Raw genomic sequence first — 56197 nt, 5'->3', positions numbered from 1 at the left:
TCTTCCTCCGGCCGTCCCGGTCTGCCCGCCACGGCAGGTGCAGGCGGCGTCAGGGGCGCTGCCCAGCGTCGCGCAACGGATCGAGATCCTGGCGCAGGTGACGCGGACCCTGCAGGAGCAGTATGTCGACCCGGCGGCCGTCGATCAGCGGTGGCTCACGTCAATTGAGCCGCTGCGTCAGGCCGCGCTGGCCGCGGCGGATGACCGGCAGTTCGAGCAGGCGATGACGGCCCTGCTGGCCACGCTGCACGACCGGCACACCGCGTGGTTCTCGCCGGCCGCCACGCAGCTGCTGCGTGACGTCACGGCCGGCACCCTGCGCGATCCGTTGGGAATGTGGTTCCTGGCGCTGCCCGGTCACCTGCCGTCCGTCGACTGGGTCGAGCCGCACTCGCCCGCCGAGCAGGCGGGGGTCCGGCAGGGTGACGTGCTGCTCAGCATCAACGGTCAGGTGTGCCCCCGCTCCGCCGCGCTGGATGGTCCGGCGGGCACCCGCGTCACGCTCGGGCTGCAGGGACCGCACGGCCCGGCCCGGCAGGTGACCGTGACGCGCGGGCAGCTCACCGACACGGTGCCCTGGCAGGTGACGCGGCTGAAGGGGCACCCCTGGGTCTACCTGCGGCTGGACAGCTTTCTCGAGGAGGGCATCGCCACCGAGGTCCGCCGGCAGCTGGACGCGGTGGTGCGCGCGGGCGGCGTGCAGGGTGTCATCGTGGACCTGCGCGCCAACACCGGGGGGTGGCTGGGTGAGGGCCAGGTCCTGATGGGCGCCTGGACGGACCAGACCTTCATGACGGAGGTAGGGCGCACCGGAGACCGCCTCGACGTTCCCGGCTTCCCGTATGCCTATGAGGGGGCCCTGGGGGTGCTCCCTGAACAGATGAAGGTGGCGGTGCTGGTCGGTCCGAACACGGCCAGCATGGCCGAGATGACGGCCGCGGCGTTGCGGGTGGTGCGGCACGCCGCCGTGCTGGGCCAGCCGACCGCCGACGTCCAGGGCACCACAGCGCAGCAAGCGCTGCCCAACGGCGCGGTGTTCCAGTGGTCACGGAAGCGCGTGATGCTGCCGGATCATCGTCTGCTGGGGCGTGGACCGATTCAGCCGGACGTGCTGCTGCCGCTGGCCCCCATGCAGCCGCCGGAAGACGACCCGGCGGTTGCCGCGGCCCTCCGCGTGCTGTCGGCCAGCCGATGAGGTGAGCGGGTCCGCCGGTGGCGTCCCTGTGGCGCGAGGCCGGGGATGACCCTGCCCCTGCAGTGATCCCTCCACGCCGGGCGCGAACGGTGTGCTCGGTTGACGGGTGAAGGGCTGCTCGGTTGAGCTTCCGGGACGACGATCCTCATCACCCGGGTCCTCGACTGCCGACGATCATGCGGGGAGCCACGACGCGCGATCCCGTTCCTTCACGCGCCAACCGGAGCAACGCAAGTCGTATGCTGGTCTTCCTCTCACCCCTCGGAAAGGACGCAGAAGCGATGGCCCAGGTGCGCGTTGGTGTGATCGGGACCAGTTGGTGGGCAGAGCACATGTACCTCGCGAGCCTCACGCGGGACCCAGCGGCTCACGTCGTGGCGGTCTGCGGCCGCGACGACCAGCGTGCCCGTGAACTCGCACAGAAGTACGGTATCCCAGGTGTGTTTCTGGATCATCGGGCATTGATCCGTGACGGCACCCTCGACGCCGTCGTCATCTGCACCCCCGACGATCTGCACTATTCAATGACGATGTCCGCCCTGGATGCGGGCTTGCATGTCCTGTGCGAGAAGCCCCTGGCGCTGAATGCCACCGAGGCGGCACAGATGTACCGAAGAGCCACCGAACGGCAGGTGCAGCACATGGTGCTGTTCACGTGGCGTTGGCTGCCCCACATCCGCTCCCTGCATGACCTGATCCGAGGTGGGTTTGTCGGCCAGCCGGTTCAGGCGCAGTTCGTGTTCCAGGGCGACTACGCGGCGTCAACCGACTACATGTGGCGGTTCGATGCCGCGCGGGCCAACGGGATCCTCGGTGACCTGGGGTCGCACATGATTGATCTCGCCCTGCTGCTCATCGGGGAGGCGCGGGAGGTCAGCGCGCACCTGGACGTCATGCTGCCGCGCCGCAGCCCGGACGGCCGGACGGTGCACGCGGCCAATGACACGGCGTCCCTGATCCTGGGGATGGACGGAGGTGCACAAGCCACCATCCAGGTGAGCGCGAACATCCCGACGGGCGGAGGCATGCGGCTCCACACCCTGCTGGCCGGCAGTGACGGCACGCTCGACGCCACATACACCTTCAACACGCTGGGGAGCTCGCTGGTGTTCCGGGGCATCCGGCGGGATGAGCCGGCCTTCAGGACGCTGGAGGTGCCAGCGTCGTACGGTGATCCGCAGCGGAACATCTTTGAGCTGTTCGCGGAGCAGCCGGTGGGGCCCCGGGCGTTCGTGGAGGCGATTGCCCATGGCGGGGCGGCATGTCCGGGCTTTGATGTGGGCCTCAAGGTGCAGCACATCATCGACGCCGCCCTGGAGGCTCAGGCCACGGGACGCCGGGTGCGACTGAGCGAAGGACCCGCTGGTTGAGGCGGTCGTCCGTTCCGGGTGTGCCGTCCGCCCTGGGGATGTCCGCGGTCCTGATCCCGCCTCTCGGGCGGGACCGGCGCAGCGCGGTGAGGCCCGTGTCGGTCCGAACTCAGGGTGACACCAGGTGCAGGGCTGCCGAATGCAACTGTCAGGCTCGAGCCCTCACGGCCGGGCGCGAGCGTCACGAGGGCCCGCAGGCGACGCCCGGATCGTTCCGCGGGAGCGCTCGGCCAGGCGGCCGCTGTGTGCACCTCCTGGACGTTCGCCCGTTCACTTGAGGAGCCGGCGGCACATCGTTCATTCGAACCGGGCCAGCGGACAGGCGTCAGGTTCGAATGAACGATGTGGCCGTCCTGGGCGGTGCCGTACGGTGTCGGCAGGTCAAACAGCGTCCCTGACCGAAAGGAGCCTGATCGACATGCCCATCCTGAAACCGCTGGTCCTGACTGCCCTGCTGGCCATGACCGCCTGCGGCGCTGGCAGCGCCCCGACGCCCTCCTCCCCGTCCGGGTCCGGCACGCCGCCCACCCAGTCCGGTGGGGGCACGCCGCCCAGCACCTCCGGTGGGGGGACACCGTCCACCCCGCCGGGTCCGGGCACGCCGTCCACCCCGCCCGGCAGCGGGCCGTGCCCGCCCGCCGGGCCGATCGCCGCGCCGGCCGCTGGTCCGCTCGATGCGGCGCTCTTCGGGGTGTGGACGGACGTCACGGACAAGCTGGAGCTCGCTTTTCTACCGGACGGCCGGGCGTTCATGCTGGACACCCGGCCCGGCACCAAGGTCGGCGCGCAGCCGGGCACCTGGCAGGTCCGGCAGGGCAAGCTGGACTTCCACTGGCTGATCTCCGGTCCGGACCGTGAAAGCTACGGGGTGAGCGGGAACGGCATGACGGTAGCCGGTTGGATCGAGATGAACCGCACCGGCAGCGCGGGCGACGCCCCGGGAGAGTACGCCCGGCAGACGGCCGCCGCGGCCGCCGACGCGCAGACCTGGCAGGCGCGCTACCCGGTGGGGCCGATCGTGGCCAGCAACGCCAAGAATGACCCGCAGCCGGGCCGGGTGTGCGCGGGCGCCACCGTCTACAGCGGGGAGGGGCTGGACGTCGAGGACATGACCATCCTGACGGCCTATTACACCGATCCCTACCAGGTGGTGCATGAATACAAGACCGGGCAGGCGGTGGAGTTCAACTTCCTGCCGAACGGGCGCTTCTGGCACAACAGCTGGCTCGCGAAGGGCGTGGACGCGAACTTCCAGCCGGTGCACGAGCTGATCACCGTCTGGGGGCGCTACCGGGTGCAGCCGGGTCCCGCGCTTGAGGGCGACACGGTGACGCTCGAGTATGACGGCGGCACCACCGAAACGGTGAAGGTGCTGGGCGGACGGCGCTACCTGTATCAGCCGGGCAGTGACATCCTGTACCTGAACCAGCACCCGAAACCCACGCCGGGCGGGTAACCCGGGCCACCTGCACCCGCTGGACCGATGGAAGGCCCGGCGGGTACACCACAGGGTCGCCGATGAGACGAGGGTCAGTGTGGTGACCTCCAGGATGCCCCTCCCCGCCTGGATGGGACCGGCGCGGACAGGCCTTCGCGCTCTGGGCGGGTGGCCGCCCGGGGATACGCTGAAGCGAGACGGCCGGTGCGGGCGGAGAGGTCGGCTCGGGCCGCGTGGGTGGACGAAACCGCCCAGCTCACGGTGTCCTGCAGCATCCGGCAGGGGCCGGTCAAGGGCGGGAATGCACTGAAGCGCTCCTCATGCCCGCCAGGCGCTGGAGATCTGGGTCCTCAGCTTGCCAGACCGGCCACCGGGACGCCGGCAGGAGCAACGGTGACCTGGTTGCGGCCGTTGGCTTTCGAGGCGTACAGCGCCGCATCGGCCCGGCGCATGCAGCGCTCCAGGCTGTCGTGCGGGGTGCCCTCGTACACGGCGGCACCGATGCTCAGTGTGACCGGCACCTGGCGGCCCTCGTGCTCCAGACGCAGCGCTTCGACCGCAGCGCGCAGCGCCCCTGCGGCCAGTTCCGCTTCGTGCGGTGTGACCTCCGACAGCAACGCCACGAATTCCTCGCCGCCATACCGGGCGAACAGCGCCGACGGGCCGAGACTCGAGCGGCACGCCCGGGCCGTCTCACGGAGCACCTGGTCACCGGCCGCGTGGCCATGGGTGTCATTGATAGTCTTGAAGCGGTCGATGTCGAGCATCAGCACAGCACAGCGGCCCCCCTCGTCCTGGACCTGGGTTTCGGCGAGCTCAAGGAAGCGCCGCCGATTGGTCACGCCGGTCAGGGCGTCGGTCTGGGCCTGGACTTCCAGTTGCCGTTCCGCTTCCCGGCGGGCCGTGATGTCGAAGAGCACCAGGGCGTGTCCGTTGAGTCGCCCCGCCGGTCCCGGGATGGGCGAGCGGTGCAGCGAAAAATGAGCCTGAACGCCGTCACGCACGAACGTCACGTCGTCCAGCGTCTCACGGCCCATGGCCGCCGGCATGAGGCTGGGCAGCACGTCCGGCAGCCGGGCCCCGATCATGTCCTTCGACGTCGGGCCGAAGAGTTCACGGGCGAACGGATTCAGGTCGATGATGTGATCGCCCGGATCGAGGACCACGATGCCGGCCCGGATGTTGTGAATCACGGTGTGATGGGCGATCGGCACGACGCGCAGCGTGTTGTACCGAAACAGCGCCAGCGCGAAGAAGATGCCGGACAACAGAAAGAAGAACACCACTTCGTCCACCCTCGGCAGCAGATCCAGCCCGAACAGGTCTTCGGACATCCGCCCGGCCAGCGGGGCGAAGCCGCCCAGCGTCAGCAGCAGCCCCTGGCGCCGGAAGAGCGGCTGGGTGGTGCGGTAGAAGTTGAAAAACAGCGCCACACTTGTCAGGATGAACGCGTAGATGGCGGCGGCGTAGGCCCAGAAGAACGGGCCGTGATGGACCTGCAGTTCAGGTTGCCCGGCCTCGACGTGCATGGACATCCACATCAGATGATGCGCGCTGTTGGTCCACACGATGCCGAGCGTGAGCAGCACCCAGCCGGTGAGCGCCACCCGCACCGTCCGGTTGAGCCACGCTTCGCGCGAGGTGGCGTAGAGGGAGAACAGGAACCACACCACCGGCGCGGGCGCGGCGCCCAGGTATTTGGCGATCAGCCAGAACCGCTTGCCACTCTCGGTGACGCTCGAGAGTTCCAAGATGTAGCACCCGGTCCAGATGCTGAGCGAGACCATCAGCCAGAAGAACGTCTGCGCGGCGGGCGTTTTTCGGCCGGCCGCCACCAGCCCAAGGCAGAGCGTCAGGATCAGCGAGACAACGAAGGCCAACACCTCTGGCGTGTAGTGCAGCACGTGATCCTCCCGGCGGTGGCGATGTTTGCCAAACCCTCACCAACCGTTCATAGGATACCGTCTCCGGGACGGTGTGCTGTGAGAGCAGGCCGGCGGGCACGTTCGGGAGGAGGGGAGCCCTGAGGCTGTTCCGGGCGGGTCGCCACGTGCGGCAGGCGAGCCTGAATCTGCTTGAGCTCCCCGCTGGACCACCGGCCGATGTGTTTAAGGCAGCAGGACCAGCGGGCCCACCCACCCCCACGGCTGCCCGGTGGCTGCGGCCCTCCCCGGTGGCGGGACCGTCCTTCGTGCGCCGTTCCGTCACCTGCTGGGGGCACGTCCCGCGCCGCAGGACAGGCGCCGCCATCCCAAGCTTTGTAAAGCGCCGCGCAGGCGCAGCACACGGTGGACCGGTGCGCGGGACTTCACCGTCACCGGTGGCCCGGGCATTCGGTCGCTCCCCGTGCCAGCCAGGACGACGCACTGGTCCTGCGCGCCTTGGGGCGGACCGACGGGAAAAACTCGGTGTCGCGTCACCGGTTCCGTCCGCATCCCCAGCACGCCCGCTGGCGGGTGGCCGGAACGGGGCGGTGACCGTGCGAGTCAAGCGACCGTCCACCGCAGCCCGGCCGGTTCAGCCGCCATCGCCGTGGTCCTCTGTCCAGCTCCCGCCGGTTGGAGGGCTCGCGGATCATCCGCACGGGGCCCCATCCGGGGACCACGCTGCCGTGCCGATCGGGGGCTCAGCCGCCCAGGACCGTGGCGACGGCGTCGGTGCCGCACTTCTCGTCGATGGTGCCGCTGGGCGCGCCGCCCACGCCCACGGCACCGACCACGGCTGTGTTCACGCGGATGGGGGCGCCGCCGGCCAGCACCAGAAAGCGGTCGATGCGGGCGAGTTCCGCGGAGGCCGGGTTGGTGCGGAGGTTCTCGGCGATGGCGGCGGTGGTGTTGCGCGCGGAGGCGCTGGTGTAGGCCTTGCGGTACGCGGCGTCCACGGTGTGCGGCCCGGCGTTCTCGGCGCGCGCCACGGCGAGGGTGATGCCGGCGCGGTCCACCACGGTCGCCGTGACGTTGTAGCCCAGCTGGGCGCAGTTCTGCACGGCGAGCTGAGCGATCCGCACGGCCGCGAAGAGGCTGAGGCTCGTCTGCGTGACGCTCGGCGTGGTGGCGAGCTGGACGGGCGCGGCGGTCTGGGCGGCGGCGGTGGACGTGAGCAGCAGGGCGAGCAGGTGCTTGTGCATGGAGCGTATCCTGCGCCCGCGCGCCGGGGGCGCGCCATGCGGGCGCGCCACAGCGGGCCTCCGTAGAATTACGGACCCTGGCTGGTCAGGACCACCCGCACCAGGTGCGCGAGCGACTCCACCTGCAGCTTCTCGAAGATGCTCGCGCGGTGGGTTTCCACCGTCCGGGCGGAGATGCCCAGCCGCCGGGCCGCCTGCTTGTTGCTATGCCCGTCCACCATCAGGCGCAGGACCTCCGCTTCCCGCTCGCTGAGCCGCGCGAGTTGCGCCCGCGCGTGGTCGGTGGCCGCCCTCGCCTCGCGCCTTTCCCGGTGCTGGTGCACGCCGCGCTGCACGGCGTCCAGCAGGTCGTGCTCGTCCACCGGCTTGGTCAGGAACTCGGTGGCGCCCTGACGGAACGCGCGGCGGCACAGCTCGATGTCGCCGTGGCCGGTGATGATGATGACCGGCAGGTCCGCCCCGCTGGCACGCAGCTGCTCCTGCAGGTGCAGCCCGCTGACGTGCGGCATGCGGATGTCGAGGATCAGGCAGCCCACAGCGTGCTTGTCGAACGCGGCGAGGAAGCTGGCGGCGCCCGGGTAGTCGCGCACCGTCAGGCCGACCGTGCCGAGCAGGGTGGCGAGGGCGTCCCGCACCGCGTCGTCGTCGTCCACCAGGTACACGGTCGGGTCGGCCAGCGGGACGCCCTCAGGCATGGATGGGCGCCTCGACCGCGAGCGGCAGCGTGACGGTGAAGCGGGCGCCTCCCCCGGGGCGGTTCTCGCCGCGCAGCTCGCCGCCCATCCCCTGCGTGAGCGTATGGGAGAGCGACAAGCCCAGGCCCAGGCCCGCGGCCTTGGTGGTCGTGAACGGCGTGAACAGCCGCGCCATGACGTCGTCGCTCAGCCCGGCGCCGGTGTCGAGCACCTCCACCACCGCGGCCCCCGCCTGAACCGCGCTGGTGACGCGCACCGTGCGCTCGGGAGCGTCCTTGACCGCCTCCACCGCGTTCCGCACGAGGTTGAGCAGCACCTGCTCGAGGTGCACCGGGTCCGCGCGGACCAGCAGGGGCGCGCGGCTCAGGCGGGCGTCGAGGGTGACGTCCTGCCGCCCCGCGTCGTGGGCGACGAGCGTGACGACGTTCTCCACCGCCTGATGCACGTCCACCACCAGCGCCGCTGTGGGCGTGCGTTTCACCAGGCCGCGCAGGTGCGTGATGATGCCCGCCGCCCGCTTGGCCTGCGTCACCACCGCTTCCACCGAACGCCGCGCCCGACCGCCGTCCGCCGCCGGGTCCGCCAGCAGCCGCAGGGCCGCCTGGCCGTGGCTGACGATGGCGGTGAGCGGCTGGTTGAGTTCGTGCGCGAGGCCCGCGCTCATCTCACCCAGGGTGGACAGGCGCGTGACGTGCGCGAGCATCTCCTCGTGCGCGCGCACGCGGCGCTCGCCTTCCTCCAGCGTCGCCAGCACGCGGGCGCGGAGCGGACCCACGTCGCGCAGCACCAGCACCCACCCGGCGTCCCCGCCGACCGGGGCGAGCGCGCCCTCCACCCGCCGCGCGCCGTCGCCGGTCACCAGCGTGACGCCTTCGGGGAGGTCCGCGCCGGTGGGGCTGTGCCAGAACGTCGCCGCGTCGAAGGGCCGCTGCCCCAGCGTGGCGCGGAAGCGCGCGGCGTCCCGCAGGTCCGCCCCGGGCGTGAGGGCGCCGCCCAGCAGGGCGCGCGCTGCGGGGTTGGCGAGGCGCACCCGGTGGTCCGCGTCGGTGACGACCAGCGCCTCGCTGACCGCGTGAAAGGCGCGCTCGGCGCGCGCCCGCTCGTCGTGCAGCGCCCGCTCCGCGTGCCGGACCTCGGCGCGCGCCCGCTCGCGGCCCTCGATCAGGCGCACCAGTCCGGCGCCCGCCAGGGCGCTGCCCACGGCGAACAGCGCCGCGCCCCACAGCGGCAGGTCGCTCCAGCGCAGCGGATGCGCCCCCTCGAACACCAGCGGCTGCGCGGCGCTGCCCAGCACCTTGCGCACGCGCAGGACCGGCAGCGCCGCGTCCATCCGCCCCACCGGGCGGCGCAGGTCCTGCCGTACCAGCACCGCGCCGCCGTCCGGGCGCCGCAGCTGGAAGGCGGACGTGGGGTCCGTGAAGTCCTCGGCCCGGGCCAGGCGCCGTCCGTCCACCCACACCCGCAGGTCGCCCCGGGCCAGCGCGTACACGGTGGGGACCGAGGGATGCCACTGCAGGCCCGCCCGGTCCGGCACCAGCGGGCCCCCGGGCAGGTGCGCGCCGCTCGGCCCGATGGCCGTGCAGCGGCCCCGGCAGCGCTGCACGCCCACGATCTGCGGGTACTGGGCGCGCATCGCGTCCGTGTACTGGCCCAGTGCCCGGCGGCCCACGCCCGCGCGGGTGAGGGCGTCCAGGCTGGCCAGCACCGCCTCCTGCTGCTCGCTGCGCTGCGACAGCACCCGGTGCAGGATGCGGGCGCCGGTCTCGAACTGCGCCTGGACGGAACGCGCGGCCGCCCAGCACCACGTGAGGCCCACCAGCAGCGTCACGAGCACCCAGGCGAGGAGGGCGGCGCGGCGAAGGGAGGGCATGGGCCCATGATGGGTCCGCGTGGCGCTGCGGTGTCAAGGGCCAGTGGATGAGGAGGACGCCTGGTCCGGCGGCGCCGGTGGGGCGTGACCCGCCGGGCGCGGGCCGCGCGACCCGGCCTCGTCTGACGGCACAGAGGGTGCAAGGTTCAGGAAGGTGGCCAGGCAACAGCAGGTGAGGGGAAACCTGAAGCGGGCCTGGGGATCCACCGTGACGTCGGTGCGGTGCTGGGCGTCGCTGCGCGTCCCTTTCGTGACGCGTGGGGTGAACTCGTCGTGACGGCACCGGTGGGCCAGGGAATCCCGCTGAGTCGCGACCTCGTGGTCAGGACCCCCGTCCTCATATTGACTTTCGATAGATAGTGAACGATAGTCAATACATGCAGATTCAGCGTTGGGCCGTCCTCCTGCTGCGGGTGTCCCTGGTGACCCTCTTCGTGGTGCTCCTCCTGCTCCAGACCTTCTCCTTCCCAGGACAGTTCGCCTTTATGGCTCAGCAGCACCCGCAGAGCGCTCACCTGCGCTGGCCGCTCACCTTCGTGTTTGCCTTCTGGATCCTGTGCGCCCAAGTTGTCCTCTTCGCCATCTGGAAGCTGCTGGCCCTCATCGGCGCCAACCGCATCTTCACCAGCGTCTCCATGACCTGGGTCGACGTCATCGTCCGCGCCATCGCCGCCGCCTGGATCATCCTCGCGGGCGTCCTGCTCTACGTCGGCCTCCACGCCGACGACCCCGGCCTGCCCCTGCTGCTGTTCACGTGGTTCATCGGGGTGACGGTGCTGGGCCTCCTGATGATCGTCATGCGCGCCCTGCTGCGGCAGGCCACCGCCCTGCAGACCGACATGGACGAGGTGATCTGATGCCGATCATCGTACGCATCGACGTCCAGCTCGCCCGACGCAAGATGAGCGTCGGCGAGTTCGCCGAGCGCGTCGGCCTCACGCCCGCCAACGTGGCGGTCCTCAAAAACGGCCGGGCGAAAGCCGTGCGCTTCAGCACCCTCGACGCAATGTGCCGCGTCCTCGACTGCCAACCCGGCGACCTGCTGGAATGGACCGAAGACTAACGCGCTGACGCAGGACCAGCCCACGAGTCGCGGCCGCCCCCGGCCGCCGCGGCAGGCGCCGCACCCCCCGCCGCCGAGCCATCACAGGAGGTCCATGACCGCATCCGTCCCACCCCACACCATCACGCCCGCCCGCGAGGGCGCCCCCTCCACGAGCCCACGCCCTGAGGTCACCATGACGCGCCCCTGTGCACGCCCACCGCGGCTGACCTGCAGCCGTTCGCCGGGCGCGACGAGAACAACGGAGTCGGCGCGCGCCTCCAGCTCGTCCCCGGTGACGGGCGCCTTCTGATGCGCCTGGACAACCAGCCGGACACGGCGGTCACCCTGCAGCCCGTAACCCGCGACCTGTACCAAGCCGGCCGCATGACGGTGCGGTTCCTGCGGAATGCGGCCGGACCGGTGCTGGGCTTCCGCTCCAGCACCCCGGTGGTCCGCCACCTTCAATTCAGGCGCAGCAACCGCCCAGACGGCTGATAAGCTGCCCGCACCACGAGACGGGCGGGCGCCTCAGCCATGACCGCCGGGACCGTGCTGGTCCGGCGTCGACGCTGGACCTCCACCCGGCGATTCACCGCTGGGCCGTCCAGGCTGCAGGCAACCCGGATCCGGGCGCCTTCCCCTCCCTGCCCCACCCGAAGGCCCACCGTGGACGCCTCGGGTTCAGACCGGGGTGAGACCCCTCGCCGCAGACCCGCCCGGCCCCACGACCCTGCCCGGGGCGGGCGGTGGGCGCGTCACCGCGTGTCCAGCATCGTCCCGAAGTCGCCGGCGCGCCAGAGCACGCGGTTGCTCAGCTCCGCGATGCGCCACCCCTCCGATGTGCGTCTCATGGACGCGCGGATGACGCCGCCCGCAGAGAAGGAGCGCTCGAGCAGGGTCGCGGCGGCCGGGCGGCCCTTCCAGAGGTGGATCGCGACCAGGTTGGCGCGCACACTCGCGGCGTCGCCGTCCACGTCGACGGCGTGGTCGGTCAGGAGGTGCTGGGACGCCTCGAAGCGGGCGAAGCTGCGGGCGTGGCTGTTCACGATGCTCGCCACACCGGTCATCACGTCTCCGTTCGGGCGGATGACCCGGGCGTCGGCCGTGAGGATCTGCCGAAAGGTGGCGTCGGCGAACTCCTGCTCGTCCAGGGCCCGGAAGTACCGGCCGATGGCCCGGATGATCTGCGTGTCGTCAAGCCACCGGTGAAGCGCGGTGGGCGTCATTTGGCGGTCCTCCATCCGGGTCAGCTCCTCGTGTCGCCCGAGGCGGACACCGCGGCGCGCCGCTGCTCCACCCGCCGGGTCTGCTCGTCTCCGGTCAGCGTCCCCCAGACTTGACGCCGCTGCTCGTTCAGAGCGGCGAACGCGGCGGAATCCAGCGCCCGGGCTGCCCTGAGCCGCGCCACCTGCTCGGCCGTCCAGGGGGTGTTCAGGCGGGTGGTGTCCTCGATCAGTCGCAGCAGGTCGTCGATCGACGGTTCGATGTTGCGTTCGAGCCGGTTGAGGATGCCCCGCAGACGTGCCTGCAGATCGACCGCCTGCCGGGCGCGTTCGTTGACCACGTCCAGCTGGCGGCGCAGCAGGTCGGCCACGCCACCGCCGGCGTCGCCCTGCAGGACCGCCGCGGTTTCCTGCAACGTCAATCCACAGCTGCGCAGCGCGATGATGCGCTGCAATCGAGCGACATCGTCTGCGGTGTAGCAGCGGTGGCTGCCCGACGTGCGGGTGGCTGGGGACAGCAGCCCGAGCCGGTCGTAGTGGTGCAGCGTCCGCACCGTGATGCCGGCCTGCACGGCCAACTCCCCGATGCGCCAGGTCTTGGTGTGCTCGTTCACAGGGTCCTCCTGACCGGTCCTCACCACTCTAGGACCTGACGTTGCGTCAGATTCAAGAGGGGTTTGGGTCCGCTGCGCCCCGCCCCGTTCAGCGCCGCATCATCGACCGGTTCGCGGCGTCATCCTCCAGGGTGGCGAAGGTGGAGGCGGGAGGCCCGGAGGTGCAGCCGGTGGGGCGTGCGGTGAACCAGCGTGAGGGTGTCGTCCCCGGGCACCGGATGGAGCGGGGACGGCGATCATGGAGTCCAGCCGGAGCAGTGTGAATCCGGGCTGTGCTTACCGTCCTAGGAGATGTGCGTTGCGCATCTCCGGGTGTCTGCAGCGCCCGGCGAACCGCGTCCCGCCCGCGTGTGCTGACGGTGGACGGCACAGAGACCGTTCCGGTGCCGCTGGCGGCACACCTGGGTGGAAGTACGGGGTGCGCGTATCGTCCCTTGCAGGTTCGGCAGGGACGTAGTAATGTGGACGGCGTCCACAACCGAATGGACGCTCCTCCACAAGGCGTGCAGCGTGAGCACGTCTCAGCGCCACGCCACGCTTCCATCCCGCAGGCTGCGTCTCGTGCCGGTGGCAGACCCGTTGCCGCGCGTTGAGGGCAAATGGATGATCCATCACCCGCCCATTCCACGCCGCTGACGGCCAGCTTCACCTCCTTCGCCGGGCGGCCACATCCGGCCGCCCTGGAACGCCGACCAGAACAGGTGACCATGAGAACACTGGTGCTGGGCATGTTCGTCTCGCTCGATGGCTTCGTTAGCGGTCCCAACGGAGAGGTCGACTGGATCTTCCGGTCCGGCGATGACGCCACCGACGAATGGATCGTCGAGCACCTCTGGCAGGCGGGCGCCCTCGCCATGGGCCGCCGCTCCTACGCCGAGATGGCCGGCTACTGGCCGACCTCCGACACGCCCTTTGCGGCGCCGATGAACGCCATCCCCAAGATCGTGTTCACAAGGCGCGGCCTTATCGACACGCCGGGCGGCCGGCTGGACCCTTCACGCACGCGGGACCCGGGCGCGTCGGCCGGGCGCGACTGGACCGACCCGCTGGTCGCCCAGGGTGACCTGCGTGACGAAATGGCGCGGCTCAAGGCGCAGCCCGGCAAGGACATCCGGGCCCTCGGGGGGGCCAGCTTCGCCCAGGCCCTCGCCGCCCACCGGCTGATCGACGAATACCACCTGCTGGTGGCGCCGGTCGCCCTGGGACAGGGGGTGCCGCTGTTCGCCGGACTGACCCGCCCACTCGACCTGCAGCTCGTGAGCACCAGGGTTTTCGCTGGCGGCGCGGTGGCGCTGATCTACCGGACCCCGGTGGAAGCGCCGGGTGACCCGGGAGGGCCCGACCTGGCCGCGGGCAACCCGGCCGGAACGGCCTGAGGGCCCCATCCGTCGCGGCGAACTGGGTTGCCCAGGGGCGGAGCTGTGGTGCGGGCCCTCCATGGCCCCGGACCCGACCCGCTCATCCGCGCTCCCCCTCACCCCGTGCCGCTTTTCCAGGCGCTGCCCTCCACTCCACCACCCCGGCTTTCCGCAGGCGCGCAGGAGAAGCGTCGACCCGCATTCACCCTCGAGCAGGAGGAGCGCCATGCAGACCGTACAGTCCCGAGACGGCACCCCCATCGCCTACGAACACACCGGGCACGGCCCGGTGGTCATCCTGGTGGTCGGGGCGCTGTGCACCCGCACCACCGCCGGCGCTCAGGACCTCGCCCGGCGCCTCGCCGCTGCCTTCACGGTCATCACCTACGACCGTCGCGGGCGTGGCGACAGTGGCGACACCACGCCCTACAGCGTGCACCGGGAGGTGGAGGACCTCGTCGCCCTGGTGGACGCGGCGGGCGGCCCGGCCCACCTGTACGGCCATTCCTCCGGCGGCGCGCTCGTCCTCGAAGCGGTCCAGGCGATCGGTGAGCGCCTCGGCCGCCTGGCCGTGTACGAAGTGCCGTATGACGACGACCGTACAGGCCTGCCCGACTGGCAGCGGTACCTCGCCGATCTGGAACCGCTGCTGGCGGGCGGCCGACGAGGCGACGCCGTGGCGCGGTTCATGCAGCAGGTCGGGACCCCCGCCGAGCAGATCGACGGCATGCGGCGCGCGCCGTTCTGGGCGGCGCTGGAAGCGCTCGCGCCGACGCTGGCCTACGACCACGCCTTCCTGATGGGCCCGGAACGGGCGGTGCCGGTCGCCCGGGTGGCCCACGTGGCGCACCGGACGCTGCTGCTGTCCGGCGGCGCGAGCTTCGGGTTCATGCGCGACACCGCCCTAGCCCTGGCCCGGGCCATGCCGAACGCCTCGGCGGTGGTGCTGCCCGGCCAGACGCACGACGTCGACGCCGCGGTACTGGCCCCCGTCCTGACGGACTTCTTCACCGGGGCGTGACGGCACCCGAGCGACCGATGCCGGGGTGAATGCGGACCCCACCGGGCCCGGTCCGCCGATCCTGGGCGGAGCCTCCGTCGATGCGGTGTCCCCCACCACCCACCAGGGCCGAGCCTCCGGCTGTTCAGGTATCGCCGGGGAGGCCCCGGAGGACCGAGGGCGGTGACGGGTGAGGACCGGCGATTTGGCCTCGTCTGTTCCGCCGGCCGTTACTGGACCGTGCCGCGTCCGTGGGCTGTGGACGACGGCTTCCACGTCCGTGTGCCGGCAGACTCGGTTCTTGCCGTGGCGTTTGGCACGGTACATGGCCGTGTCCGCGCAGTGCAGCAGGCTGTCCACCGTGAGGGCATCGTCCGGGAAGCAGGCGTACCCCACGCTCGCGCTCACCTGAACGTCCGTCCCGCCGATGGAGAACGGCGACCGCAGCGCCTCGACGATGCGGTCGCCCACCAGCTGGAGCGCGCCGGCCCCGCTGGTGTCCTGCGCGAACACCACAAACTCATCCCCGGCCATCCGGGCGACGGTGTCCGTCTCGCGCAGCATCCGCTGCAACCGCAGGGCCACCTGCTGCAGCAGCACGTCGCCCGAGGCGTGGCCCAGCGTGTCGTTCACCCGCTTGAAGCCGTCCAGGTCGATGAACATCACTCCATGCCGCGCGGGGACGTGCCGCGCGCGGCTCAGGGCCTGCTCCAGGCGCTCCATCAGCAGCTTGCGGTTGGGCAGCCCGGTCAGCGCGTCGTGATACGCGAGGTGGCGCACGTGCTCCTCCGCGCGGCGCAGCTCGGCGTTGACCTGTTCGAGGCTGGCCCGCCGATCGCGCTCCAGCGCCGCTTCGCGCTGCAGGGAGAGCACCCGCGCCTGCACCGTCAGGATCTTTGTTTTCCGGTCCAGGGTCAGGTCGTGCAACTCGCGCTGCAGGGCGTAGAAGCGCTTGAAATGCCGCAGGGCGTCCTGATGAGCCCCCTGGTGTTCCAGCGCCTCCGCGAGCCAGCGGTGCGCTTCACTTTCCCGCTGGCGCAGCTGCAGGTCCTGCGCCAGCTGCAGGGCGCCCTGCAGGTCCACGGTGGCGTCGTCCGGCTGGCCGCGCTGGAGGCGCACGCGGCCGCGGGCGATGAGCGTCATCGCCTGATGGTCCCGGTCGCCCCCGGCGCGGTGCAGCGACAGCGCGTGCGTGCACTCCTGCTCGGCCGCCTCCAGCTGGCCGAGTTCCAGCAGCGTGAAGGCGCGGTAGGTGCGCATGATCGCCTCCGGCTGGTGCAGCTGCAGGGCCTGGCACTGCGCCAGGACCGCGTCACTCTCCTGCAGCGTCTGCGGGTACTGGCCCAGGTGGTACGCGGCGACGGCGGTGTTCAGCTGGACGATGACCACCTGCGCGCTCACCCCCGGGGTCCACTGCTCCGGCGGGAGCTGCCGGAGGCGCGCCAGGGCCTCCCGGTGGAGGTCCAGCGCCCGGTCGTATTCCTGAATGTCCCAGTGCATGTTGCCCATGTTGCTGAGCACCCGCGCTTCACCGGCCGGGTCCCCCAGCGCCTGCACCAGCTGCAGGCTGTCCAGCGCGAAGGTCATCGCCTGCGCATAATCGCCCCGCTGGTGGTGCAGGACGCTCAGGCCGTTCGTGACGCGCAGCTCGATGTCCGGGTACCGGCCGCGGCTGAGGTGATGGGCCTGGGCGTGGTGGGTGAGCGCCGCGTCGTACTCGGAGCGGTAAAAGGCGCACCCCCCCAGGATGGTGAGCGCGAGCGCCTGCGAGCGCTCATCGTTCAGCGCTTCGGCGGACCTGCGGGCCTGCTCCGCCAGGCGCTGGGCGTCGTCCACCCGCACGTACTTCAGGTGGTCCGCTTCCGCCAGCAGCCGGGGCACGTCAAGCGGCAGCTGGTGCTGTGGGTCTGCCTCGGGCAAGGGGGGGGAATACGGCGTCATGATGGGTCCTCGCTGGGCGCTGGGCAGGGCCGGCCGGCCGCTCTGGCGTCGAGCGACGGCGGTCTCCTCAGCGTACGCGGCGGGTCTTGCTGAACTCTGACGTGCACGGGACGAGGCCGCCCCGCTGACGCCCGGAGCGGCAGGTGGGCCCCAGCGGTCCTCCACGCTGTCCCGCTTGAGGGCGTTGGGCCCTGCGGCCGTCAAGCGGACCGGCAGAACCTCGGGTGCGCCGCCGCCTGACGGGCCGGCCGGACTACGCCAACGCTTCACCCGGCCGCCCACGGCCAGGGGCCGGGCCCCGGAGCTGCCCGGCACGGTCAAGGCGGCGGTCCTGCAGGGCGCGGGTGCCCCGGGCGCCCTTCGGCCGGGACCGGCCCAGTAGCGGGCGGCGTCCTGGAAGCGGCGCGTGCCGAGGATCCGCGCTACGGGCGTGGGGGGTCGCCGAGCCCGGTCGTGACCGTGTCCTCCGTGGCGGCCTGATCGCGTCCCTGCTGTTTGGCGTGGTACAGCCGGCAATCCGCCAGCGCCACCCAGCCCTGAACCGACGCCGCCTCCGCCGCATGGGCCACGCCGCAGCTGACGGTCAGTGGCCACGGCAGCGGCTGCGGACCCTTTCGCACGGCCGCGCAGCAGCGTTCGCCGAGGTCGGCGAGCTGGTCACGGGGGACGCCCTGCAGCACCACCAGAAACTCCTCGCCCCCCCAGCGCGCCACGGTGCCGTGGCCACCGAACGTCTGCTGGAGGGTCCGGGTGAGCTGCTGCAGGATCTCGTCCCCGACCAGGTGCCCGAACTCATCATTGACCCGCTTGAAGTGGTCGATGTCCAGCAGGATCACCGCCGAACGCCCCCGCGTGTCGGGCGGCGTGTGACGCTGTTCCAGCAGCGGGTAGACGGCCCGCCGGTTCGCCGCGCCGGTCAACGGGTCCGACAGGGCCAGCGTCTCGTGCACGCCACTCTCGGTGCGCTCGGCGGTGATGTGCTGCCCGAACACCGAGATGTGCCCGATCAACACCAGGGTGATGGCCGTGTCCACCAGCAGGGTCAGGTTGCCGCCGCCCGCCTGGACCTGCAGGCCCAGCAGCAGCGCCAGGAGCCCCGCGCCATACAGCAGCGCCAGCCGCACCGGCAGCACCGCGTACGCGGCCATGCCCACGAACACGCACGAGAAGTACAGGTGCGGTGTGGGCAGCTGGTGGCGGGTGAAGGCCGCGCCCAGCTGGGCCAGCACCAGGGCACTGGCAAGCCCCAGCGCCCCCTGGTCCACGGTGCGGGTCGTCACGCGCCGGATGGCCAGCAACACGGCCAGGACCAGGCACACCGCCGCGCCGTACCCGGCCCAGCCGTCCAGCGGCGCCGAACCGCGGTGCCCTTGACCGTACATGGCCACGCCGCCAAGCAGGACGGTAGCCCCGCTGGCGGTCACGAGGTACAGCCAGCGGCGCGTCTGCTCAGCGTGCAGGTGCCGTCGTTGGACTCGAGGCTCGCCGGGTCTCACCCACCCACGGTAGGCTCCGGTCCTTGACGGTTCCATGACAGGCGTCCTGCGGAATGCCCGCCGGTCAAGAAGCTCGCGCACCCGGGGCTCGGCTGATGGCCTGACGGTCCATCGCCGGCGCCAGCCACCCGCCGCCGTGGCCCGGGTGCACGCCAAGTCCTAGCGCCACGGCCGGCGCCGCTGCTGTTGGGCCGTCGCGGCGCTGACCTGGCCAGCACGGCTGCAGGACGTCCTCACGCCCGCCACAGCGGCAGGGTGAACGCGAACGTGGTCCGGCCCTCCCTGTGGGTGGCGAACACCGCTCCCCATGACGCTGAATCGCGCGGCGGACATTCGCCAGCCCGGCGCCTGCTCTGGTCTGCAGGTCCTCGCCCAGGAGAGAGAACGGCAGCCCAGGATCCTTCGCGGCCACGTGGTGCAATTCCAGATGCTGGCGCGTCACTCCGGGTGTGCAAGCGCGCGGCACCGTCAACCCGACAAGCGCAGGTCACCGGCGGCGGACGCTCCCCGTAACCACGCCGGTTCATCCCGGAAGCGTCACCTGTGACACGGCCACCTCAGGGCAGTGGCCGGGAGCCCTCCTGCGGTGCAGCCCCAGGCCGGTGGGTCGTGAAGGCCCACGCCGCGACATGACGGACGAGCAGCTGACGGTCCTTCGTCAGCGTCGCCATCCAGACCTCAGCGGCAACCTCAGACCACTCCAGCGTCACGGCGCCCTGCATATGCCTGAAGCAGTGCAGTTGAGCCTGCGGGGCCGACACGAAGATGCCGAGGGTGTAATGGACGTTGTTCACGACGAGTTCGGCACGGTACACCCCTCAGCATAGGCACGCCGCGCTGACCGTTCCCTGACCGCCGTTCAGGGACGGTGGTTCAGGGGCCGCCGTGGCGAACCCTGTCCCCGCAAGGGACGAGGGATGCATGATGCTGGCGGGAAGCGCTCAAGCCGTCCTGGACACGGCCTGCTGGACCCCGAGGACGCAGGCAGCACCACGCGCGGCCAGCGGGCATTGAGGCGTCGTCGACCAGCCATGCGACCGGCTCCAGGGTGCGGGGTGCATGCGGGTCCGACGCGGGCAGCGCAGGCCGGGTGGCCCCCGCCTTGTGGCGCTCACGAGCTGCCCGCCCGGATCGGGTCCGGGCCTGCCGCATCCGAAGGACCGCACCAGCGGGCCGGGCGCCGTCGTCCCGGTCGGATCAACCCATCGCAGGTGACGGTGGCGCTGCTCGTCCACCGTGCGGACCTCTTCGTGCCTGGGGGGCTGTCCCGTGACGCATCGTGCCGCAGCATTCAGATCTTTGTCATACCCGGCGCCTACAATTCTGCCATGAGCGAACCCCCGAAACCCGGAACCATCTACCGGATCGGGCGGGATGCAGAGCCGCGCTACGCGGTGCGGCGCATCATTGAGGAACACCCAGCGTACTGGGAAGTCGAGCTGCAGGGACTGCAGCCACCGCATGCCCTGGCGCGCGTGCTTGTCCTGCGGGACTTCATCAGCGGCCGGGCCGTGTAACCACGGTCAGGCCGCGGCAACCCCTCTACCGAAGACCTCACGAACGGCTGGGGCGAGCTGAGGCAAGCGCCTCCGTCAGGGCGCCCGCACCCACGCCTTCCCGGTCGGGTCGGTCTCCAGGCGGCGGGCGATGGCCTCCAGCGGCTGACCTGCGCAGGATGCGGGCCCCGCACCGTGTCCGGAGCGGCGGCCACGCCCAGCGCCTGCTGAAGGCGCTGGATGGACGGGGCATTCCGCATGGTGCACGGGTCAACGGCGTTCCTGCGCCCTGCACCGGGGTGCCCGCCGGACCGTCAGAGTGCCGCAAGAGCGCTGTGCGTACACTCCAGGTATGTCCAGCTCCTTCACCGTGGGCGACCTGGCCCCCGACTTCCAGATGTCCAGCCGCAAACATCAACGCCAGCGCCTGTCCGACACCCAGGGACGCTGGACGGTGCTGTACTTCTTCCCCCGCGCCAACCACCCGCATTGTGTCATGCAGTCCCGCCGCTTCCAGACGATTCACGAGGATTTCGAAGCGATGGGCGTGTCGCTCATCGGGGTGAGCGTGGACACCGCCGAACAGCAGAAGAACCTGAGCAGCTTCTGCACCCTCGCGTTCCCGCTGGTCTCGGATGCCGGGCACGAGATCAGCCGGCAGTATGGCGTGCTGGCATCGGCAGAGGTGGAGGGCGAAACGGTCACGTATGCCCGGCGGGAGACGGTGCTGATCGACCCGGCCGGGCGCGTCGCGCACCACTGGAAGGACGTGGACCCCAACACCCACGCGCAGCAGGTGCTCGAGCACATCGGCGACCTGCTCGGCTGGCCGCAGCACCGCTGAGTTCGCCCGACAAGCGCCCCAGCCCCAGCCGTCTGGCCAGGGTGGGGCGCTGTTCGTTGGGCTTGCCTGCCCAGTGCATGCCCGCCGTCCCCGGTGGCAAGGCAGGGTGTTGGGGGTCCGGGTCCGGTGCCCCCCGCCTGGCCCTGCACGGGCCGGTCCAAACGGCCGCCGGAGCTGGCCCGCCACGCCCCAAGCCCAGTCACCGGTTCGGGCGGCGCACAGCGCCGAACTTGACGCCGCGCCAGCTGACCGTGGCCCACCGGCCCGGCTACTGGCCTGAGCCACCTTGTCTGTACCCCGTTCCCAGGGGACGGAAGGAAAGCTGCAGCTGTCGCGCGGCGAGCATCAGTTCAGTGCCCGCGCCTGAAACACCCGAAACCACCACTGCGGCCCTCTGGCCCACAACTCGCCGTCCTCCATCTGCGTCCACTGCAGCGCCTCGCCCGCGTACTGGAAGCAGGCGGCACGCGCCGCGGCGGCGCTCTCCCAGCGGCCCAGATCGTGCAGCAGGTCCTGGCTGTCCGGGCTGTACACTTCCGCACTCCACAGCGGGTCGCCCAGGCCCTGCACGCTCAGCCCTCCTCGGTGGCGCGCCGGTGCAGCTGGGCGATCAGCTCACCGCGCGCCGCCGCCGTCAGGCCGCTGAACCACGCCATCGCGTCCCTGTCGGTGCGGATGCGGACGATCTGCGTGACCTCGTCCTGGCCGAGCGGCACGATGCCGAGCGCCTGCTGGCCGAGTTTGGGATTCAGGTGCTTGTTCTGCGGACGTGCGCTCATGGTGCCTCCAGGTGCCGTGTGGTCCAAGGTGTGGTGAACTGCTGGGCGCCAGGATCGGGGACTGGGCGGTCAGGCCCTGTGCGATCGCCATTCAAGCCGCTGCACAGCCGGCCAGCAGTGTATCCGTCGGTGTCTGCCTCTGGAACCCTTGGACGCAGGGTGCGGAGGTGCAGGCCTCCCCCTGCGTCCCGCCCAACCACCCTGCCTGTGACTGTCTCCGGGCAGGGTGGTTGGGCGGGGGTTCCTCTTACTCCACAGCGTCCTTCACCCTGGTCTTTTGAAACAGGAACAGCATGCGCTGAGTGTAACGCCTAGTCAATACACAATGAGCCGTGCGCGGATGCTTCGGCAACGTCACCCGAGACCCGGACGCGCCACCGAGCACATCCCAGACGTGCTGAGGCCACCCCATCAGCATCTGCACCGCGCACAGCGCGCGGACCATCCGCGCGTCCTGCTGCCAGCCGGGATTGGTGGCGTCCGCCGTGCACCCTGGTCGGCACGCGCAGGTGCCACGGACCCGGGCAGCCGCTCCGCATGGGCCGGGCCAGGCGAGCGTCGCCACCGCCTGGTCGGACCGGGCCACCCTGCCGGTAATGCCATCCAACCAGTGTTACCGTGCACAAGGTGCTCGCGGCCGAGGTGGTCCGCTGTTGCTCCTGGCCGTCACCTGCGGAAGCCAGTGCCCCGCTGCATACCGCCCGTGGACGGGCAGGGCGAAGGCAGGGCCCCACCGGCGAACTCAAGTGGTGTCACTGCTGGAGCGGCCCATGGCTTCGTTTCACGAAGTCGCGCAGGAGTGGGAAGCCTTCGCCCTTCTGACCGGAACAGCTGGCGCCACCCTGGCCGGCCTGGCGTTCGTGGCCGTGAGGGTCGGGAGGGTGATCGTGCACCTGCAGCGCCTGTCGGCCCTGCGCCCACCTGAACCTGGCCCTCCCGGCGCTGCTGATGACCCTCGTGCGCCGCGTGGGGGTGATGATGCCGAACCTGGAGCGCGTCTGGTGGGGCCGACTGCTGACCCTGACCGGCGCCGCGGACCTGCGGTCCATCATGGTGGTGCTGCGCTCCCTGCTCACCACCCAGGCAGTCGTGCTGCAGTGGGACCGGGTGTGGTCCGCGGTCGTGCCGGTGGGTGCGGTCCTGCTGGCCGCGGGCGCCCTGACCCTGGCGCAGCAGGCCTCTCTGGGATTCACGGGCTACGGCCTGACGTTGCTGGTGCTGTTGATGCTGGGCACGAGAAACACCTGGGGTGACATACTCGGTCCAGCTGAATTCAGAGGTCAAGGCATGGACGACACCACCGGGGACGACACTGCACCGATGCCGTAACGACCGCCACATAACAGGATGTCTCGGGAACCGTGCTGGAGTGGCGGTGTCGTGTGTGGTTCATGCCGCCCCTCAGGCGGTTCGAGGACGGCAGGACGGTCGCGCCGCGGTCCGGCAGGGGTGATGCAGAGCGCCTCACCGGCAGGTGCGCTTCAGGATGCCCCGGGCTCAGGGCCCACGAGAGCCCCACGTCAACGGGTCCCGGCGCCGCGTTGCCGTCCCCGCCGCCGGGGCCGTATGCTGAGAGCCCCCCGTTCATTCAGGAGGCACCATGCAGGACTGGCAGGCTGATCGTGAAGGGACGATTGACTTTTCCGGTTTCCACACCTGGTACGGCATGACCCGCACCGAGGACGCCCCGGGCACCTTCCCGGTGCTGGTGGTGCACGGCGGTCCCGGCATGCCGCACGACGCGCTGGAACCGCTCGCGGCGCTGAGCGGCAGCGTGCGGCGGGTGGTCTTTTACGACCAGCTCGGCTGTGGGCGCTCCGACCGGCCGGCGGACCCGTCGATCTACACCATCGCGCTGTTCGTGCGGGAGCTGCAGGCGGTGCGCGACGCCCTGGGCCTCACCCGGGTGCACGTCTACGGCCACTCGTTCGGCGGCGCCCTCGCCCTGCAGTACGCGCTGACGCACCCGGAGGGGCTGGAGAGCCTGATCATCGCGGATTCGTTCGCCACGGCCGACGGCTGGCTGGACGGGGCCCGGCAGCTGCGGCGACAGCTGCCCGCCGACGTTCAGGCGCTGCTGGACCAGCACGAGGCGGCCGGCACGACCGGCGATCCGGCGTATCAGGCGGCCTTCGCGCAGCACTACCTGGGGGTGCATTGCTGCCGGGTCCCGCTGCCGGGGCACCTGCAGCGGGCCTTCGCCGGGTCGGGGGCGGAGGTGTACCGGGCGATGTATGGCCCGCAGTGGTTCCGGATGACCGGCCAATACACCGGGTGGACTGTGGTGGACCGGCTGCCGGAACTGCAGGTGCCGACCCTGGTGCTGGCGGGACGCTACGACCAGTGTGTGCCGGCGCTGTCCGAGCAGATCGCCGCCGGCATCCCCGGCGCGGAGCTGCGCATCTTCGAGCACAGCTCGCACGTGCCGTTCGTGGAGGAGCCGCAGGCGCATCACCAGGCGGTGCTGGAGTTCCTGCAGCGGGTGGAGCGGGGAGCGCACCACGCGTGACGTGTGGACGCGCGGCGGTGGGGGTCGTTGAGTCCACTGACCTGGGGTTCCTCTCCTTCTGCCCCCAGCGGCATCAGCCGCACCCCCTGCCCACCGTCCGCTCGTGGTGCGGACGGGAACTCGAGCGCGGGTCATGCAGGACGATGCGTTCCGTCCTCCCGGTCACCGGACCCGGCCCTGGGTTCGTTGCGCCACCCCTTCCGGTTGGCAAGCGGTTCCCGGGACGACCGCCAGGACCTGGATCCGGCGTCCTGCCGGTTCGCCCGGTCCGCGGAGGGCGACCTCAGGCGGGCTGGTACTGCATCAGGATCACCCCAGCGCCGATGGGCCGAGCCTCGGCCAGCCGCAGGGTGAGGGCTGCCTCCCCGAACAGCCGCCGGCCCCGGCCCACCACCACTGGGTACACCAGCAGGTTCAGCTGATCGACCAGCCCGCGCTCCAACAGGAAGCGTCCCAGCACCCCGCTGCCGTACATCAGCAGGTCGCCACCTGGCTGAGATTTGAGGGCGGCGACTTCGGCGGCGACGTCGGAACCCAGCAGCGTGGTGTTCTACCACTCGGCGCGGTCCAGGGTGGTCGAGGCGACGTATTTGGGCAGCGCGTTCATGCGGGCGCCGCCGCTCGCCTCGTCGGTGCGCGAGGGCCAGGCCTGGGCGAAGCCCTCGTAGGTCACCCGGCCCAGCAGCAACGCGTCGGCGCCGGCCATCTCGGCCGCCTTGAACGCCGCGATCTCATCGTTCCAGTACGGGGCACTCCAGGACGGTTCTTCCATCACGCCGTCCAGCGACAGAAACTCGGACATCACCAGTGTGGCCATCCTCAGGTCCTCCATCCGTGGTCGGTCAGGGGTGTGGCGTGCAGGACATTGATCGTAGCTCGTTGAAGCGATGGGCGAGCCGCCGGGGCTCCTCGGACCGCGGTGACGTGCGGCTCGGGCCCCGCTGAAATTGAGGTGCCCGGGCGCGTCAGAGCCTCAACCGTGCAAACTGCTCCTGGGGCACACCGAGCCGAGTCATGTGGGCGCGCAGTTGATCCTCCAGCTGCCGGACGGCCTCCGGATGACCCGCGTGCAGGTTCTGCTGCTGCTCCACGTCACTGGCGTGGTAGAGCAGGTCCTCGCGGAGCGGGGGGAGATGCCGGATGTCGCTGGACATCGCCGGCATCCGCCAATGCGGCGTCTTCACGCCAGGAATGAACATTCCGGCCACCAGCTCCGGGAACGCCGTGGGCCGCTCGAAGCGGGCCGCGTGACTCCGGGCATCCAGGTGACCGACCTGCAGCGAGTACCAGTGGGCCGGGCCGAGACGCGGGTCGTGGTCCCGCAACAGCGTCCACTCGCCGTTGGTGACGCCCACCCGGGCATTGGCGTACCCGTACACGGCGAGGTCCCGGTGATGGGACCGCTGCCCGAGCAGGACCGGCAGCACACTGCGGGAATGCGGCGCGGTGCTGGGCAGGCCGAGCAGGTCGAGGACGGTGGCATGCAGGTCCACGGTCTGCGTGATCGCCTGCTCGCGCCGCGCCGGCTGCCCGGGACACCACACCTGCAGCGGCACGTGCGTGAGGGTGTTCCACAACGGACTCGCCGGTTTGCCGATGCGTCCGTGTTCTCCCAGGTAATGCCCGTGATCGGTGGTGATGATCACGGCCGTGTCCTGCCACAGGTCATGCCGGGTGAGCGCATCGAACACCTGACCCAGCCAGGCGTCGACCATGGTCAGCTTCCCCGCGAATTGAGCGCGAACCCAGTTGAGTTCGCGCTCCGTGAGCGCAAGCTCCCCTTCGTCACTGCGGCCGTACCGGGGCCAGGGATTGAAGTCTTCCGGCGCTTCATCCGTGTAGAGGCTGCGGTACGGTTCGGGGATGTGAAACGGCTCGTGCACGTCGAAGCTGTCGATGTGCAGAAAAAAGCGCTCCTGGGTATGATTCTGGTCAATCCAGCGGGCGGCGGCCGCCATGACCTTTGGGGCGAAGAAATCGGCCTCACGCACGAAGTCGGCCACGTTGCGCAGATAAATGCGGGCGCCCTCCCCGTGCTCCACCACCATGCGCCGGGCCCAGGCGGGAGTCTGCTGGAGCGGCGCCGTGATGTGGTTGTCGTGCTCGTGCCCGCGGATGAACTCATACCCGCTGAAATCGTGGTGGTAACTGTGCGCGCCCCACTCGAAAAAGTGGTAGTGGTCGGTGATCAGCTGGGTGGTGATGCCCGCACGGTTGGCATGGTAGGCCACCGGCTCGTCCCACGGCTCCAGCGGTCCCCACCCGCGCCACCAGAATTCCTCGACGCCCGCCCAGAGTTCCCGGCGGGCGGGCATGCACGGCAGTGAACCGGTGAAATGCCGGTCAAAGGTGACGGCACGTTCCGCGAAGGCGTCCAGGTTCGGGGTGCGCACCCAGCGGTTGCCGTACGCGGGCAGGTAATGCCTGTTGAGCGAGTCGATCTGAATCAGGATCACGTTTCGTGGCATGGTCACCTCCCAGGGTACGGCCGCACCCCGGCCAGGCACACCAACACCTGCGAAGCCGGTGAGCGCCACAAGCCGCAGGGAAACACGCGGCGACGTGCGCTGGGCCCGCCCACCATCCTCCAGAACCGGGTTGAGGCGCCCTGCTGGCGCCGCGTGAACATCCGCGCAGAACCAACCCGGGCTGAGCCGAGACACCCGAGGGACCGTGCAGCGGAGACGCCGACCAAGGTCGGGCCACCCACCCGACTTCTGCGCCTGTTGCCCGCCTGGGCGCCCAGGTACGCTCGGGACGGGTCAACAAGCCCGGGGGCATCACCGGGCAGGGTTCCTGCTTCACCCGCCGCGTTCCCGCTTCCTTCGTCACGCCTGCGTCCTCCTGAGGTTGTCCATGATCAAACCCCCTGCCCTGATCGCCCTGACCCTGATTCTTGCCGCCTGCGGCGCCAGCCAGACCACCGCGCCGACCACCGCACCCGGATCATCGAATGCTCAGGTCATCGCCGGCACCGTGACCGCGCTGAGTGCCGACCACCAGGCGTTGACGGTGGCCGGACAACCGCTGCACCTCGGCCTGGCCCCCCAGAGCCTCACCGCGTCGCCGAACGGGGCGACCGTCCGGGTCAACGGCGATGACGCCAACGCGCTCGCGCTGAGCATCGGCCAGCACGTCACTGTGCGCGCCAGGGACGACACGGCACGTGAAATTGAAATCGAGAAGCAGCTGCGCGGCACGGTCAGCAGCCTGGACCTGAAGGCCGGCAACCTGGTGGTCAACGGGCAGACCGTGACGGTGACGCCCACGACCCGAATTGAACTGTCCCGCAAGGAATCCAGCGTCCCGCACCTGACCCACACCCTGGCCGACCTTCAGGTCGGGGCGTTCATCGAAGTGACCGGCGAGCAGGACGCGTCCGGCGCGGTGCTCGCGAGCAGCATTGAAGTCCGCGGCGCGTCCGAGCGCCATGAGCAGGGCCAGGACGATCAGGCGGAACTGCACGGCGCCATCCGCGCGCTGGACGCCACGGCCCGGACCTTCTCCACGGCGGGCGCCACCGTGGACTACCATCTGGCCACTGTCCGGGGGGCTCCTGTCAATGGCCTGCGGGCCGAGGTGAAGGGCACCTATGACGCCTCCACCGGGGTGCTGCTGGCCAGCCGCCTCCGGGTCGAGGACGCCGGCGGACATGACGACGCGGGTCCGGCCCCCGTGGCCGGGGCGGCCATCCAGCTTGAAGCGCGGGTGACGTCGCTGGACCTCGCCGCCCGGACGCTGGTGGCCGGGCCGTACACGGTGGACTTTGCCCGTGCCGCGGTGAGCGGCACGCCCGCGATCCGCAGCGAGGTGCGGGTCAGGGGGCAGGTGGACGCCAGCGACCTGCACCTGGTGCATGCGACCGACCTCCGGGTGCACGACGAGGATTGAACCGAACACGAGCTGAAGCGCTCAGGGGCGTGCCCAGGCCTTACCCACCGGTGATCCACCACCGGGTGAGGACCTGGGCACGCCCCACCGTTGAGGCAACGACCTGCTCGACCCGCGCCCACCCATCGAGACGGGGTACCGTGGGCGGAGGGTGACGGTCGTTCCGTCAGCTCAGCGGTGGGGTGGCCGCGGCCAGGTCGGACTCCTGAGCGGCGGAACGGCGTTCCGTCTCCACCGCGGGCACGGCATCACCCATGGACGTCCGGCCGAGCTGCTGCAGGCTGACCTGCCAGAGCCGCTCCTGCAGGGCCTCGTCGAAGGTGACTGGCCGGGGGTCCACGAACCGGGTTTTGTTGAAGAACCGGCCGGTCATCCCCTCCACCTCCGGCGCCGTGGCGAGGTACACCGACGGGAACGCGCCCTGTTCCGGGGTCTTCTTCAGCGGGGTGAGCAGCCGGTTGATCAGCTGCGACACGCCGCGCGCGTCCCGGGCGATGTCGGTGGCCACGATGCCCGGGTTGACGGCGTTGACCGTGACGCCCGTGCCCGCCAGCCGGCGGGCCAGGGCGCGGGTGAACAGCAGGTTCGCCAGCTTCGCGTGGGTGTAGGCCCCAAAGGTGCTGTACCTTCGCTCCGCCTGAAGATCGTCGAAGCGGATCGCCTCCGCGTACAGGCCCGACGCCACGTTCACGATGCGGGCCGGAACGCTGGCGGTCAGCAGCGGCAGCAGGGCCAGGGTCAGTTCCATGGGCGCCAGGTGGTTCAGCGCCCAGGTGCGTTCGAATCCGTCGGGGGTGAGCTGGCGGTGGGTGAAGGTGCCGCCCGCATTGTTGACGAGCACGTCCAGGCGCGCATGCTGGGCCTGGAACGCTCCGGCCAGCGCGCGCACCTGGGCGGGCCGGAACAGGTCGGCCAGCAGAAACGACACCCGGGGGTTCCCGCTGCGGCGCTGCAGATCCGCTGCCGCCGCCTCGGTCCGCGCGGCGTCCCGCCCGGTGATGACCACCTCCAGGCCCTGCTGCGCCAGGGCGAGGGCGGTCGCCCGGCCGATGCCGGAGGTGCCGCCCGTGATGAGGGCGACTGTGGGTTGAACGTGACCGTGCACCATCTTGATTCCCTCCCTGCGTGTGGTTACTCTTTGTACCTAACCGCAGTATGGGAACTGCCCATGCGACGCGCAAGGAGGCACATTCATGTCACCAGGTCACCCCGATCTCCCCGCCCTCGGCCTTCAGGCGTGCGCGGAGCCCAGTCCCTGCGTGGAGGTCAAGGACGTGCTGGCCCGCGTGGGCGACAAGTGGAGCCTGTACGTCGTGGTGAACCTGCACGCCGGACCGCTGCGGTTCAACGAACTGAAACGGCGGATTGACGGCGTCTCCCAGCGCATGCTGACCCTGACCCTGCGGGGCCTGGAACGGGACGGCCTCGTGAGCCGCACCGTGTACCCGACCCAGCCGCCCAGCGTGACGTACGAGCTGACCGCCTCCGGTCAGACGTTGCTCCGCCCGGTCGCGGCGCTGGTGCGCTGGGCGCAGGCGCACCGCGACGACATCGAACAGTCCCGCCACGCCTTCGACGCCCAGCACCCGCATGCCCATACGTCCGGTGCATAGCTCCGACGACGCCGGCACCGGAGCGCAACAGGGCCGCGCCCCCAGGCGGGCGGCAGAGGCGCGACCACCCACTCATCGGGCGGTGCAGGCGGGCGGGCCTGCAGGCGAATCGGCTGGTGCTCCCCTGTGCCGCGCCGATCCACGGCCCGGCGCGGCACGCCCAGCGGCCCCCGTGGGCGCCCGACCTTCACCGCCCGGCGAGACCTCCGGCTGCCGGCGTCGCACGGAGACCGCCCGCAGATGAGTGACCTGTCGATCATCCGTCAACCCGCCGGCCAGCGCACCCTGACCGTGCGCGAGAGTGACCTCGCGGTCTGCGGCCACGACGTCACGGCCGCGCTGCTCCTGCACGCCATGGAGCGGTGGTACGCCTGGAAACTCAAGCAACGCGACGAGGCCCGGGGCCGGAACGCCGCCCGCCGGCTGAGCGGCGCTGCCCCCACCGCCGACGAGGGCCTGTGGGTGCGCCTGGACGCCCGGGACTGGCAGCGGGAGCTGCTGGACATCGTCAACGAGCGGACGGTCCGCAGCACCCTGAAGCGGCTGGAGGAGCTGGGGTACGTGCTGAGCCGCAGCACCCCGGGGGACCGGACGCCCCAGTGGCTGTTCCAGCGGGCCGCCGTGCAGGCCGCCGTGGACCGCTGGGAGACCGAACGGGCCGGCGTCCACGCGCAGCTGGACCCTTCCCCCACGGACGAGCGCCCGAGCGCCCGAGCGACGCTGGATGAATCTGCCGCCGCCCATCTGACCACCTTGCCCGCAGGGCGCCGTGCACCGTCCTCTCGGACCGACCTCCAGACCGTGGAGGATGCCGCTGAGCGCGAGGACCCTCCAGCGGCGTCCATCTCCAGGACGGCGGCGCTGGACCCAGACCGTCCACCGGTCCGGCGCCCAGCCGCACCTGGGCTGCCCACCCTCTCCCCTGCTCACTCCGCCGCGGGGCGGCAGGCGACCGTCCAGCCCACCCGCCCGGAGGAGCGTCCGGGGGGGCTGGTGGTGCCGCGGACCGATGACCTGCCACCAATCCCCCGACAGGCGTTGCTGGCCCGGCCAGCGGCCACGCCGGCAGATGCGGCGTACCGGATGCTCACCGCGCTGGCCGGCGGGAAAAAAGCCGTTGCAGAGCGCCTCCAGGAGACCACTCCAGCGGGGCGGCTCGAGCGTACGTTGTGGCTGCGCCTGACGATCGAGGAACTGCAGCGGGTCCGGAAGCTGGCGCAGGGCCAAGCGAAGGCGAACCCCGGCACGTCGATGTTCACGTACGCCATCCTGGGCCTGGACCGGCTGATCGGCGCCCCGAAACGCAGGAACGAGACGGGCCAGGGCCCGGACGCGCCGCGGCCGGCGGCCTCCGTCACCCCCGAGGCGCGGGCCACCGCCCTGGACCAGTTGCCGCCCGTGGAGATCGGCTCCACCTGGCGGGGCCGGAAGACCGGCACGCCCTACCGCGTGGCGGAGGTGCACAGCACCGGCGTGATCGTCGAGGGCCTGGGCGAGTACCCGCTGCTGAAGTTCTTCGAGCTGTTCGAGGCCAGCTGACGGGCGAACAGTGAACCGAGGGCCGCAGCGGCCCGCCAGGCGCAGGATGAGTGGCCCCGCCCACCACCGGCCGCACGCCGCGCCTCCCCAGGGGCGGTGTCCAGGGTAGCGACCTGGCCCGGTCCGGCCACCGCACCGCGTGGGCCGCCCCATCTGGCAGAGTGGAGTGTGCCGCGCCGCCTGATCCCGCCTCCACCCGCCCTGAGGCCCCTGGTGCAGGCGTACATGCTGCTGGACGAGGACCTTCCGGCCGTCGAGGCACACGTCTTCCTGCCGGAACAACTGGCCCACCTGACCTTCTCCTCGGGTCGGAGGTGGACCCTGGGCGAGGGCGGCCAGCTGCTCCCCGTGCCCGAGGCCACGCTTGAAGGCCTGGTCACCCGGGGCACGCACCTGATTTCGGACGGGGTGACGCGGGCGCTGCGGGCCGAGCTGTACCCCTGGGCCGCGCGGCAGCTCTTCGGCTGGCAGTACCCGGCGCCCGTGCTGGACCTGGGGGCCGGCGCGGCCGGCTCCGGCGCCGCCCGCACCGCCCGCCGCATCGCCGCGGCGCTGGCCGCCGGCGATGACGAGACCGCGCTGGGCCTGCTCAACGGCTGGCTGCTCGGGCTCGCCAGCGGCCAGCAGCAGGCGGGCGCGGCGGGCCGCGGGTGGACGGCGGGCGCGGGGGTCCGGGCGGCCGTCGAGCTCTACCACCGCGGGGGCCGCCCACGGCTGGCCGAGCTGGCGGCCGAACTGGACGTGAGCGTCCGGACGCTGGAGCGCCAGTTTCTGCAGGACGTCGGCGTGAGCGCCAAGACGCTGGCGCGCCTCATCCGCTTCGAGACGGCGCACAACGCCCTAGCCAGCGACCCGCAGACGCCGCTGGCCGCCCTCGCCCACGACCTGGGGTTTTCCGACCAGGCGCACCTGACCCACGAATTCCGCGCCCTGGGCGGCCTCACACCCGGCACTTTCGCCCGCATGATCAGTGCGCGGCACCAGCACGTCGGGTGGCTCGACTTCCGGCAGGACCACCCCCGTCTCCTGCTGCCCCAGCTGCCGGAATAGCACAGGCGCGTCTGGCCGGCCTGCACCCGCGAAGCCACGTGGTGGAGGCGGAACCGACCCGTGCCGCTCAGGGGACGAACGCGTCCAGGGCGTCGGACGGCTCGTTGAAGGCGTGGCGGCAAGGGACACCGTTCCGTGGGGTGATGGGTCGTGCGTCGCCTGCCGTTCAAGGGACGGCACGCCCCTTGGGCAGCCCTTTATGCGCCTCTCTCAGTGTGCCGGTTCACGCGGTCCATGTCGGCCCGGGCCGGTGAAATGACCGCATGATCGCATTTCACCCTCACCTGTTCGTGCGAATCGAGGAGCTCGGTGGTCCACGCGCTCCGATGCCGCTGCCGCTGCAGAGCGGCTTCAGTCTGGACCGTCTCTACCGTGTGGTGGGCGTCTACAACGCCAACGAATCGAGCGACGCTTTCTTCATCCTCCCGAATGACCGGGGCGAACTGTGGTTCATCTGCCAGCGGCACCTGCGCTTCGGGGCGCTGGTCGACACGCCGGCGCACCACCTGCCCTCCATGGAGCTGCAGGCGTCCGACTGAGCATCCTACGCCGGCAGGGGTTCCGCGCACACGCCGGAGCACCTCACCCGGGTATCAGGCGGCAGGTCGTTGGTTCGCCGCTCGGCCTGGGCAGCCTCGGCTGCGCCCCACCCGCGCGTCCTGCAGCCACCGTCGGCCGGCGGTCGAGGACGCGCCCCTGGGTGACGGGTGACGGACATCCGTGACCCACCGGCTTTCGCTGCTGGGCGGTGCTCAACTGGGTAGGATGCACAGCAGCATGCCACACCTCACCCTTCGTCGCGGTCTCCTGAGCGCGCTGCTGGGCGTCAGCAGCGCGCTCGGCCGCGCCGCGGACCCCCCCACCGACCCTCAGCTGCTGAAGGCGGCGGCCACGCTCTACGCCGCCGCGCAGGTCGCCGAGATCGCCCACGACTGGTGCGGGCAAGAGGCGCCCTCCGAGCGGACCGTGATGGAGCGGGAGTACGCCGCGTGGCGCGAGGCGTCCGGGCTCCCCGGCATCGAGGCGTACCTGCAGCGGACCGCGGCGGCGCAACTCCCGGCATTGCGCGCCGCGGTCGATGCCCGGCGCGAGCAGCTGTACACCGAGCTGAGCCGCGCCAGCCAGGACCCCGCCGCCGACTGCCGGAACATCCGCGCGCACCTCAGCGCTCAGGTCAACCTCAGCGCGCTGTATCCCCAGGAGTACCAGCTGACCCAGCCGCTCCGGACGGCTGCACCCGCGCCGGCGTCCAGCGCCGCGAACGGCGGGGCGTTCCTGTCCACCACCCGTTTCGACCCGATCAGCCGGACGTTCGTCGAGACGCTGCTCGGCAAGGCGGGCGGTCAGCCGCCGTATCAGGGCGGCGGCCCACTGCACCCTGGGACGTACCGGTGCGTGCAGCAGAACACCAATGACTTCGACACGTTGCTGAGTGTGGTCAGCTACACCCTGACCCTGTACGGCGACCACGGCCTGCGCTTCACGGACGGGAGCTTCACGGGCGAGGCCACCAGGACCCCCAGTCCGCTGGAGAACCTCCAGGCCACCTCCCGCTACGACGCCGCGACGGGACAGCTTGAGGTTGACGCCGACTTCGCCAACCGCGACCTGGAAAGCTACCTGTACGGCAACGACCGGTATGACGGCGTGGACGGGGACGCGCCGCTGTTCAATGTCTTCCGGGTGCTGACGGACGGCCAGGGCCGGAGCCTCATCTACGGGCAGAAGGCCTTCGGCGACCGCGACGGGAGCCTCACCGTGTGCCGCCTGGAAGGGCCGGTGCAGGGGTCCTCGCCGGTCGCCGAGGCGAAGCGGGCGGCGCAGGCGGAACTCGAACGGTTCAACCGCTACCGCCTGAAGCCCAACGCCGGCCCGAGTCTCGCCCAGATCCAGGGCCTGCTGCACACGTACGAAAACACCTACGAGGGCATCAACGTCACCGGCCGCGAGACCACCACGCTGCTGCTGAAGGACGGCACGGCGTACCTGAACCTGCGCTGGAGTCCGCACGACCTGGATGTGGCCGCCTCCCGGAAGGGGGAACCGCAGGCGTGGACAACCTGGCGCCGGCAGGGCGAGCGGTACGAGCTGCTGCAGGGCGGCCACTGGACCCCCATGAACGGGACGCTCGGCGTCCCCGGGAACCGGCGGGAGGGCCTGAGCGGCCGGTACGAGTTCTTCTCGGCGTACACCTCCGGCACGCTGATGAACGGGGCCACCGCCACCACCCGCGACGTGTACACCTTCACGCCCGGTGGGCAGTTCACCCGCAGCGGCAGCAGCGGCGTGGCCGGCACCCTGAACAACGGGATCACCATGACGACCGCGGCCGGGAGCGGCCCGTCCAGCGGGGACACCGGCACGTACGTGTTCGACGGGTACACCCTGGAGTTCCGGGGACCGGACGGGCAGACAAGCCGCACCTACGCGTTCTTCTGGGACGCGAAGCACGACGCGCTGATGATCGGCGGCCGCACCTACACCCGCAAGTGACGCGGCCAGGCGCGCGCAAGACGCGTTGCTGGAGGGCCGCGCTGGACCGGTCCTGCGGCGGTGCGTCCACAGCAAACCGCTCAGTGGATCACCCCGGCATTGACACGCCAGCCCTTCGCCGCCTGGAGATGTGACGATCACCTGCGCGCCCCGGAGGCACAACGGGCCAGGGCCGGATCGATCCAGCCTCTCCTCGGTCGTCCCGCTCTGTGGAAAGCGGCCGCAGGGGAGGCCGGCGTGGTCCGCTGGCCGCCTCGCCGGGTCCTGGGCAGCCGACGGACCCGCAGGGCTTCCGGGCGAGCCCCAGGACGCCCCGGCAGCTGCACCTTCAACGCCACGCCACCGTGCATCACACTGGCGTTCCCTGCATCCCACGGTTCGCCTGTGGAGACGGGTACTCCGCCTGGTGCCGCTGCAGCTCCGTCCCCTGATCTCGACGCTGAGGTGGGGCGTTCGCCGATCTCCGGGTCAGCTGGGACGGGCGTGGCGCGCGGCAGGGGCAGGGGGTGGGACGTGGACCCAGCGGGCGACGTACCGGTCGAGCGCGGCGCGGTCGAAGGTGGGGAGGGCCAGGCCGACGTACCCGTCGGGCCGCATGAGGTAGATCCCGAGGGGGTCCAGGCCAGCGCGGCGTGACGCGCTGGTGGTGGGGAACACGTGCAGCGGCAGGGCCTGCTGGGCGCACCAGCTGAGCACGTCCGGGGCGGGCGGGCCGTAGGTGTGCACCTGCCACGACAGCGAGCGGAGCCGGTCGAAGTTGCTGCGTCCGTCGGCCTGTGGAACCCAGGGGAGCCGCTGGCCGCCCCGGACGCGGCCCACCGCGCCCTGGCTCAGCGGGCTCGCCGGATAGTGCAGCCGCGTCTGTGAGACGGTGAGGAACAGCAAGCGCCGCACGACCTCGGCGCGCGTCAGCAGGGGCAGCACGCTCGGGAGGACGGTGAGCCGCACGAAGCGCGCGGCGGGACCGTTCTGGACGATGCCACTGAAGACGCGGTCGGTGGTGTTCACCAGCGAGACGGCGAAGGGGCGACGTTCCGGCTCGTAGGTGTCGAGCAGCGCCTCCGCGGCGCCGCCGTGAATCGCCTGCGCGAGCTTCCACGCGAGGTTGGCGGCGTCCCCGAGGCCCGTGTTCATGCCCTGCCCCCCCACCGGGGTGTGCACGTGCGCGGCGTCCCCGAGGAGGAAGGCGCGGCCCGCCCGGAACCGGTCCGCGACGCGGTGATGCACCCGGTACGTGCTGAACCAGTGCAGCCGTTCCACCCGGGCGAGGCCGTTCGCTTCGAGTTCACCGCGCACCGCCTCGAAGGTGGCGTCCTGCGGGGCGTCCCGGCTGAGCTGACCGACGACGCGGTGCCGGTGCGGTTCGGGCATCGGGAAGAAGGCGAGGAAGTGGTCGTCGTCGAGGCTGAGGTTCACGTCGCCCTCGCGAACCTGTCCGCTGAGGGTGAGGTCCGCGACGTAGAACCGCTGCGCGTAGGTGCCGCCGCTGAGCGGGATGCCGAGCGCGTGACGCACGGCGCTGCGGGCGCCGTCGCACCCGGCGGCGTAGCGGGCGTGCACCGTCTCACGCTGGCCGCCGTGTTCCAGCGTGGCGGTCACGCCGCCGCGGTCCTGGGTGAAGGTGGTGACCTCGGTGTTCCAGTCGACCGTGACGCCCAGCCGGGCCAGGTGCTGCGCGAGCAGCGCCTCGTTCTGGTCCTGCGTGAGGATGTAGAGGTACGGGTGGGGGGTCAGGCCGCGGCCGACGCCGTGCAGCCGGACCGCGCCGCGCAGCTGGCCGCGCACGAAGAGGTTGAGGCGGTCGAAGTGCCGGCCGCGCGCCATCGCGTCGTCCCCCAGGCCGAGCTGATCGTAGAACTCCAGCGTGCGGGCCTGCACGGCGATGGCGCGCGTCTCCTGGACGGGGCCGGGTTTGGGGTCGGCGATGCGGACCTGCACGCCGAGCCGGGTGAGCCACAGGGCGAGGAACAGGCCGGTGGGGCCGGCGCCGGAGATCAGGACGTCCGTGGTGCGGGTCATCGCTTCGCTCCTTCGTGGACGGTGAGGAGAAACAGGTCCACGAGCCGCGCGAGGGTCGCGTCGGTGGGAGGGTGGGGGGCGGTGGGGCTGAAGAGGCCGTCGAGGACGACGTAGCTCATGACCGGGCCGACGAACATGCGGGCGCTGAGGGCCGGGTCGGGGGCGTGGATCAGGCCGCGGGCGTGGGCGTCCTGGAGCAGGTGAGCGCCGACGCCGAGCAGGCGGGCCGGGAACGCCTCGCGGAGGGCGCCGCGGAGCTCCGGCACGTGAATCGCCTCGCCGAGCAGGAGCCGCAGCAGGGCGAGGGCGTCCGGTTGCAGGAGGTGGCCGGTGACGGCGTGCGCGAAGTCCAGGAGGCGGGCGCGGAGGTCGTCGTGGGTGGTGGGGGTGGGCTGGAAGCGCCCGTGGAGGTCGAGGCCGTCGAGTTCCTGGGCGATGGTGGCGGACAGCAGCTGGGCCTTGCCGCGGTAGTAGGCGTAGAGGGTCTGTTTGCTGACCCCGGCCGCCTCGGTGATGGCGTCGGTGCTGGTGCGGGCGTAACCGTGCTGCAGGAACAGCGTGCGGGCCGCCGTGAGGATCTGGGTGCGTTTGGCGCGGGCGCGGGGACTCTCGGTGGTCATGACGCTCCTCAAACTGAACCGTACGGTATGATCTGAGCATGCGCCTCTGGCGCCGGGCTGTCAAGGCAGGAAACAGTCCCCGAAGGGGCAGAAGACGCTGAGCGTCAGGCGTCACCGCGCAGGACAGGCACCACCCGAGCCCGCAGCACTGGGCTCACGCTGCCCATCTGCCCGAGGGGGCCGTCTGCCCCCCTCGCTGGACCACGTCCTCTTGCCGCCGGGTGGCCGTCCAGCCCCTCAGAGGCGGCTCCTGTGCACACGCCGGGGTCCGGGATCATGGCCCTGCCGGCGGCGCGGCCAGCGTGAGGGTGAGGTAGCCGAGCAGCGCTTGACGCACCTGCTGACGCAGCAGGGGATCGCCGGCCTGTCCAGGAGGAACGGTGTACAGCGCGTCGGCGATGTGGAGGGTCATCAGGGCCATCAGGTGCACCTGCCCTGCATCCAGGTCCGCCCGGCGCAGGGTGGCCATCTGCTCCAGCCGTTCCAGGATCGCCTGACGCACCGTCCTCGACGTGGACTCCAGGCGGGTGGTGAGCAGGAAGCCCAGCAGCCCTGCCGACTCACGCTGGAGGCGGGCGTGCACGCCCAGCACGTCATCGATCAGGTCAATCACGGGCCGGTGTGGGGACGTCAGCGCGGCGTCCAGCTCCGCCCCCAGCCGGGCGGTCCAGATGCCCTGCAGTTCAGCCAGCAGGGCGTGCTTGTTCGGAAAGAACTGGTAGAGCGAGCCGACCGAGACCCCAGCCGCCTCCGCGATGCGGTTGGTGGTGGCCGCCGTGAAGCCCTCCCGCACAAAGACCTCAGCGGCGGCCGCGAGCAGGCGCTCGACCATCCGGCGGCTGCGCGCCTGCTGCGGTCGCTTGCGGGTCAAAAATGCGAGCTGTTCCTCCGGATTCCCGTGCGTGTGCCGCCCCCGCGCGGCTTTGTTCATGCTCCGGAACGCGAGTTGAGGACCTGAGCTTTTCTTCGCATACTGACAGCCTAACGAAGCAGGAGGTGGCATGAGGCAACCGGAGTATCTGCAGGTCGGCGCCGTGCGCACCCGGCACATCATTCAGGGCGAGGGACCGCCCGTCGTGCTGCTCCACGGCATCGGGCGGAGCCTGGACGACTGGACGGCCACCCTCCCCGCGCTGTCCAATGGGTACCGGGTGCATGCCCTGGACATGATCGGGTTCGGTCTGACCGACAAGCCCGACGTGGAGTACTCGCTGGCCGGGCTGGCACGGTTCGTGCGCCACTACCTGCAGGCGGTGGGCGAACCGCGGCCGGTCATCCTGATCGGCAATTCCCTGGGCGGCGCCGTGGCGCAGCAGTTCGCGGTGATGTACCCGGACCACAGCCGCCGGCTGGTGCTGGTGAACAGCGCCGGCTTCGGCCGGGACGTCACGCTGGCCCTGCGGCTGCTGGCCGTGCCCGGCGTGGGGGAGCGGCTGATGGCGCCCAGCCCGCGCGCCAGCGCCCGGGCCGTCGAGAGCCTCTTCCACGACCCGCGGTTCGCCACGCCCGAACGCCGGGCGCACGCGCACCTGCTGGCCACCCAGCCGAACCGGGCGACCTCGTTCCTCCGCGTGGCCCGCGTCCTGGGCGGCTGGCGCGGCGTCCACCCCGCCTGGCGCGACACCCTGACCCGCACCCTCGCCGGGCAGCGCCTCCCGACCCTCATCGTCTGGGGCGCGCAGGACCGCATCCTGTCCGCCCGGCACCTGCAGCACGCCCGCGCCGTCTACCCGCATGCGCAGACGCACCTGTTCGCGCAGACCGGGCACCTGCCGCAGATCGAACGGGCCGAAGCCTTCAACGCCCTCACCCTCAGGTTTCTGGGAGACGCGACATGACAGACTTTCCCTTCAGCGGCGCCGTGGCCGTGCTGACCGGCGCCGCCAGCGGCATCGGGCGGGCCCTGGCGACCGACCTGGCCCGCCGCGGCAGCCACCTGGCCCTCATCGACCGCGACGCGGACGGCCTGGATCAGCTCGCTGGCCAGCTGAGCGCCCGGCATCCGCAGCTGCGCGTCACCACGCACCACGTTGACCTCGCTCAGACCGCGGCCATCCCGCAGCTCGCCGAGGACGTCCTGAAGCGGCACCGGCGGGTGACGCTGCTCATCAACAACGCGGGCGTGGCGCTCGGCGGCACCTTCGACGAGGTGACCCTCGAGGAATTCGACTGGGTGCAGAGCATCAACTTCCGCGCCGTGGTGGCGCTGTGTAAAGCCTTCCTGCCGGCCCTGAAAGCGGAACTGCAGCCGCACATCGTGAACGTCTCCAGCGTGTACGGCATCGCGGCCCCCGCGGGTCAAGCGGCGTACAGCGCCAGCAAGTTCGCGGTGCGCGGCTTCAGCGAGGTGCTGCGGCACGAACTCGCGCCGCACGGCATCGGCGTGACGGTCGTCCACCCGGGCGGGGTCCGCACGAACATCGCCAACCGCGCCCGCGTGGGCAGCGGCGTCCGGGCCAGCGCGCAGGAGGCCGAAGCGCAGCGCCAGGCCATGAACCGCGTGCTGCGCCTCGACCCCGCACGCGCCGCCCAGATCATCCTGACCGGCGTGGAACGGCGCTCACCGCGCGTGCTGGTCGGGACCGACGCCCGGGTGATCGACCTGCTGGTCCGGGTGCGACCGGCCACGTACTGGGCCGTGCTGCGCGCCCTGATGCTCCGGGGGGCAGCGACATGACCCGCGCCCAACCCGGGTCGTGGCGGAGCGAGCATGGGGAACCCAGGCGCTGCGGCGTATCGCCCGGCGGCGGTCCTTCCTGGATGGCCATGCCGCCCCTGCCCGCACGGTGGCACGTCCACCGGCCGCTCACCCAGAAGCCCACGCCTGCTGAGGAGACCAAGTCATGAGGAAACGAAGCGTTGTGCTGATCGCTGGGGTGGCCACCCTGAGCGTCCTGTGGGTGAAGGCCCGCCGCGCCCGCCCGGCCGCGCCCCCCGGACCGCTGGCCGACGCGAACGACCCGCAGCCGCTCGATGTGCTGATCATCGGTGCGGGCCTGTCGGGCATCGGCGCGGCGCGGCACCTGCTCGCCAAGGCGCCCGGCAAACAGTTCGAGCTGCTGGAAGCGCGTCAGGCGATCGGCGGCACCTGGGACCTGTTCCGCTACCCCGGCGTGCGTTCGGACTCGGACGTGTACACGCTCGGGTACAGCTTCAAGCCGTGGCGGGGCCGCACCGCCATCGCGGACGGACCGGACATCCGCCAGTACATCCAGGACGCGGCCGACGAAGCGGGCGTCACCCGGCGCATCCGGTTCGGCCATCAGGTGAAGACGGCCTCGTGGTCCTCCGCCGCGAACCTGTGGACCGTGACGAGCGAGGTCCAGGACGCTGAAGGCCGGATGCACACCGTCACCCGCCAGGCGAAGTTCCTGTTCCTGTGCAGCGGGTACTACAGCTACCAGGAGGGGTATCGCCCGGACTTCCCGAATGAGCAGGCCTTCCAGGGGCAGATCGTGCACCCGCAGCGCTGGCCCGAGGACCTGAACTACGCCGGCAAGCGGGTGGTGGTGATCGGCAGCGGCGCCACGGCCGTGACGCTCGTCCCGGCGCTGGCCGAGCAGGCCGCGCACGTCACCATGCTGCAACGCTCCCCGTCGTACGTGGCCGTGCGGCCCCTGGTGGACGACCTGGCCATGAAGCTCCAGTCGTGGGCGCCGGCCACGGTCGCCCACACCGTCACGCGCTGGAAGAACATCCTGACCAGCATCTTCTACTACCAGGTGGCGCGCCGGCGACCGGAACTGTTCAAGCAGGGCCTGCTCCAGGCCGCCCAGCAGCACCTGGGGGACCGCTTCAACGCCGCGGATTTCTCGCCCACGTACAAGCCCTGGGACCAGCGCGTGTGCGCCGTGCCGGACGGTGACCTGTTCCGCGCCATTCGCGACGGGCGGGCGTCGGTGGTCACCGAAACCATCCAGGCGTTCACGCCGCACGGCCTCCGCCTGTCCAGCGGGCAGGACCTCCCGGCGGACATCGTCGTGACGGCCACGGGCCTGAAGCTGAACGTGCTGGGCGACATCCGCTTTCAGGTGGACGGTCAGCCGCTGGAGGTCCCGCGCACGATGGTGTACAAGGGCATGATGCTCAGCGGCGTGCCGAACTTCGCGTACGCGTTCGGGTACACCAACTCGTCGTGGACCCTCAAGGCCGAGCTCACGGCGGATTACGTCTGCCGGCTGCTCAACCACATGGACCGGCGCGGGTACACGGCCGTGGTGCCGGTCGCGGACCCCTCGGTCGAGGAGCGGCCCCTGCTGGACTTCACGTCCGGGTACGTGACCCGCAGCATGGCCGCCCTGCCGAAGCAGGGCTCGAAGCAGCCCTGGCAGGTGTACCAGAACTACCTGCTGGACAAGTACACCCTCCAGGTCGCCCCCATGGATGACGGGACGCTGAAGTTCACGGCCGCGAGACCTCAGCCCTCCAGAACAGCGGCAGCCGGAGGCTGAGCAGCCGCACGTGCAGGACCTGCGGCGGTCCGAGCCCTGCGGCGCGGAGTGCCAGGGCACGCGCGGGCCAGCACGGTGCCGCGATGGTCCTGCCGCCGAGACGGTGAAGCGGCGGCTTGCCCCACGGTGGAGCCCGGGTCCCCGTGCCGGCCGGGAGCTTCCTCTTTCTGGAACGCCAGGGCGCGGGAGCTGGACCGTCGCCGGGCGGCTTGGTTCTATTGATCTCGGCGTGGCTTAGCACTGATAGTATGGGTGAATGCCTGGATGGCGTCCTGCTCACCTCACTCGTGCCCAACTCGAAGAGCGGCGGCTAGTGGCCCTCGGCTGGCTTCAGCAGGGTACGCATTCCTATGCGCAGATCGCGGAACACTTCGGCGTTTCGGTCCATACCGTCAACAGTTGGAAGACCCGCCTGAAGCGCAACGGGACGCTTCAGGCGACCGTCGCACCCGGTCCACCCTCCCGGCTGACCCCGATCAGCAGGCTCAGCTGCGGACCCTCCTGCGGGAGGGCCCCCTGGCGCATGGACACCAGGACGACACCTGGACCACCCGCCGTGTCCGTGACCTGATCGGCCAGACCTTCGAGGTCTGGTACCACAGTGACCATGTCCGCAAGTTGCTCCACCAGCTTGGCTTCAGCCCACAGATGCCTAATGGACGTGCCGCAGAGCGCAATGAGCTTCGGATCGCCTCCTGGCGGGAACAGGTCGCACCGGAGCTGGAAAAAAAAGGTGGCTGAGGGCGCAACACTTGTCTACCTGGACGAAGTTGGCTTCGCGCTGAAGGGTGTGCGGCGACACACCTGGGCGCCCAGGGGCGAGACGCCCCTGGTAAGCTTGCCAGCAAGCTGTCGACGATTGGCGCGTTCACCTCGGATGGCCGCTTTTTTCAAAACACTCAGCAGGGGGCGATCTGTAGCACAGGGGTCATCCAGTTTCTGACACATTCGCTGGATCACCTTGCCGGGCCAGTGATCGTGGTCCTGGACAACGCCAGCATTCATCGCTCAAAGGCCGTCCAGACGTTCGTTCGTGGCTCTCCACGAACGTCTCTCCCTGGTCTACCTGCCGCCTTACGCTCCAGAACTGAATCCCATTGAATTGGTCTGGGCGTACATCAAACGGAACGTGCTGGGGAATTGCTGTTTGCGGACGGCCAAGGAACTGCGCGCCCAACTCGTGCAGGCGTGGCGACGGGTTCGGTCTATCCGGCTCCCTCAGCAGCTTACGGATGCCAACCTACGCCGAAATCAATAGAGCGCCGAACAATAATGAGCGGTCTGTAGTCTGTCCAGACGCTCGTTCCCACTGTATCTGACGATCTTTGGGCGGCTATTGAGCCAATCCTGCCCGCACATCGCATCTCCCGGCGTGGCCGACCGCCCTTAGACGTCACCACACGACAGACGAGTCGGAACGAGTGATCGGCGTAGGTCTGGGTTCCGAGTACCCGCTGGCCCAGGGCACGTTCCACCACGGCGATGATCTCGCTGACGTGCATCTCGTTGTTCTATTGCCTGAAGTCGATCTGGACATCGGCTGGAATCCTTACCCGCTGAGGTGTCCTCCTCCGCGGTAACCCAACATGAGCGCAACGCTTCCCGGATCCATGCCAACCGATGCCCAGCTCAGGAGGTGGCATCACAGGAATGCCACCCCTCGGCCCAGGCCGCTTTGGTCGCTTGTTCAACGACATTGTCAGGACGGAAGGCGGTTACGAAGCGGCAAAGGGAGCGCTCGCCCTTCGCTCGCCGCCGGATGCACACGACAGGCGTCAGGACACCGCGGTTACCGCAAGGAACTGAGGTAGTAGCGCTCACCGTCACGGTAGCTGTACCAGAAGGCCCCCCCACCGGAGACCGCGATGCGGCTGGGGAGGGCTACCGGCGAGAAGGCATGGATCGTCGCGCCTGAAGGGTCCACGTGCCGCACCATCGGATCCGTGAAATCCGTCAGCCAGGCGCTGCCGTCCGGGCTCGCCAGCACACGGGTGGTGTCCTGCACCGTCACGCCTGGCAGAACGCTCGCCTGGCCGGAACCGGGGTCGAACAGCGACAGTTCCCGCAGGGTGAGGCCGCTCGTGGTGTCGAGGCGGGACGTGACCAGCCACACCTGCCCGTCTGGCCGTGCGTCCATGCTCACCACGCCGGTCGTATGCAGGTCCGCGAAGGAGGTGGCCGTCCTGGTGTCCAGATCGAAGCGGTATAGGCGGCGGCCGAAGACGTTCCCCCCAAGGAAGTCGATGCCGTTTCCGGCGCGCGTGGCGGAGCGGGGCCAGCTGGTCAGCCCGGGAATGCCCACGTAGGTGGCCTGACCGGTGGTAAGGTCCAGCGTGCTGAACCCGTAACTGTCGAGGGCAGCGGAATCGGGATACAGCACATGCGAGGCGTCCAGCACCACAAACTGTCCGCGTGGATCGAGATCCGTCGAGGGGGAGCGGTCGTACTGGACAAGGGGCCAGCGCTGGACCTGCGACGTGGTGGGATTCAGGCGGACGAGCTCCATCCCGGTCACGCCAACCACCTGTCCATCGGCCGTCACCTGCAGGTTCTGCATGGGAGGATTTAGGGCATACGCGGCACGTGGACGGTCGGCCGAGACGCGCTGCATGCGGTCCCAGGTGCTGTACCAGGCATTCCCTGCGGCATCTGCGGCGATGGAGAACACACTCTCACCGGCCACCTCGCTGGCGGCGAAGCGCTGCGGCTGCACATTCACCGAGAACGGCACGTACAGGCGTTGCCCCTTCGCGGTGACGATCAGGGTGGGGAACATGACCCCCGCTGGCGCCTGTGGTCCAGCGGTGAGATGCAGCTGGAACGTCGAAGGGGTCGCGCCCAGGGTCACGGTGCTCGGCAGGTCGGCCGTGATGCCGTCCGGGAGGCCTTCAAGGGTCAGGGTGGCTGGCCCGGCGTAGTCGGAGCCGGCCAGCGAGAGGGGAATGTCCGTGGGTTCAGCGATGTATACGCGCGTGCTGGGGATCTGAACCGTCACGACGGGTGGAAGCACCATCACGGCGAGCGGCAAGGCCACCTGCTCCACCGGGACGCTGACGAGCTCGGATGCGTCCATGACCACGACCCGGACGTCGTACAGCCCGCCCTGGGCGAAGCGGTCGCCTGTGAGCGTGAGATGCCCCGTGGCCGTGGACTCGCCGGTGAAGTCCACGGTGACGCTCTCCGCGGTCATCTGCTTGGGGAGCCCTGTGACACTCAGGCGCACTTTTCCCTTGAAGCCGTTCAGGGCGGTGACCTGAACCGGGACGTCGACGTGGTCACCCGGCCCGAGCGCCACGCTGCTGGCCTCCAGGTGCGCGGTGAACTGCGTCGGCACTGCGGAGCGGGTATAGGTCAGGGTGACGCGTTGATCGCTGTTGAGCTCGACGGTCTGGGGAGCGGGTGACACGAATCCGACCACGTTGGCCGCGGTGACGGTGTACGTGCCACGCGGGAGTGCCGAAAGCGTCTTGCTGCCGATGACTTCACCCTGAAAGACCGTGCTGCCGTGGCTGGAGACCACCACGTTCGCCTGGGACGCGCCATCGAGTTCCATGTAGAGGGATGCTGTCGTTCCTGTGGTAGCGGGCGCGGTGCCACAACTGTTCAGGACTATGCCGCTGAGGGCGAGCAGGGTGATGGAATGAAATAGAGTTTTCATAAAGCCTTTAGAATTCTAACAGGCCAGGCGCGTGCAGACCACGAACTTTTCGGCTTCGGTCCGGTCGGCACGGGCGCACCGACACCGCGTCCGCGGTTTCCTCAGGACGTCAGTGACCTGAAGTCCATGCACCGCTCTGGCCTGGCTGAGCAACTGCCCCAGATGGACGTTCTGCCGGGCGTGGAGGAGGCCGACTGGCTGCTGCAGATGCGCAATGAGGCGCGCCTGACCTTCACCTTCGAACTGCGTGCCCAGATGATCCGCGCCAGCGCCCAGGACGACCAGCGCCGGGTGGTGCTGCTGGCCAATCAGCTGCTGCGCGCCGACCCGCTGGACGTAGAGGTGATGCAGGAACGCGTGGATGCTGCCCGGACCTTTGCGCCCGCACCGGAGCTGGCCCGCTACGTGGCTCAGCTGAACCGCATGCTGAACTGAGGGCGGCTTGAACCGCGAGTCACGCGGGGGTGGTCACCTCGCCATGCGGCGTATGGGCCGGCAGGCCGTCTGGCGGATGCCGCTGCCTGCCCGGGCGCGGCATGCTGACGGGCATTAAGGACTTCACCCAGGTGGCCCGCCGCACCGTCACTGCAGCCAGGCGACACCAGCGATATTCCCGCGGCGCGCCGATGACGCGTGCCGTCTGGGGTGGCGCTGGAGCTGGAGAGCCAGACGCGGCTGTAACCCGCCCGCCTACGGGCTGAATCGGTTCGAATCCGATCCACCCCACCAACACGAAGCACCGCAGGCGCCACGAGGCGTCCCGCGAAGGAGTTCCAGATGAAGCAGCTGCATGCACAACCTGAACAGCGATTTTCCCAGGCACCGCAGGTGCGGGAGCGTCAGGTGGAGCGGCAGGGGAGCTTCGCTTGCTTGGAGTAAGCGCAGCAGGATCTGCTGCATCCAGGATTGACGTTCCGCGCCAGCGGGCTCCCCAGGAGGGACGCCGAACTGGCGCGGACTGATGTTGTCGTATGGGGGCGTGGCGCAACCGGGAGAGCACCTGGCCCAGAGCCTGGAAGTTGAGGGTTCGAGTCCCTCCGCCCCCCTTTCTCATGGTCCGGGAGCTCGGATGGTCGAGCGCGGAGTTGAAGCCTCCGAGGTCAACGGTTCGATTCCGGTCCGGACCACCAACGTATTGATGCGGTGATTGGCCCCATGGTCTAGCGGTCAAGACAGAAGACGTTCACGCTTCAGAGCGCGGTTCGGTTCCGCGTGGGGTCACCAGCACAGCCCGCTCGTCCAGTGGCAGGATGGAAGACGTTGGATCTTCAGAGCGCCGGTTCGAATCCGCGGCGGGCCGCCATGAGATCACCCCAGGTGTCCGGGAACCTGGGGTGACTTTTTGTCGTGTCAGTGCGTGTTCAGGACAGTCGCGTGAGGGGTAAGCGTCCCTTTGGAGGCTCGGCGGAGCTTTTCGGACGGGCAGGTGGAATCGAGCAAGGCGCTGGGAACGATGGGACGGCCCGTGGCACGCCGACCCGCTCGCGCCTAAAGCGCGTATGTTAACAGCCCGAAGCGCTCCCAGAGGCGGTTTTCATTCCACTGTGGGACATGACCAGTCTCGGGTACGCGTCGAATCTGACGGATCAGGAATGGGCGCTGCTTGAACCGTTGCTTCCCGGACCGAGTTCGACTGGCCGAAAGCGGATTCATTCTCAGCGGGTGCTGATTGACGCGATGCTGTATGTCCTGAAGACAGAGTGCGCCTGGCGGCTTCTCCCCTTGAACTTCCCGAAATGGACCACCGTGTACGCCCAATACCGCACGTGGCGCGTCCGGGGCGGACTGAAGCACGTCCATGACGTGCTCCGTGAACGCCTGCGAGTGGCTGTGGGGCGAACGGCGCAAACCACGGCCGGTATCATTGACAGTCAAAGCGCTAAGACCACCGAAGCAGGTGGACCTCGGGGATTCGACGGGGCAAAAAAGGCCAATGGACGCAAGCGGGACATCCTGGTCGACACGCTGGGCTTGCTGCTGACCATGGTGGTGCATCCAGCGAACATCCAGGACCGAGACGGCGGAAAGTTCGTCCTGGCCGTCTTCGCGCAGCAGGTGTGCCAGGAGGGCGTCGTTGATGGCCTCCGCGAAGGCGACGCTTACATGGGTTCGCTGCAGTGCCCTGTCCTTGCTTTCGCAAGGACAGGGCACTGCTCATCTCTCTATGGCGTTACGAGCTTGAAGAACGTGCCGTTAACGGACAGGTTGATTTGGGTAGGTGTCGTCGGGTCCGCTTGGGTAAAGTCAACGTTGGCCGCACGGACGGTCATCGCGTAAGTATGTCCTGCCGCAAAATTGAGTCCCGCCAGCGTCGTAGACGTTCCCTGAGTTGCCGGTGCCCGTTGCACCACGGTGCTGCAGTCTGCGGCGGTCGGGTTGGGAGCAGTGCCGCAGTCGAACAAGATCGGCGTATAGGAAAGGGCCCCTGCCGCTGCATTCCAAGAAACATTGACGCTGGAGGCCGAGACGTTGGTGACAGTTACTTGCGAAACGGGAGGGAGCAGTGAAGAAGCATTCAGGCTGGCATCGGCCGTGTATGTCTGTCCTTGGATGGTCGTGGTGCCAAGGTAAGTCCCCGCTGTCGGTGGGTTGGTATTCAGTCCAATGGCGTATTTCGCTGTGCCTGTATTGATGGTCAGTGCAGGATCCGGCGCACCTCCATTCCACCCGGCGGGTCCCGTGATATCCAGACCTGACCCAGTCGGAGGCGCACTTCCGTCGGGAAGGCGCACTTTCACGAAGTGCGCAAAGACGTTCGGCAGGCCGATCGCTGACCTATTGAAGGTGCCGACGGCGAACTCCATGCCATAGATGGTCTGGAGCGGACTGGCCTTGGTCTGCCCTCCAGCCGTGGCACTGATCGTGACCGTGCCCAAGCGATGCGCCGTTACACGACCATTGGCATCGACCGACGCCACAGCTGGATCGCTGGAGGACCAAGACACGGCCGTGGGGCTTAAGGCCACGCCATCCGACCCGGTGGCCGTAAATTGAACGGGCGTCCCGATCTTCAGTTGACTCGAGCTCGCGCCGCTCACGATGGCTGGTGTCGGCGGTGCGGTAGGAGTTGTCGAGCAGGCATCGAGCAGAGCCATCAGGACCGAGGCGACAACCGTCGTACGAACAAGTCCGTGCATCTACGCTCCTCCGACCATCTCTTTTTGAGTGGTTGATGGGTGATGGTCGCTAGAGACAGCGTACTACAGAGGTTGCGGAGATGAGCAGCAGTGGAGTGAACCCAAGTGACCGGACCGCGGGGCAAGTCACCGCTGGGCTGCAGGGACCTGCTCCCGCACAACTGTTCCAGGTTGTGGCAAGTTGTTGGGGTAGGGTGACGCGGTGTTAAGCGGTCAGAAGCTCCCCGGCTACCGATCCGTTCACCGCACGCGAACCAGTGTCCAGATTTGCGCACCCAACTCGTTCGGCGTCCAACCGCGCACATTCGCCCCGACCGCAGGACTCCCGTTCTCTACATCCATGCGTCCCACGGGGCGCACGGTGCCTGCAGGCCCCTGAGCGTCTGGGCGCAACGGAACCAAGCTGACCGAATCGATCTCACGGCTTGCCCGCTTGGCCCTCGTCTCCGAACCGATACTGCTCCTGCCGCGCAGGCAGGTCAGGCGTCGTCCCTGCCCAGCCGGCAACGTCAAGTGCGCGGCGCTGTCGCCAGTCGTTGCGGTAGCGTGATCCACGACATCCCCGATTCCCAGGAGACGCCATGACCTTCTGCCGTTCGTTGACGATCCCCAGCCTCGTTGCCATTTCTATCCGTCGGTGTTCCGGGATGGCGACGAGCTGTTCCATACGGCGGAGCAGTACATCATGTACCGCAAGGCGGTGCTGTTCGGGGACCTGGTGACGGCGCAGCGGGTCCTCGCGGCCCGCACCCCCGGCGAATGCAAGCGGCTCGGGCGGGTGGTGCGGCCGTACGATGACGCGGTCTGGTGCGCCGTTCGGCTGAACGTCGCGGTGGATGCGTGCCGACTGAAGTTCAGCCAGCACAAGAAGTGCCGCGCGGCGCTGCTGGCCACCGGGGAGCGGCTGCTGGTGGAAGCGTCGCCCAGCGACCGGGTGTGGGGCATCGGCATTGCGGAGCAGGACGCCCTGGCGTACCGACATCAATGGGATCAGAATCTGCTCGGACAGGCGTTGATGCAGGTGCGGGCAACGCTGCGGCAGGAGACGAATGGCTGATGTAGAGGTTATCTAGCCGGTGGCGCATTCTGCATGCCCTCGGTATGAAGCGCCCTCAACGAAGGCCGATCCGGCCCGTGGTTCCGCCGGTCTGCACCTGTTCAGTCCCAGCCAAGGAATGAGCTGGTCTGGCGGGCGAGCCGGCCCGTAGATTCATTCTGTTCGTCCAGGGTTCCCTGATACGCCAGCAGCGCGATGGTACACGGCTGACCACCGTCCTGGAGGTCGTCGACAGCCGCGGTCATCAACGCCATGATGTCCAGAACCAACGTCCGGTAGCGCTCGGCAGTCAGATTCAACGTGAGCGCATCGAAGTGCGTGGGATGCGTTTCCATGGGCAGCGCGGCTGTGGTTGGTACAGGCGGGTGGGCTTCAGCGAATTCGGTAAACCCCACGGTCCACTCCTCGTTGCTGTTCAGACGGAAGACCGACCGCTCGTACGCACGACGGAAGGTGATGTTGAGCTTGTTCAGCTCGGCGAAGGTCCCGCCCGTCTCGTCCGTCGGGGGCATGATGCTCCAGGGCACGCGGTATGCCTGTGCCGTGACTTGAAAGAACACCCGTCCTCCCTCGCGGTTCACCTCACGCAGCAGTCCAGCCTCCGCTAATTTCCGAGCGTGGTGGTGAGCGAGGTTTGGGGCCATGCCCGCCCGCTTGGCAATCTCACTGGGGGACTTTGGGTGCACAAACAGGCTCAGAAACGCATGGTTCTGGCGCAGCAGGCGAGCGGCGCCAGGATCACTGATGGGCAGCGACTCCAGGACTGCAGGCGGATCTGAAGGACTCATGCCTTGATTCTGAGCCAGGACGTTTCAGTCCTCGACGCCCGGTCCTGAAAGCCGTGGCGTCGCTCCTTGGCACAGGTTCGAATCCATCAGATGTTGGGGCAGTTAAATGCACCGGACGCGCTGCCAGGCGCTGGTGAGCTTGGCCTTCAAGGCCACTACGCTCCGCAGACAGCAGTTCCCCAGCACATCGTGTTTTACGTACGCCTACACCAGCTCGATCGGATTCAGCTCTGGCGCATACGGGGGTAAGTACACCAACGATAGGCGTGCGTGGCCAGCCACGCACGCCTGCACCGCCTTGGAGCGATGAATACCCGCATTGTCCAGCACCACCACGACCTGACCCGACACGTGGCACAGAAGATGTTCCAGGAACCGAATCACATCTGCACTGTGAACAGATCCTTACTGGGTGTGCTGCAGGAACTGTCCCGTTGAGGTGATCGCGCCGATGGTTGACAGCGTCGTCCAGTTCACCGGCAGCCGCACCAGGGGCGTGACGCCCCTGATACTCCAGGTGTGCCGGCGCACGCCCTTCAGCGCAAAGCCCACCTCATCGAGATAGATCAGGGTGAACGCCGTCAGCGACTTTTTTTTCACCTCTGGCAGGACGGTCCCCTTCCAGCTGGCGATACGGAGTTCATTGCGTTCCACAGCGCGGCCATCGGGCAATTGCGGGCTGAAGCCTAGCTGGCGAAGCACTTTGCGGACATGGCCTTGGTGGTACCAGACATCGAAGGTCCGTCCGATCACGTCACGAACACGTTTTGTCGTCCAGGTCTCGTCTGGAAAGCGGTGCGCGAGTGCCCCCTCCCGCAGCAGGGTGCGCAGCTGGTCCAACTGCTCAGCCGTCAAGCGGGGCTGTGGACCCCGAGCCACCGTGGCCCGCAGGCTGCCACGCACTTTCAGTCGGGCTTTCCAGCTCTAGACGGTGTGTACCGAGACGCCGAAGTGATCGGCGATCTCCTGGTTCGGGTGGGTGCCGCGCTCCAGCCACTCCACGGCTGCGAGTCGCCGCTCCTCCAATTTATCGTCGGGGTTGCCATCTCGCCATTCTGCATTCTATCAGGGCCAACCTGCGCCGAGATCAATAAACCGGGTCCCTGCACTGGCAGGATGATCACAAGCGCCTGCGGGCGCGGAGGAACATGAGGTCACGGGCATCCCGCTCGCGGCCGGCTTCAACATGGGGCCTGTGTGGCCGCATCCTGAAGGGCAGATTCTGTTTTTCTACAGATTCTGAGATTACAATTCTGCAATGCACGAATCAGCTCGCACGTCCGCGGTGGCCCTGAAGCTGGAGTACGAGTACATGGCGGACGCCGGGCGGGATCTGCGCGGCTACACCCGGACGCTGCAGGAGGCCCAGGAAGCCTGCGCGGAGGCCTGCGGCGGACAGCTGGCCTGGGCGGCCAGCGGACGCGCTTCCTGGGCCGCGTGCGACGCCAGGACCGGCATCCGATATCGGGTGGAGCGCCTGCAGAGCTGACGGGCCAGTACACGTGGCGCGGTCCGGTGGTCCAGGCGAAGGCTCGGCCGGACCACCCGGCGTCGCCGCGGCCCCCGGACGACCGGCGGCGGGTGGAGCGGACCGACGCAGTTGCTCTGGTCCAGAGGCGGGGTGCCCTGGCGGCGGACGTTCGTGACCTGCGCCGGGCGTGGGGCTTACACCGCGGACGCGCGGCACGGCGACGGCGGTGTGGCGCGTCCGGGGCGCCGTGTCCCCGGCGCGGTGGGTCGGTGCCGGCCCGTAGTTTCTGAGGTGTTGCGTGGTCGGCGCGCGCGGTCTCTTAGAATGCGGCATGCCTGAGCGCAAACCGCCGCGCGCCGCACCGCTGGTGCTGGACGTCAACAGCGGCTACGACGAATTGAACCTCGGCCGTCTGGCGCTGATCAGCGGGCAGAAGACGGTGCCGCCGGGGTTGCGCCGCTGGCAGAAGACCATCCTGACGCCGGATGGCCGGCCGGTGGTGATCACCTGCACCGTCCCGGACGACCAGGTGGTGCCGCACGGCCTGGACAACGATTTCATGGTGGGGCTGGTGAACCTGTGCTTCGAGGCGGGGTTGCCGGACGGGCCGTTCACGGTGTCGGCGTACGGGCTGCTGAAGGCGTCGGGCTTCCCGGACTCCGCGCAGTACTACCGGGCGCTGGAGGAGAGCATCGTGCGGCTGAACAAGGCGAATTACACCATCGACGAGGGGTGGTTCATGCACGGGCCGCACAGCTGGACCACGCAGTCGTTCGCGCAGGTGAACTACCTGTCGTACGTGCGTTCACGGTCGGGCGTGCGCGGCACGTCGGTGATCACGGTGCAGCTCGCGCCGCCGATCATGGAGAGCCTGCGGGCGGGGTACATCAAGCCGCTGGACCTGAATTTCTACCGCTCGCTCAGTCAGCCGCTGGTGCGGGCGGTGTACCGGCAGCTGGACGCGCTGCATTTCGACGAGTCCACCGCCGACGGGCTGGTGCGGGAGCTGAGCGCGCCGCTGATGGCGTGGGGCAGCCGGCTGGGGATCCTCAGCGACCGGCCGGACAACGTGGCGCGGACGCTGAAACCCGCGCATGATGAGCTGCGCGCGCGCGGGTACGTGGCGGAGGTGGAGTTGACCGGCCGGGGGCGGGACAAGCTGCTGCGGTACGTGTTCGGGCCGCCGCCGGTGGGCGAGTACCCGGAGCTGGCGCTGCTGCTCAGCGCGCGCGGGGTCAAGTCGGGCGTGGCGGTGCGGCTGTCCACGGTGTTCCCCGAGCGGATCGAGGAGGCCGCGCGGCGGTTCGATCATTACCTCAAGATCTCCTCCCGGCCGGTCGCGAATCCGGGGGGCCTGCTGGTGGCGATGGTGCAGCGCCCGGAGGATTTCGCGGAGCTGCCCGGGTACGCCGCGGCGGACGCGCGGCCAGGGCCGCCCCCGGCCGAGACGCCCGCCAAGGGCACCGGCAAAGGGCGGTCGGCCCGGCAACGGCCCGCCGCGCAGGATGAGCTCGACGCGTTGGAAGCGCGTGAGGAAGCGAAGCTGGCGGCGTTGCAGGGGCAGGCGCTGGTGGACTGGGTGCTCAAGCAGCTGACGCTGCTGGGGACGATGAAGCACTTCACGCTGCCGGAGCGCAGTCAGCTGGCGGAGCTGGTGCTGCACGGGCAGCTGGACGGCCGGACGGTGGTGCGAGAGGCCACGCGGGCGATCGCGGGGGGCGCGCCAGCAGTGCTGGCGGTGGTGGAGGACGTGCGCCGGCACCTGCAGGTCACCCACCCGTAGTTTCTGAGGGTGCCCGCTGGGTCACCGCCCGTATGTTCTGAGGGAAGCCGGGGGGAAACGCGCGCCTGGCGCCCGTCCGGGAGCAGGCAGGCAAGCGCCCGTATGTTCTGAGGGCTTCGCCCAGAAGCGCGCGCCCTTCGCCCGTATGTTCTGAGGGCTTCCGCCGTGGCGGAGAAGGGTGACACCCGTATGTTCTGAGGAAACGCCCCTCGTGTGCGCCCGTATGTTCTGAGGGGAAACGCCGGCATCCTCGTCCCACGTTCCCGTATGTTCTGAGGGAACATGACGCACCGCTCCCGTAGCTTCTGAGGAAACCAACGTATTTTTTCCCGTAGTTTCTGAGGGAGCGGCGCTGAAAATACCGACTGACGCGCGTTCCAGGACGTCCACTGATGATGGTTTCATCATGTTTTTTTCTTTACTACAACATACAGAACCATCACCTCAACCGCCGGTGGTGAGGTGCAGGCTGCCCCGGAATGCTCCACTGCGCCCGCCTGAAGGTCGTCCTTCCCGGTACCCCATGCTGCACGTGACCGGCGAAGCGGGTCACGCCGGGTCTCCCCTCCCCAGCACGGGTGGTGGACGTGCCGCCCTTCAACGTTCCTCGACGCACCGCTGAGGCACAGAAGGCGGACGGTCCGCTCACCGTCCGCCTTGGCGGGCGGCTGGACGCCTTCGCCTGCAGCGCCGTGCCGACCCCACGGCCGGCCCTCACGGCCCACGGAGCGCTTGTGGCGTCAACATCGGTGTGCTGTGCTGAGGGGGCAGGTGAGGCTTCAGCCAGAGTCACTTGACCGCTACCCGGCTCTTTTCGGTGACGATCGCCTTCGCCGTCCTCGTTCAGGTGGCGCTTGCGGCTGGCGCACCGTGGCGAGCGAACGCGGTGGGAGCGCCGAGCGAGGACAGCCGGCAGCGCCTGCAGGTCGTCAGCACTGCGTTGCTGACTGCGCTGGACCGACCCCTGAGTGCACGGCCTCGCTTCTGCACGCCACAGGGCCCACCGTGACGCCAACGCGCAGCTGAACCACAGCAGCCAGAACGCACACTCCAGCGCGCTTTCAGCGTCCGTTCCCGGCCGGGAGCCACGCTGCCGATTCGTGGGGTTCAGCTGCGCGTGCCGCAGGCAGGACTGGCCCAGTCTTGTGCGTGTGCGTCCCCTCCGGCCCTTCCCTCGTGGGTAGCCGCCGTTGAGCTGCACCCCGCGTGTCCTTTGTGTTACAAGGGACCAGCAGCACAACCTGTTCGACCCAGAGGAGACCCCTTGATGGATGACATGACTGAACGCGTGCCGGGCCGTACGTCGTGGGTGACCGGCATCAGCGCCATTACCCTCTTTGCCGAGGACCTCAACACCAGCAAGCAGTTTTATCAGCGGGTGTTTGACGTGCCGGTCCATTACGAGGACGAGAACTCCGCGGTCTTTCTGTTTGGTCAGGTCATGATCAACGTGTTGGCGACCACCTCGGTCGACGACTTGATTGCCCCCGCCGTCATGGCGAGCCGCGGGGCTGGAGCGCGGCAGGTGTATACCCTTCCCGTCGACAATGTCGACGCCTTGTGTGTTGAGTTGACCCGGCGCGGGGTCGAGCTCCTGAACGGCCCGGTGGATCGGCCGTGGGGCGTCCGGACCGCGAGTTTTCTGGACCCCGCCGGCCACATCTGGGAACTGGCCACACGCAGATAGGCCGCGTCGTCTCGCTGCGCTGCCCCCGAGTGGGCAAAGAAGAGGGCGCGAGGCACTGGCCCCGCCCCTCCACATCGGTTCCGCGGGTTGAAGATCCTTTCGGCCGATCGGCCCATCCGCCGTCGTCGACCGCGCGACGCCGGCAGGTGTCCGCTGTGGTGCCAGCGTCCTTCCCGCCCAGTGACGAGGGCCTTCGACCCCTGGCCGTCTGCGGTCCGGACCGCGGCAGACGTCTGGGCGTGTGGTCCGCTCCTCTGCCCGTGAGCAGCGGACCCGGAGGATGACTTTCCTGCTCTGTGACGCTCGGCAACGACACGTTCACCCTGCCGGACGAGGAGACGTCGAATCCTCGCCAGGACCCAGCGTCCGCAGATTCAGGACACCAGAAAGGCAAGCAGCGATGAAGACACAGCACTCCACCGCGCCGGTGGTGACGATACGGAAGGTCCAGGACCGTGATCTCGAGGCCTTTTTTGGGCAGCAGCAGGATCCGGACGCCCGGTACCTGGCGGCTTTCGTGACGGACCATCCGGACGACCGGGCGGCCTTTGATCGTCACTGGCAGCGCTTGCGCACCGACCCTGAACTGACCGTCCGGATAATCGTGTATGCGGGGCGCACGGCCGGGCACCTCGGCGCCTTCGACCGTGATGGGGAGCGGGAAGTGACCTACTGGCTGGACCGGGCCATCTGGGGCCGGGGGGTCGCCACGGAAGCGCTGCGTCAGTTTCTGGAGGTGGAGCAGCAGCGGCCGCTGTATGCGCGGGTCGTGGAGGACCACATCGCGTCCTGGCCAGGAACGGATTCGTTTTCTCTGGCACGGCGCGTGAGTACGCGACCGGTCGCGGCACCGACGTGACCGAGGTGCTCCTGCGCCTGAACGGAAGCGGAGCGCGCTGAGGCTGGCCAGCCCGAGTCTTGCCCATCTGGGGCGTGCACG

The 56197-nt window shown here is 69.5% G+C and carries 47 protein-coding genes, 4 tRNA genes and 3 pseudogenes (1 of these 54 cut by a window edge); 33 read left to right on the top strand and 21 right to left on the bottom strand.

Annotated elements, in window-relative coordinates; genetic code table 11:
• From ABOD76_RS05055 to ABOD76_RS05045, 3 genes are all read left to right on the top strand, one after another.
• On the top strand, nucleotides 1-1195 hold the 3' portion of the coding sequence (locus ABOD76_RS05055) for a S41 family peptidase (protein ID WP_350242038.1). The gene continues 71 nt to the left of window position 1, outside the view; only the last 1195 of its 1266 coding nucleotides appear in the window; the start codon falls outside the window, past its left edge; the stop codon is at nucleotides 1193-1195.
• Nucleotides 1196-1317: 122 nt separating this feature from the next.
• The gene (locus ABOD76_RS05050; RefSeq protein WP_350242036.1) at nucleotides 1318-2565 is read left to right on the top strand and encodes a Gfo/Idh/MocA family protein; all 1248 of its coding nucleotides are present in this window, start codon (nucleotides 1318-1320) and stop codon (nucleotides 2563-2565) included.
• 418 nt (nucleotides 2566-2983) lie between these two features.
• Nucleotides 2984-4021: a hypothetical protein gene (locus tag ABOD76_RS05045; RefSeq protein WP_350242034.1), complete on the top strand. Its 1038-nt coding sequence runs from the start codon at nucleotides 2984-2986 to the stop codon at nucleotides 4019-4021.
• Nucleotides 4022-4353: 332 nt separating this feature from the next.
• On the opposite strand, the gene ABOD76_RS05040 is transcribed toward ABOD76_RS05045, so the two are convergent.
• The 4 genes from ABOD76_RS05040 to ABOD76_RS05025 all read right to left on the bottom strand — a co-directional run bounded on the left by ABOD76_RS05040 (nucleotide 4354) and on the right by ABOD76_RS05025 (nucleotide 9695).
• Nucleotides 4354-5886: a histidine kinase N-terminal 7TM domain-containing diguanylate cyclase gene (locus tag ABOD76_RS05040; protein ID WP_350242033.1), complete on the bottom strand. Its 1533-nt coding sequence runs from the start codon at nucleotides 5884-5886 to the stop codon at nucleotides 4354-4356.
• Nucleotides 5887-6629: 743 nt separating this feature from the next.
• Nucleotides 6630-7130 carry a GlcG/HbpS family heme-binding protein gene (locus ABOD76_RS05035; protein ID WP_350242031.1) on the bottom strand — a complete coding sequence of 167 codons (501 nt, stop codon included), beginning with the start codon at nucleotides 7128-7130 and terminating at the stop codon, nucleotides 6630-6632.
• A 68-nt stretch (nucleotides 7131-7198) separates the two neighbouring features.
• On the bottom strand, nucleotides 7199-7825 hold the full coding sequence (locus tag ABOD76_RS05030) for a response regulator transcription factor (protein ID WP_350242029.1): 627 nt from the start codon (nucleotides 7823-7825) through the stop codon (nucleotides 7199-7201).
• Nucleotides 7818-9695: an ATP-binding protein gene (locus ABOD76_RS05025; protein ID WP_350242028.1), complete on the bottom strand. Its 1878-nt coding sequence runs from the start codon at nucleotides 9693-9695 to the stop codon at nucleotides 7818-7820. Before ABOD76_RS05025 ends, ABOD76_RS05030 begins: the two co-directional genes overlap by 8 nt.
• A gap of 377 nt (nucleotides 9696-10072) precedes the next feature.
• Here ABOD76_RS05025 and ABOD76_RS05020 point away from each other — a divergent pair, with 377 nt between their 5' ends.
• From ABOD76_RS05020 to ABOD76_RS05010, 3 genes are all read left to right on the top strand, one after another.
• Nucleotides 10073-10552, top strand: coding sequence for a DUF2975 domain-containing protein (locus ABOD76_RS05020; RefSeq protein ID WP_350242026.1), 480 nt, complete (start codon nucleotides 10073-10075; stop codon nucleotides 10550-10552).
• Nucleotides 10552-10758, top strand: a complete 207-nt coding sequence (locus tag ABOD76_RS05015; protein WP_350242025.1) for a helix-turn-helix domain-containing protein — start codon at nucleotides 10552-10554, stop codon at nucleotides 10756-10758. Before ABOD76_RS05020 ends, ABOD76_RS05015 begins: the two co-directional genes overlap by 1 nt.
• 291 nt (nucleotides 10759-11049) lie before the next feature.
• Nucleotides 11050-11235 carry a hypothetical protein gene (locus ABOD76_RS05010; RefSeq protein ID WP_350242023.1) on the top strand — a complete coding sequence of 62 codons (186 nt, stop codon included), beginning with the start codon at nucleotides 11050-11052 and terminating at the stop codon, nucleotides 11233-11235.
• Between the two features lie 260 nt (nucleotides 11236-11495).
• Here ABOD76_RS05010 and ABOD76_RS05005 read toward each other — a convergent pair whose 3' ends face one another.
• Entirely contained in the window at nucleotides 11496-11966 is a 471-nt protein-coding gene (locus ABOD76_RS05005) for a nuclear transport factor 2 family protein (protein ID WP_350242021.1), read from the bottom strand.
• A 20-nt stretch (nucleotides 11967-11986) separates the two neighbouring features.
• A complete protein-coding gene (locus ABOD76_RS05000; RefSeq protein WP_350242019.1) occupies nucleotides 11987-12577 on the bottom strand; it encodes a MerR family transcriptional regulator in 591 nt (196 codons plus the stop codon).
• A 599-nt stretch (nucleotides 12578-13176) separates the two neighbouring features.
• On the opposite strand from ABOD76_RS05000, the gene ABOD76_RS04995 reads away from it, so the two are divergent.
• On the top strand, nucleotides 13177-13953 hold the full coding sequence (locus tag ABOD76_RS04995) for a dihydrofolate reductase family protein (RefSeq protein ID WP_350242017.1): 777 nt from the start codon (nucleotides 13177-13179) through the stop codon (nucleotides 13951-13953).
• A 208-nt stretch (nucleotides 13954-14161) separates the two neighbouring features.
• Nucleotides 14162-14956, top strand: a complete 795-nt coding sequence (locus ABOD76_RS04990) for an alpha/beta fold hydrolase (protein ID WP_350242015.1) — start codon at nucleotides 14162-14164, stop codon at nucleotides 14954-14956.
• Here ABOD76_RS04990 and ABOD76_RS04985 read toward each other — a convergent pair.
• The 3 genes from ABOD76_RS04985 to ABOD76_RS04975 form a co-directional block, all read right to left on the bottom strand.
• A complete protein-coding gene (locus tag ABOD76_RS04985; RefSeq protein ID WP_350242013.1) occupies nucleotides 14840-16876 on the bottom strand; it encodes a diguanylate cyclase domain-containing protein in 2037 nt (678 codons plus the stop codon). The genes ABOD76_RS04990 and ABOD76_RS04985 overlap by 117 nt on opposite strands.
• A 422-nt stretch (nucleotides 16877-17298) precedes the next feature.
• On the bottom strand, nucleotides 17299-18258 hold the full coding sequence (locus ABOD76_RS04980; protein WP_350242011.1) for a GGDEF domain-containing protein: 960 nt from the start codon (nucleotides 18256-18258) through the stop codon (nucleotides 17299-17301).
• 671 nt (nucleotides 18259-18929) lie between these two features.
• Nucleotides 18930-19187: a hypothetical protein gene (locus ABOD76_RS04975; RefSeq protein WP_350242008.1), complete on the bottom strand. Its 258-nt coding sequence runs from the start codon at nucleotides 19185-19187 to the stop codon at nucleotides 18930-18932.
• 513 nt (nucleotides 19188-19700) lie between these two features.
• Here ABOD76_RS04975 and ABOD76_RS04970 point away from each other — a divergent pair.
• Together ABOD76_RS04970 and ABOD76_RS04965 are read left to right on the top strand one after the other, a co-directional pair.
• Nucleotides 19701-19889, top strand: a complete 189-nt coding sequence (locus ABOD76_RS04970) for a hypothetical protein (RefSeq protein WP_350242006.1) — start codon at nucleotides 19701-19703, stop codon at nucleotides 19887-19889.
• A gap of 331 nt (nucleotides 19890-20220) precedes the next feature.
• Nucleotides 20221-20712 (top strand): peroxiredoxin, encoded by a 492-nt coding sequence (locus ABOD76_RS04965; RefSeq protein WP_350242004.1) that lies wholly within the window; start codon nucleotides 20221-20223, stop codon nucleotides 20710-20712.
• Nucleotides 20713-21057: 345 nt separating this feature from the next.
• Here the strand turns inward: ABOD76_RS04965 and ABOD76_RS04960 are convergent, their stop codons facing one another.
• Both ABOD76_RS04960 and ABOD76_RS04955 read right to left on the bottom strand, forming a co-directional pair.
• Nucleotides 21058-21282 (bottom strand): hypothetical protein, encoded by a 225-nt coding sequence (locus ABOD76_RS04960; RefSeq protein ID WP_350242002.1) that lies wholly within the window; start codon nucleotides 21280-21282, stop codon nucleotides 21058-21060.
• Between the two features lie 2 nt (nucleotides 21283-21284).
• Nucleotides 21285-21491 (bottom strand): hypothetical protein, encoded by a 207-nt coding sequence (locus tag ABOD76_RS04955; RefSeq protein ID WP_350242000.1) that lies wholly within the window; start codon nucleotides 21489-21491, stop codon nucleotides 21285-21287.
• A 948-nt stretch (nucleotides 21492-22439) separates the two neighbouring features.
• On the opposite strand from ABOD76_RS04955, the gene ABOD76_RS04950 reads away from it, so the two are divergent.
• The gene (locus ABOD76_RS04950; protein WP_350241998.1) at nucleotides 22440-22820 is read left to right on the top strand and encodes a hypothetical protein; all 381 of its coding nucleotides are present in this window, start codon (nucleotides 22440-22442) and stop codon (nucleotides 22818-22820) included.
• A 271-nt stretch (nucleotides 22821-23091) separates the two neighbouring features.
• A complete protein-coding gene (locus ABOD76_RS04945) occupies nucleotides 23092-24000 on the top strand; it encodes a proline iminopeptidase-family hydrolase (RefSeq protein ID WP_350241996.1) in 909 nt (302 codons plus the stop codon).
• Between the two features lie 283 nt (nucleotides 24001-24283).
• Here ABOD76_RS04945 and ABOD76_RS04940 read toward each other — a convergent pair.
• Nucleotides 24284-24772: pseudogene (locus ABOD76_RS04940) on the bottom strand (dihydrofolate reductase family protein).
• Between the two features lie 193 nt (nucleotides 24773-24965).
• Nucleotides 24966-26468: a sulfatase gene (locus tag ABOD76_RS04935; protein ID WP_350242327.1), complete on the bottom strand. Its 1503-nt coding sequence runs from the start codon at nucleotides 26466-26468 to the stop codon at nucleotides 24966-24968.
• Between the two features lie 388 nt (nucleotides 26469-26856).
• Here ABOD76_RS04935 and ABOD76_RS04930 point away from each other — a divergent pair, with 388 nt between their 5' ends.
• Nucleotides 26857-27891, top strand: coding sequence for a DUF5666 domain-containing protein (locus ABOD76_RS04930; RefSeq protein ID WP_350241994.1), 1035 nt, complete (start codon nucleotides 26857-26859; stop codon nucleotides 27889-27891).
• A gap of 166 nt (nucleotides 27892-28057) precedes the next feature.
• Here the strand turns inward: ABOD76_RS04930 and ABOD76_RS04925 are convergent, their stop codons facing one another.
• Nucleotides 28058-28999: an SDR family NAD(P)-dependent oxidoreductase gene (locus tag ABOD76_RS04925; protein ID WP_350241992.1), complete on the bottom strand. Its 942-nt coding sequence runs from the start codon at nucleotides 28997-28999 to the stop codon at nucleotides 28058-28060.
• Nucleotides 29000-29084: 85 nt separating this feature from the next.
• Here ABOD76_RS04925 and ABOD76_RS04920 point away from each other — a divergent pair, with 85 nt between their 5' ends.
• The 5 genes from ABOD76_RS04920 (at nucleotide 29085) to ABOD76_RS04900 (ending at nucleotide 34586) form a co-directional block, all read left to right on the top strand.
• Nucleotides 29085-29504 (top strand): winged helix-turn-helix transcriptional regulator, encoded by a 420-nt coding sequence (locus ABOD76_RS04920; protein ID WP_350241990.1) that lies wholly within the window; start codon nucleotides 29085-29087, stop codon nucleotides 29502-29504.
• A gap of 126 nt (nucleotides 29505-29630) precedes the next feature.
• On the top strand, nucleotides 29631-31043 hold the full coding sequence (locus ABOD76_RS04915) for a hypothetical protein (protein ID WP_350241987.1): 1413 nt from the start codon (nucleotides 29631-29633) through the stop codon (nucleotides 31041-31043).
• Between the two features lie 168 nt (nucleotides 31044-31211).
• Nucleotides 31212-32093 carry a helix-turn-helix domain-containing protein gene (locus ABOD76_RS04910; RefSeq protein ID WP_350241985.1) on the top strand — a complete coding sequence of 294 codons (882 nt, stop codon included), beginning with the start codon at nucleotides 31212-31214 and terminating at the stop codon, nucleotides 32091-32093.
• Nucleotides 32094-32356: 263 nt separating this feature from the next.
• The gene (locus tag ABOD76_RS04905; protein ID WP_350241983.1) at nucleotides 32357-32632 is read left to right on the top strand and encodes a hypothetical protein; all 276 of its coding nucleotides are present in this window, start codon (nucleotides 32357-32359) and stop codon (nucleotides 32630-32632) included.
• Nucleotides 32633-32870: 238 nt separating this feature from the next.
• Nucleotides 32871-34586, top strand: coding sequence for a hypothetical protein (locus ABOD76_RS04900; RefSeq protein WP_350241981.1), 1716 nt, complete (start codon nucleotides 32871-32873; stop codon nucleotides 34584-34586).
• A gap of 468 nt (nucleotides 34587-35054) precedes the next feature.
• Here ABOD76_RS04900 and ABOD76_RS04895 read toward each other — a convergent pair whose 3' ends face one another.
• The 3 genes from ABOD76_RS04895 to ABOD76_RS04885 all read right to left on the bottom strand — a co-directional run bounded on the left by ABOD76_RS04895 (nucleotide 35055) and on the right by ABOD76_RS04885 (nucleotide 38156).
• On the bottom strand, nucleotides 35055-36605 hold the full coding sequence (locus ABOD76_RS04895) for an FAD-dependent monooxygenase (RefSeq protein WP_350241979.1): 1551 nt from the start codon (nucleotides 36603-36605) through the stop codon (nucleotides 35055-35057).
• Entirely contained in the window at nucleotides 36602-37225 is a 624-nt protein-coding gene (locus ABOD76_RS04890) for a TetR/AcrR family transcriptional regulator (RefSeq protein WP_350241977.1), read from the bottom strand. Before ABOD76_RS04890 ends, ABOD76_RS04895 begins: the two co-directional genes overlap by 4 nt.
• 274 nt (nucleotides 37226-37499) lie before the next feature.
• Entirely contained in the window at nucleotides 37500-38156 is a 657-nt protein-coding gene (locus tag ABOD76_RS04885) for a TetR/AcrR family transcriptional regulator (RefSeq protein WP_350241975.1), read from the bottom strand.
• A gap of 70 nt (nucleotides 38157-38226) precedes the next feature.
• Here ABOD76_RS04885 and ABOD76_RS04880 point away from each other — a divergent pair, with 70 nt between their 5' ends.
• The 4 genes and pseudogenes from ABOD76_RS04880 (at nucleotide 38227) to ABOD76_RS04865 (ending at nucleotide 42934) form a co-directional block, all read left to right on the top strand.
• Nucleotides 38227-39063, top strand: coding sequence for an alpha/beta fold hydrolase (locus ABOD76_RS04880; protein ID WP_350241973.1), 837 nt, complete (start codon nucleotides 38227-38229; stop codon nucleotides 39061-39063).
• Complete coding sequence (locus ABOD76_RS04875; protein ID WP_350241971.1) at nucleotides 39060-39902, top strand: SDR family NAD(P)-dependent oxidoreductase; 843 nt, start codon at nucleotides 39060-39062, stop codon at nucleotides 39900-39902. The genes ABOD76_RS04880 and ABOD76_RS04875 overlap by 4 nt, the downstream gene beginning before the upstream one ends.
• 166 nt (nucleotides 39903-40068) lie before the next feature.
• Entirely contained in the window at nucleotides 40069-41676 is a 1608-nt protein-coding gene (locus ABOD76_RS04870) for a flavin-containing monooxygenase (RefSeq protein WP_350241969.1), read from the top strand.
• Nucleotides 41677-41932: 256 nt separating this feature from the next.
• Nucleotides 41933-42934: pseudogene (locus tag ABOD76_RS04865) on the top strand (IS630 family transposase).
• A gap of 531 nt (nucleotides 42935-43465) precedes the next feature.
• Here the strand turns inward: ABOD76_RS04865 and ABOD76_RS04860 are convergent.
• Entirely contained in the window at nucleotides 43466-45334 is a 1869-nt protein-coding gene (locus tag ABOD76_RS04860) for a hypothetical protein (RefSeq protein WP_350241967.1), read from the bottom strand.
• A 126-nt stretch (nucleotides 45335-45460) separates the two neighbouring features.
• Between ABOD76_RS04860 and ABOD76_RS04855 the strand changes: the two genes are divergently transcribed.
• The 6 genes from ABOD76_RS04855 (at nucleotide 45461) to ABOD76_RS04830 (ending at nucleotide 47611) form a co-directional block, all read left to right on the top strand.
• The gene (locus ABOD76_RS04855) at nucleotides 45461-45769 is read left to right on the top strand and encodes a hypothetical protein (RefSeq protein WP_350241963.1); all 309 of its coding nucleotides are present in this window, start codon (nucleotides 45461-45463) and stop codon (nucleotides 45767-45769) included.
• Between the two features lie 207 nt (nucleotides 45770-45976).
• A tRNA-Tyr gene (locus ABOD76_RS04850) sits at nucleotides 45977-46063 on the top strand.
• Between the two features lie 244 nt (nucleotides 46064-46307).
• Nucleotides 46308-46380 (top strand) — tRNA-Leu (locus tag ABOD76_RS04845).
• 8 nt (nucleotides 46381-46388) lie between these two features.
• A tRNA-Phe gene (locus tag ABOD76_RS04840) sits at nucleotides 46389-46464 on the top strand.
• 19 nt (nucleotides 46465-46483) lie between these two features.
• Nucleotides 46484-46558, top strand: a tRNA-Glu gene (locus tag ABOD76_RS04835).
• A 327-nt stretch (nucleotides 46559-46885) separates the two neighbouring features.
• Complete coding sequence (locus tag ABOD76_RS04830) at nucleotides 46886-47611, top strand: IS5 family transposase (RefSeq protein ID WP_350241961.1); 726 nt, start codon at nucleotides 46886-46888, stop codon at nucleotides 47609-47611.
• Here ABOD76_RS04830 and ABOD76_RS04825 read toward each other — a convergent pair.
• On the bottom strand, nucleotides 47497-48471 hold the full coding sequence (locus ABOD76_RS04825) for an Ig-like domain-containing protein (protein ID WP_350241959.1): 975 nt from the start codon (nucleotides 48469-48471) through the stop codon (nucleotides 47497-47499). The genes ABOD76_RS04830 and ABOD76_RS04825 overlap by 115 nt on opposite strands.
• Nucleotides 48472-49108: 637 nt before the next feature.
• On the opposite strand from ABOD76_RS04825, the gene ABOD76_RS04820 reads away from it, so the two are divergent.
• Nucleotides 49109-49528: an NADAR family protein gene (locus tag ABOD76_RS04820; protein WP_350241957.1), complete on the top strand. Its 420-nt coding sequence runs from the start codon at nucleotides 49109-49111 to the stop codon at nucleotides 49526-49528.
• Between the two features lie 101 nt (nucleotides 49529-49629).
• Here ABOD76_RS04820 and ABOD76_RS04815 read toward each other — a convergent pair whose 3' ends face one another.
• Together ABOD76_RS04815 and ABOD76_RS04810 are read right to left on the bottom strand one after the other, a co-directional pair.
• Complete coding sequence (locus ABOD76_RS04815; protein ID WP_350241956.1) at nucleotides 49630-50316, bottom strand: winged helix-turn-helix domain-containing protein; 687 nt, start codon at nucleotides 50314-50316, stop codon at nucleotides 49630-49632.
• A gap of 102 nt (nucleotides 50317-50418) precedes the next feature.
• Nucleotides 50419-51342 (bottom strand): annotated as a pseudogene (locus ABOD76_RS04810) (IS630 family transposase).
• Nucleotides 51343-51574: 232 nt separating this feature from the next.
• On the opposite strand from ABOD76_RS04810, the gene ABOD76_RS04805 reads away from it, so the two are divergent.
• The 4 genes from ABOD76_RS04805 (at nucleotide 51575) to ABOD76_RS04790 (ending at nucleotide 56116) form a co-directional block, all read left to right on the top strand.
• The gene (locus tag ABOD76_RS04805) at nucleotides 51575-51805 is read left to right on the top strand and encodes a hypothetical protein (protein WP_350241954.1); all 231 of its coding nucleotides are present in this window, start codon (nucleotides 51575-51577) and stop codon (nucleotides 51803-51805) included.
• A gap of 313 nt (nucleotides 51806-52118) precedes the next feature.
• Nucleotides 52119-53570 (top strand): replication initiator protein A, encoded by a 1452-nt coding sequence (locus tag ABOD76_RS04800; protein ID WP_350241953.1) that lies wholly within the window; start codon nucleotides 52119-52121, stop codon nucleotides 53568-53570.
• 1267 nt (nucleotides 53571-54837) lie between these two features.
• Complete coding sequence (locus tag ABOD76_RS04795; RefSeq protein ID WP_350241952.1) at nucleotides 54838-55257, top strand: VOC family protein; 420 nt, start codon at nucleotides 54838-54840, stop codon at nucleotides 55255-55257.
• A 400-nt stretch (nucleotides 55258-55657) separates the two neighbouring features.
• Nucleotides 55658-56116 carry a GNAT family N-acetyltransferase gene (locus ABOD76_RS04790; RefSeq protein WP_350241950.1) on the top strand — a complete coding sequence of 153 codons (459 nt, stop codon included), beginning with the start codon at nucleotides 55658-55660 and terminating at the stop codon, nucleotides 56114-56116.
• Nucleotides 56117-56197 lie beyond the last annotated feature (81 nt).

Origin of the sequence: Deinococcus sonorensis KR-87 (genome assembly GCF_040256395.1) — a bacterium.
Taxonomy (GTDB): domain Bacteria; phylum Deinococcota; class Deinococci; order Deinococcales; family Deinococcaceae; genus Deinococcus; species Deinococcus sonorensis.
This window is presented reverse-complemented; position numbering and strand designations above follow the sequence as displayed.

Bases quoted from the DNA above. Each gene is read 5' to 3' on its own strand.
- ABOD76_RS04895 (WP_350241979.1), bottom strand. From the start codon at position 36,605: ATGACCCGCACCACGGACGTCCTGATCTCCGGCGCCGGCCCCACCGGC.
- ABOD76_RS04970 (WP_350242006.1), top strand. From the start codon at position 19,701: ATGAGCGAACCCCCGAAACCCGGAACCATCTACCGGATCGGGCGGGAT.
- ABOD76_RS04795 (WP_350241952.1), top strand. From the start codon at position 54,838: ATGGATGACATGACTGAACGCGTGCCGGGCCGTACGTCGTGGGTGACC.
- ABOD76_RS04825 (WP_350241959.1), bottom strand. From the start codon at position 48,471: ATGCACGGACTTGTTCGTACGACGGTTGTCGCCTCGGTCCTGATGGCT.
- ABOD76_RS04885 (WP_350241975.1), bottom strand. From the start codon at position 38,156: ATGAACAAAGCCGCGCGGGGGCGGCACACGCACGGGAATCCGGAGGAA.
- ABOD76_RS04890 (WP_350241977.1), bottom strand. From the start codon at position 37,225: ATGACCACCGAGAGTCCCCGCGCCCGCGCCAAACGCACCCAGATCCTC.
- ABOD76_RS04945 (WP_350241996.1), top strand. From the start codon at position 23,092: ATGCAGGACTGGCAGGCTGATCGTGAAGGGACGATTGACTTTTCCGGT.
- ABOD76_RS04955 (WP_350242000.1), bottom strand. From the start codon at position 21,491: ATGAGCGCACGTCCGCAGAACAAGCACCTGAATCCCAAACTCGGCCAG.
- ABOD76_RS05005 (WP_350242021.1), bottom strand. From the start codon at position 11,966: ATGACGCCCACCGCGCTTCACCGGTGGCTTGACGACACGCAGATCATC.
- ABOD76_RS04875 (WP_350241971.1), top strand. From the start codon at position 39,060: ATGACAGACTTTCCCTTCAGCGGCGCCGTGGCCGTGCTGACCGGCGCC.
- ABOD76_RS05010 (WP_350242023.1), top strand. From the start codon at position 11,050: ATGCGCCTGGACAACCAGCCGGACACGGCGGTCACCCTGCAGCCCGTA.
- ABOD76_RS04925 (WP_350241992.1), bottom strand. From the start codon at position 28,999: ATGGTGCACGGTCACGTTCAACCCACAGTCGCCCTCATCACGGGCGGC.
- ABOD76_RS04905 (WP_350241983.1), top strand. From the start codon at position 32,357: ATGATCGCATTTCACCCTCACCTGTTCGTGCGAATCGAGGAGCTCGGT.
- ABOD76_RS04880 (WP_350241973.1), top strand. From the start codon at position 38,227: ATGAGGCAACCGGAGTATCTGCAGGTCGGCGCCGTGCGCACCCGGCAC.
- ABOD76_RS04790 (WP_350241950.1), top strand. From the start codon at position 55,658: ATGAAGACACAGCACTCCACCGCGCCGGTGGTGACGATACGGAAGGTC.
- ABOD76_RS05030 (WP_350242029.1), bottom strand. From the start codon at position 7,825: ATGCCTGAGGGCGTCCCGCTGGCCGACCCGACCGTGTACCTGGTGGAC.
- ABOD76_RS04800 (WP_350241953.1), top strand. From the start codon at position 52,119: ATGCCTGAGCGCAAACCGCCGCGCGCCGCACCGCTGGTGCTGGACGTC.
- ABOD76_RS04985 (WP_350242013.1), bottom strand. From the start codon at position 16,876: ATGACGCCGTATTCCCCCCCCTTGCCCGAGGCAGACCCACAGCACCAG.
- ABOD76_RS04830 (WP_350241961.1), top strand. From the start codon at position 46,886: ATGACCAGTCTCGGGTACGCGTCGAATCTGACGGATCAGGAATGGGCG.
- ABOD76_RS05035 (WP_350242031.1), bottom strand. From the start codon at position 7,130: ATGCACAAGCACCTGCTCGCCCTGCTGCTCACGTCCACCGCCGCCGCC.
- ABOD76_RS04920 (WP_350241990.1), top strand. From the start codon at position 29,085: ATGTCACCAGGTCACCCCGATCTCCCCGCCCTCGGCCTTCAGGCGTGC.
- ABOD76_RS04900 (WP_350241981.1), top strand. From the start codon at position 32,871: ATGCCACACCTCACCCTTCGTCGCGGTCTCCTGAGCGCGCTGCTGGGC.
- ABOD76_RS05025 (WP_350242028.1), bottom strand. From the start codon at position 9,695: ATGCCCTCCCTTCGCCGCGCCGCCCTCCTCGCCTGGGTGCTCGTGACG.
- ABOD76_RS04935 (WP_350242327.1), bottom strand. From the start codon at position 26,468: ATGCCACGAAACGTGATCCTGATTCAGATCGACTCGCTCAACAGGCAT.
- ABOD76_RS04860 (WP_350241967.1), bottom strand. From the start codon at position 45,334: ATGAAAACTCTATTTCATTCCATCACCCTGCTCGCCCTCAGCGGCATA.
- ABOD76_RS05015 (WP_350242025.1), top strand. From the start codon at position 10,552: ATGCCGATCATCGTACGCATCGACGTCCAGCTCGCCCGACGCAAGATG.
- ABOD76_RS04990 (WP_350242015.1), top strand. From the start codon at position 14,162: ATGCAGACCGTACAGTCCCGAGACGGCACCCCCATCGCCTACGAACAC.
- ABOD76_RS04805 (WP_350241954.1), top strand. From the start codon at position 51,575: ATGCACGAATCAGCTCGCACGTCCGCGGTGGCCCTGAAGCTGGAGTAC.
- ABOD76_RS05020 (WP_350242026.1), top strand. From the start codon at position 10,073: ATGCAGATTCAGCGTTGGGCCGTCCTCCTGCTGCGGGTGTCCCTGGTG.
- ABOD76_RS04930 (WP_350241994.1), top strand. From the start codon at position 26,857: ATGATCAAACCCCCTGCCCTGATCGCCCTGACCCTGATTCTTGCCGCC.
- ABOD76_RS04950 (WP_350241998.1), top strand. From the start codon at position 22,440: ATGACCCTCGTGCGCCGCGTGGGGGTGATGATGCCGAACCTGGAGCGC.
- ABOD76_RS04815 (WP_350241956.1), bottom strand. From the start codon at position 50,316: ATGAGTCCTTCAGATCCGCCTGCAGTCCTGGAGTCGCTGCCCATCAGT.
- ABOD76_RS04855 (WP_350241963.1), top strand. From the start codon at position 45,461: ATGCACCGCTCTGGCCTGGCTGAGCAACTGCCCCAGATGGACGTTCTG.
- ABOD76_RS04980 (WP_350242011.1), bottom strand. From the start codon at position 18,258: ATGTACGGTCAAGGGCACCGCGGTTCGGCGCCGCTGGACGGCTGGGCC.
- ABOD76_RS04870 (WP_350241969.1), top strand. From the start codon at position 40,069: ATGAGGAAACGAAGCGTTGTGCTGATCGCTGGGGTGGCCACCCTGAGC.
- ABOD76_RS04965 (WP_350242004.1), top strand. From the start codon at position 20,221: ATGTCCAGCTCCTTCACCGTGGGCGACCTGGCCCCCGACTTCCAGATG.
- ABOD76_RS05045 (WP_350242034.1), top strand. From the start codon at position 2,984: ATGCCCATCCTGAAACCGCTGGTCCTGACTGCCCTGCTGGCCATGACC.
- ABOD76_RS04995 (WP_350242017.1), top strand. From the start codon at position 13,177: ATGGATGATCCATCACCCGCCCATTCCACGCCGCTGACGGCCAGCTTC.